At 70.4% G+C, this 53965-nt stretch carries 57 protein-coding genes, 1 tRNA gene, 2 pseudogenes and 1 riboswitch (1 of these 61 running past the window's edge); of the genes and pseudogenes, 28 read left to right on the top strand and 32 right to left on the bottom strand.

Annotation, left to right across the window (positions count from 1 at the left end):
• Positions 1–223, top strand: a 223-nt coding sequence (locus tag ACIOMQ_RS27200; RefSeq protein ID WP_402190758.1) for a tectonin domain-containing protein, incomplete at its 5' end; no start/stop codon positions are given.
• A 210-nt stretch (positions 224–433) separates the two neighbouring features.
• Here the strand turns inward: ACIOMQ_RS27200 and ACIOMQ_RS27205 are convergent.
• Positions 434–1537 (bottom strand): hypothetical protein, encoded by a 1104-nt coding sequence (locus tag ACIOMQ_RS27205; protein WP_402190761.1) that lies wholly within the window; start codon positions 1535–1537, stop codon positions 434–436.
• A 238-nt stretch (positions 1538–1775) separates the two neighbouring features.
• On the opposite strand from ACIOMQ_RS27205, the gene ACIOMQ_RS27210 reads away from it, so the two are divergent.
• From ACIOMQ_RS27210 to ACIOMQ_RS27240, 7 genes and pseudogenes are all read left to right on the top strand, one after another.
• Positions 1776–1904: a hypothetical protein gene (locus tag ACIOMQ_RS27210; protein ID WP_402190764.1), complete on the top strand. Its 129-nt coding sequence runs from the start codon at positions 1776–1778 to the stop codon at positions 1902–1904.
• 115 nt (positions 1905–2019) lie between these two features.
• Entirely contained in the window at positions 2020–2793 is a 774-nt protein-coding gene (locus tag ACIOMQ_RS27215; RefSeq protein WP_401268310.1) for an RNA ligase family protein, read from the top strand.
• A 231-nt stretch (positions 2794–3024) separates the two neighbouring features.
• Positions 3025–3336, top strand: a complete 312-nt coding sequence (locus ACIOMQ_RS27220) for a metalloregulator ArsR/SmtB family transcription factor (protein ID WP_362205135.1) — start codon at positions 3025–3027, stop codon at positions 3334–3336.
• A gap of 110 nt (positions 3337–3446) precedes the next feature.
• The gene (locus ACIOMQ_RS27225) at positions 3447–4664 is read left to right on the top strand and encodes an MFS transporter (RefSeq protein WP_402190766.1); all 1218 of its coding nucleotides are present in this window, start codon (positions 3447–3449) and stop codon (positions 4662–4664) included.
• A 295-nt stretch (positions 4665–4959) separates the two neighbouring features.
• Positions 4960–5565 (top strand): DinB family protein, encoded by a 606-nt coding sequence (locus tag ACIOMQ_RS27230; protein ID WP_401941266.1) that lies wholly within the window; start codon positions 4960–4962, stop codon positions 5563–5565.
• Between the two features lie 349 nt (positions 5566–5914).
• Complete coding sequence (locus ACIOMQ_RS27235; RefSeq protein ID WP_401941269.1) at positions 5915–6757, top strand: hypothetical protein; 843 nt, start codon at positions 5915–5917, stop codon at positions 6755–6757.
• 161 nt (positions 6758–6918) lie between these two features.
• Positions 6919–7394, top strand: a pseudogene (locus ACIOMQ_RS27240) (GNAT family N-acetyltransferase).
• A 203-nt stretch (positions 7395–7597) separates the two neighbouring features.
• On the opposite strand, the gene cpt reads toward ACIOMQ_RS27240, so the two are convergent.
• Complete coding sequence (gene cpt / locus ACIOMQ_RS27245) at positions 7598–8119, bottom strand: chloramphenicol phosphotransferase CPT (protein ID WP_401988100.1); 522 nt, start codon at positions 8117–8119, stop codon at positions 7598–7600.
• Between the two features lie 285 nt (positions 8120–8404).
• Between cpt and ACIOMQ_RS27250 the strand changes: the two genes are divergently transcribed.
• From ACIOMQ_RS27250 to ACIOMQ_RS27265, 4 genes are all read left to right on the top strand, one after another.
• On the top strand, positions 8405–9019 hold the full coding sequence (locus ACIOMQ_RS27250; RefSeq protein WP_362205150.1) for a hypothetical protein: 615 nt from the start codon (positions 8405–8407) through the stop codon (positions 9017–9019).
• A 248-nt stretch (positions 9020–9267) separates the two neighbouring features.
• The gene (locus ACIOMQ_RS27255; RefSeq protein ID WP_362205153.1) at positions 9268–9615 is read left to right on the top strand and encodes a hypothetical protein; all 348 of its coding nucleotides are present in this window, start codon (positions 9268–9270) and stop codon (positions 9613–9615) included.
• A 119-nt stretch (positions 9616–9734) separates the two neighbouring features.
• Positions 9735–10289 (top strand): NADPH-dependent FMN reductase, encoded by a 555-nt coding sequence (locus ACIOMQ_RS27260; RefSeq protein WP_402190768.1) that lies wholly within the window; start codon positions 9735–9737, stop codon positions 10287–10289.
• Positions 10290–10376: 87 nt separating this feature from the next.
• Positions 10377–11021: a MepB family protein gene (locus tag ACIOMQ_RS27265; RefSeq protein WP_401941273.1), complete on the top strand. Its 645-nt coding sequence runs from the start codon at positions 10377–10379 to the stop codon at positions 11019–11021.
• A gap of 100 nt (positions 11022–11121) precedes the next feature.
• Here the strand turns inward: ACIOMQ_RS27265 and ACIOMQ_RS27270 are convergent, their stop codons facing one another.
• From ACIOMQ_RS27270 to ACIOMQ_RS27280, 3 genes are read right to left on the bottom strand one after another with little or no spacing between them, the layout of a single operon-like run.
• A complete protein-coding gene (locus ACIOMQ_RS27270) occupies positions 11122–11688 on the bottom strand; it encodes a hypothetical protein (protein WP_402190771.1) in 567 nt (188 codons plus the stop codon).
• Positions 11689–11748: 60 nt separating this feature from the next.
• Positions 11749–12453: a TetR family transcriptional regulator gene (locus tag ACIOMQ_RS27275; protein WP_401988024.1), complete on the bottom strand. Its 705-nt coding sequence runs from the start codon at positions 12451–12453 to the stop codon at positions 11749–11751.
• Positions 12450–13973, bottom strand: a complete 1524-nt coding sequence (locus tag ACIOMQ_RS27280; protein ID WP_401941282.1) for an MFS transporter — start codon at positions 13971–13973, stop codon at positions 12450–12452. The genes ACIOMQ_RS27275 and ACIOMQ_RS27280 overlap by 4 nt, the downstream gene beginning before the upstream one ends.
• A 196-nt stretch (positions 13974–14169) precedes the next feature.
• Here ACIOMQ_RS27280 and ACIOMQ_RS27285 point away from each other — a divergent pair, with 196 nt between their 5' ends.
• Positions 14170–14472, top strand: coding sequence for a hypothetical protein (locus tag ACIOMQ_RS27285; RefSeq protein WP_327274997.1), 303 nt, complete (start codon positions 14170–14172; stop codon positions 14470–14472).
• Positions 14473–14786: 314 nt separating this feature from the next.
• Here the strand turns inward: ACIOMQ_RS27285 and ACIOMQ_RS27290 are convergent, their stop codons facing one another.
• Positions 14787–16169, bottom strand: coding sequence for a DUF445 domain-containing protein (locus ACIOMQ_RS27290; RefSeq protein ID WP_401756896.1), 1383 nt, complete (start codon positions 16167–16169; stop codon positions 14787–14789).
• 144 nt (positions 16170–16313) lie between these two features.
• Here ACIOMQ_RS27290 and ACIOMQ_RS27295 point away from each other — a divergent pair, with 144 nt between their 5' ends.
• Positions 16314–17564, top strand: a complete 1251-nt coding sequence (locus ACIOMQ_RS27295; protein WP_402190774.1) for a GDSL-type esterase/lipase family protein — start codon at positions 16314–16316, stop codon at positions 17562–17564.
• A gap of 59 nt (positions 17565–17623) precedes the next feature.
• Positions 17624–18064, top strand: a complete 441-nt coding sequence (locus ACIOMQ_RS27300; RefSeq protein ID WP_401988032.1) for a hypothetical protein — start codon at positions 17624–17626, stop codon at positions 18062–18064.
• Between the two features lie 140 nt (positions 18065–18204).
• Here ACIOMQ_RS27300 and ACIOMQ_RS27305 read toward each other — a convergent pair whose 3' ends face one another.
• The 4 genes from ACIOMQ_RS27305 to ACIOMQ_RS27320 form a co-directional block, all read right to left on the bottom strand.
• Positions 18205–18903 (bottom strand): DUF1707 domain-containing protein, encoded by a 699-nt coding sequence (locus ACIOMQ_RS27305; RefSeq protein ID WP_362205418.1) that lies wholly within the window; start codon positions 18901–18903, stop codon positions 18205–18207.
• A 70-nt stretch (positions 18904–18973) separates the two neighbouring features.
• Positions 18974–20074, bottom strand: a complete 1101-nt coding sequence (locus ACIOMQ_RS27310; RefSeq protein WP_402190776.1) for an ATP-binding cassette domain-containing protein — start codon at positions 20072–20074, stop codon at positions 18974–18976.
• A gap of 55 nt (positions 20075–20129) precedes the next feature.
• A complete protein-coding gene (locus ACIOMQ_RS27315; RefSeq protein ID WP_389799703.1) occupies positions 20130–20990 on the bottom strand; it encodes an ABC transporter permease in 861 nt (286 codons plus the stop codon).
• Positions 20991–21009: 19 nt separating this feature from the next.
• The gene (locus ACIOMQ_RS27320) at positions 21010–21810 is read right to left on the bottom strand and encodes an ABC transporter permease (protein ID WP_401268510.1); all 801 of its coding nucleotides are present in this window, start codon (positions 21808–21810) and stop codon (positions 21010–21012) included.
• A 170-nt stretch (positions 21811–21980) separates the two neighbouring features.
• Here ACIOMQ_RS27320 and ACIOMQ_RS27325 point away from each other — a divergent pair, with 170 nt between their 5' ends.
• Positions 21981–24404 carry a transglycosylase domain-containing protein gene (locus ACIOMQ_RS27325; RefSeq protein ID WP_402190778.1) on the top strand — a complete coding sequence of 808 codons (2424 nt, stop codon included), beginning with the start codon at positions 21981–21983 and terminating at the stop codon, positions 24402–24404.
• Here the strand turns inward: ACIOMQ_RS27325 and ACIOMQ_RS27330 are convergent.
• The 3 genes from ACIOMQ_RS27330 to ACIOMQ_RS27340 form a co-directional block, all read right to left on the bottom strand.
• Positions 24398–24718 (bottom strand): multidrug efflux SMR transporter, encoded by a 321-nt coding sequence (locus ACIOMQ_RS27330; protein ID WP_362205189.1) that lies wholly within the window; start codon positions 24716–24718, stop codon positions 24398–24400. The genes ACIOMQ_RS27325 and ACIOMQ_RS27330 overlap by 7 nt on opposite strands.
• A 40-nt stretch (positions 24719–24758) precedes the next feature.
• A riboswitch (guanidine-III (ykkC-III) riboswitch) is annotated at positions 24759–24823 on the bottom strand.
• Between the two features lie 70 nt (positions 24824–24893).
• Positions 24894–25232 carry a co-chaperone GroES gene (locus ACIOMQ_RS27335; protein WP_030923137.1) on the bottom strand — a complete coding sequence of 113 codons (339 nt, stop codon included), beginning with the start codon at positions 25230–25232 and terminating at the stop codon, positions 24894–24896.
• Between the two features lie 61 nt (positions 25233–25293).
• On the bottom strand, positions 25294–25614 hold the full coding sequence (locus ACIOMQ_RS27340) for a DUF3618 domain-containing protein (protein ID WP_401756886.1): 321 nt from the start codon (positions 25612–25614) through the stop codon (positions 25294–25296).
• A 128-nt stretch (positions 25615–25742) separates the two neighbouring features.
• On the opposite strand from ACIOMQ_RS27340, the gene bcp reads away from it, so the two are divergent.
• The 4 genes and pseudogenes from bcp (at position 25743) to ACIOMQ_RS27360 (ending at position 28423) form a co-directional block, all read left to right on the top strand.
• Positions 25743–26210, top strand: a complete 468-nt coding sequence (bcp, locus tag ACIOMQ_RS27345; RefSeq protein WP_362205195.1) for a thioredoxin-dependent thiol peroxidase — start codon at positions 25743–25745, stop codon at positions 26208–26210.
• Positions 26211–26344: 134 nt separating this feature from the next.
• Positions 26345–27841 carry a glycine betaine/L-proline transporter ProP gene (gene proP / locus ACIOMQ_RS27350; protein ID WP_362205198.1) on the top strand — a complete coding sequence of 499 codons (1497 nt, stop codon included), beginning with the start codon at positions 26345–26347 and terminating at the stop codon, positions 27839–27841.
• Positions 27838–28276: pseudogene (locus ACIOMQ_RS27355) on the top strand (hypothetical protein). Before proP ends, ACIOMQ_RS27355 begins: the two are co-directional and overlap by 4 nt.
• 73 nt (positions 28277–28349) lie before the next feature.
• Positions 28350–28423: transfer RNA gene (locus ACIOMQ_RS27360), tRNA-Leu, on the top strand.
• Positions 28424–28476: 53 nt separating this feature from the next.
• On the opposite strand, the gene rdgB is transcribed toward ACIOMQ_RS27360, so the two are convergent.
• The 4 genes from rdgB to ACIOMQ_RS27380 all read right to left on the bottom strand — a co-directional run bounded on the left by rdgB (position 28477) and on the right by ACIOMQ_RS27380 (position 30747).
• On the bottom strand, positions 28477–29079 hold the full coding sequence (rdgB, locus tag ACIOMQ_RS27365) for an RdgB/HAM1 family non-canonical purine NTP pyrophosphatase (protein WP_401268344.1): 603 nt from the start codon (positions 29077–29079) through the stop codon (positions 28477–28479).
• A 21-nt stretch (positions 29080–29100) separates the two neighbouring features.
• Positions 29101–29499 (bottom strand): hypothetical protein, encoded by a 399-nt coding sequence (locus ACIOMQ_RS27370; RefSeq protein WP_362205204.1) that lies wholly within the window; start codon positions 29497–29499, stop codon positions 29101–29103.
• A 102-nt stretch (positions 29500–29601) separates the two neighbouring features.
• Positions 29602–30339, bottom strand: a complete 738-nt coding sequence (gene rph, locus ACIOMQ_RS27375) for a ribonuclease PH (RefSeq protein WP_389799304.1) — start codon at positions 30337–30339, stop codon at positions 29602–29604.
• 174 nt (positions 30340–30513) lie between these two features.
• Complete coding sequence (locus ACIOMQ_RS27380; protein WP_014156020.1) at positions 30514–30747, bottom strand: glucose PTS transporter subunit EIIB; 234 nt, start codon at positions 30745–30747, stop codon at positions 30514–30516.
• A 222-nt stretch (positions 30748–30969) separates the two neighbouring features.
• On the opposite strand from ACIOMQ_RS27380, the gene ACIOMQ_RS27385 reads away from it, so the two are divergent.
• On the top strand, positions 30970–32280 hold the full coding sequence (locus ACIOMQ_RS27385) for a PTS transporter subunit EIIC (RefSeq protein WP_402190782.1): 1311 nt from the start codon (positions 30970–30972) through the stop codon (positions 32278–32280).
• A 261-nt stretch (positions 32281–32541) separates the two neighbouring features.
• Positions 32542–33807 carry a PTS transporter subunit EIIC gene (locus tag ACIOMQ_RS27390; protein WP_401268352.1) on the top strand — a complete coding sequence of 422 codons (1266 nt, stop codon included), beginning with the start codon at positions 32542–32544 and terminating at the stop codon, positions 33805–33807.
• A gap of 96 nt (positions 33808–33903) precedes the next feature.
• Here ACIOMQ_RS27390 and ACIOMQ_RS27395 read toward each other — a convergent pair whose 3' ends face one another.
• The gene (locus ACIOMQ_RS27395; protein WP_401268355.1) at positions 33904–34656 is read right to left on the bottom strand and encodes an MBL fold metallo-hydrolase; all 753 of its coding nucleotides are present in this window, start codon (positions 34654–34656) and stop codon (positions 33904–33906) included.
• A gap of 177 nt (positions 34657–34833) precedes the next feature.
• Between ACIOMQ_RS27395 and ACIOMQ_RS27400 the strand changes: the two genes are divergently transcribed.
• Positions 34834–35340 (top strand): type II toxin-antitoxin system PemK/MazF family toxin, encoded by a 507-nt coding sequence (locus ACIOMQ_RS27400; protein ID WP_362205219.1) that lies wholly within the window; start codon positions 34834–34836, stop codon positions 35338–35340.
• A gap of 376 nt (positions 35341–35716) precedes the next feature.
• Here ACIOMQ_RS27400 and ACIOMQ_RS27405 read toward each other — a convergent pair whose 3' ends face one another.
• The 7 genes from ACIOMQ_RS27405 to clpS form a co-directional block, all read right to left on the bottom strand.
• Positions 35717–36667 carry a cysteine synthase gene (locus tag ACIOMQ_RS27405; RefSeq protein WP_362205222.1) on the bottom strand — a complete coding sequence of 317 codons (951 nt, stop codon included), beginning with the start codon at positions 36665–36667 and terminating at the stop codon, positions 35717–35719.
• Complete coding sequence (locus tag ACIOMQ_RS27410) at positions 36667–36945, bottom strand: MoaD/ThiS family protein (RefSeq protein ID WP_362205225.1); 279 nt, start codon at positions 36943–36945, stop codon at positions 36667–36669. Before ACIOMQ_RS27410 ends, ACIOMQ_RS27405 begins: the two co-directional genes overlap by 1 nt.
• 106 nt (positions 36946–37051) lie before the next feature.
• On the bottom strand, positions 37052–37177 hold the full coding sequence (locus ACIOMQ_RS27415; RefSeq protein WP_362205228.1) for a putative leader peptide: 126 nt from the start codon (positions 37175–37177) through the stop codon (positions 37052–37054).
• Positions 37178–37334: 157 nt separating this feature from the next.
• The gene (locus ACIOMQ_RS27420) at positions 37335–37766 is read right to left on the bottom strand and encodes a M67 family metallopeptidase (protein ID WP_362205231.1); all 432 of its coding nucleotides are present in this window, start codon (positions 37764–37766) and stop codon (positions 37335–37337) included.
• A 178-nt stretch (positions 37767–37944) separates the two neighbouring features.
• Entirely contained in the window at positions 37945–39384 is a 1440-nt protein-coding gene (locus ACIOMQ_RS27425) for an amino acid permease (protein WP_362205234.1), read from the bottom strand.
• Positions 39385–39816: 432 nt separating this feature from the next.
• Positions 39817–40401, bottom strand: a complete 585-nt coding sequence (locus ACIOMQ_RS27430) for a DUF2017 domain-containing protein (RefSeq protein ID WP_362205237.1) — start codon at positions 40399–40401, stop codon at positions 39817–39819.
• A 95-nt stretch (positions 40402–40496) separates the two neighbouring features.
• The gene (gene clpS, locus ACIOMQ_RS27435) at positions 40497–40811 is read right to left on the bottom strand and encodes an ATP-dependent Clp protease adapter ClpS (RefSeq protein WP_362205240.1); all 315 of its coding nucleotides are present in this window, start codon (positions 40809–40811) and stop codon (positions 40497–40499) included.
• Between the two features lie 78 nt (positions 40812–40889).
• Here clpS and ACIOMQ_RS27440 point away from each other — a divergent pair, with 78 nt between their 5' ends.
• Both ACIOMQ_RS27440 and ACIOMQ_RS27445 read left to right on the top strand, forming a co-directional pair.
• Entirely contained in the window at positions 40890–42218 is a 1329-nt protein-coding gene (locus ACIOMQ_RS27440) for a nicotinate phosphoribosyltransferase (RefSeq protein ID WP_362205243.1), read from the top strand.
• Between the two features lie 226 nt (positions 42219–42444).
• Positions 42445–43029, top strand: coding sequence for an isochorismatase family protein (locus ACIOMQ_RS27445; RefSeq protein ID WP_362205246.1), 585 nt, complete (start codon positions 42445–42447; stop codon positions 43027–43029).
• Between the two features lie 80 nt (positions 43030–43109).
• On the opposite strand, the gene ACIOMQ_RS27450 is transcribed toward ACIOMQ_RS27445, so the two are convergent.
• Both ACIOMQ_RS27450 and ACIOMQ_RS27455 read right to left on the bottom strand, forming a co-directional pair.
• Positions 43110–43445, bottom strand: coding sequence for a hypothetical protein (locus tag ACIOMQ_RS27450; protein WP_389799280.1), 336 nt, complete (start codon positions 43443–43445; stop codon positions 43110–43112).
• Positions 43446–43569: 124 nt separating this feature from the next.
• The gene (locus tag ACIOMQ_RS27455; RefSeq protein ID WP_362205252.1) at positions 43570–45969 is read right to left on the bottom strand and encodes an immune inhibitor A domain-containing protein; all 2400 of its coding nucleotides are present in this window, start codon (positions 45967–45969) and stop codon (positions 43570–43572) included.
• Positions 45970–46343: 374 nt separating this feature from the next.
• Between ACIOMQ_RS27455 and ACIOMQ_RS27460 the strand changes: the two genes are divergently transcribed.
• A complete protein-coding gene (locus ACIOMQ_RS27460) occupies positions 46344–46709 on the top strand; it encodes a hypothetical protein (RefSeq protein WP_362205255.1) in 366 nt (121 codons plus the stop codon).
• Between the two features lie 144 nt (positions 46710–46853).
• Here the strand turns inward: ACIOMQ_RS27460 and ACIOMQ_RS27465 are convergent, their stop codons facing one another.
• Both ACIOMQ_RS27465 and ACIOMQ_RS27470 read right to left on the bottom strand, forming a co-directional pair.
• Complete coding sequence (locus ACIOMQ_RS27465; RefSeq protein WP_401756876.1) at positions 46854–47579, bottom strand: RDD family protein; 726 nt, start codon at positions 47577–47579, stop codon at positions 46854–46856.
• Positions 47580–47709: 130 nt separating this feature from the next.
• Complete coding sequence (locus ACIOMQ_RS27470; protein WP_402190785.1) at positions 47710–49299, bottom strand: RDD family protein; 1590 nt, start codon at positions 49297–49299, stop codon at positions 47710–47712.
• Positions 49300–49511: 212 nt separating this feature from the next.
• Here ACIOMQ_RS27470 and ACIOMQ_RS27475 point away from each other — a divergent pair, with 212 nt between their 5' ends.
• Complete coding sequence (locus ACIOMQ_RS27475) at positions 49512–49988, top strand: SsgA family sporulation/cell division regulator (protein ID WP_362205264.1); 477 nt, start codon at positions 49512–49514, stop codon at positions 49986–49988.
• 53 nt (positions 49989–50041) lie between these two features.
• Here ACIOMQ_RS27475 and ACIOMQ_RS27480 read toward each other — a convergent pair whose 3' ends face one another.
• The gene (locus ACIOMQ_RS27480) at positions 50042–51409 is read right to left on the bottom strand and encodes an FAD-binding oxidoreductase (RefSeq protein ID WP_401988041.1); all 1368 of its coding nucleotides are present in this window, start codon (positions 51407–51409) and stop codon (positions 50042–50044) included.
• Positions 51410–51506: 97 nt separating this feature from the next.
• Between ACIOMQ_RS27480 and ACIOMQ_RS27485 the strand changes: the two genes are divergently transcribed.
• The gene (locus ACIOMQ_RS27485) at positions 51507–53261 is read left to right on the top strand and encodes a hypothetical protein (RefSeq protein ID WP_402190788.1); all 1755 of its coding nucleotides are present in this window, start codon (positions 51507–51509) and stop codon (positions 53259–53261) included.
• Between the two features lie 105 nt (positions 53262–53366).
• Here ACIOMQ_RS27485 and ACIOMQ_RS27490 read toward each other — a convergent pair whose 3' ends face one another.
• Both ACIOMQ_RS27490 and hppD read right to left on the bottom strand, forming a co-directional pair.
• Positions 53367–53600, bottom strand: coding sequence for a hypothetical protein (locus ACIOMQ_RS27490; protein ID WP_402190790.1), 234 nt, complete (start codon positions 53598–53600; stop codon positions 53367–53369).
• A gap of 256 nt (positions 53601–53856) precedes the next feature.
• Positions 53857–53965 carry the final stretch of a 4-hydroxyphenylpyruvate dioxygenase gene (gene hppD / locus ACIOMQ_RS27495; RefSeq protein WP_362205276.1) on the bottom strand. It continues 1037 nt past the right edge of the window, so the window shows 109 of its 1146 coding nt (coding positions 1038–1146); the start codon falls outside the window, past its right edge; it ends in the stop codon at positions 53857–53859.

The following is a 53965-nucleotide window of genomic DNA, read 5'->3' on the forward strand; positions in this document are numbered from 1 at the left end:
CCCCGTCTCCGGCGGCCTCACCCGCATCTCGGCCGGGTCCAGGACCCACGTGTGGGGTGTGAACTCCCTGGACCAGATCTACCGGTACACCGGCCACGACACCAACCCCTGGATCGGCATCCCCGGCCGCGCAGTGGACATCGGCGTCGCCGCCGACGGCACCGTCTGGCACGTCAACTCCGATGGCGCGATCTACCGCTACACCGGAGACCAGCCGAGCTGAACCCGGGCAGCACCCGCGAGGGGTCCTCGACCGGCACGTCAGGGGCCCCTCGTGGCTGAGTATCCAACGCGGCCGGTCCGCTGCCGCGCTGTCGCGTTGCCACGTTTCCCATCCTCGGCAAGGGCAGCTCGTGGTCCGATCCGGGCGGCCGCGCGTTGAGGTCGAGACTTCGCAGTGCCCGTGCCGTTGCCGCAGGCCGACCACATGAGCTCACTTCCCAGCCGGCAGGGGGGTGGGGGTGCCGTGGATTCTGGCGACGCGTTCGCGCCAGGTGATGTGTTCGGGTTCCGGGGTGGCGGCGTAGCGGCATCGGGGGCATTCGGTTTCGCCGTACATGGGGCGGAAGACGTGGGGGTCGCCGGGGCCTGTGCATTCGATGAGTTCGGGGAGGGGTGGGCGTTCGCGGGGTTGGGGTTGGGGTTGGATGGCGGGTTCGGGGAGTTTCTGGATGAGGCGGTAGCGCAGGAAGCCGACTGCTGAGCGCACGCCGTTGTCGGGGCGTTCAGCGAGCAGGGCGTGGCGCAGGTCGGATTCGCTCAGGCCGCGTTCCAGCCATTTGACGGCTTCCACGGCGAGTGCGCGGGCTTCGCGCAGGCCCAGGTGGAGTTCGCGGCGGGAGTGGCGCAGGGAGAGCAGGACCCGTTCCGCGCGGGCGAGTTGGGCGGAGTTCGCCGTCGAGGGCGGTGGGGGTGGGGTCGGTTCGGGTGTTGGTGTGGACAGACCCGCGGATGTCGGTGCGGACTGCCCCGCGGGGGTCGGTGCGGGTGGTGGTGCGGGGGTCGGTGCGGGGTTGGGGTCGGGTGTTGGCTCGGGGGTCGGTTCGGGTGGCGGTGCGGGGTTGGGGTCGGGCGTGGGCTTGGCTTCGGGGGGTGGGTGGGGAGTGGTTTTATCACTGTGGTCTTCTACCGGTTCATAGCCACCGGCCGTCCGGGGAGCCGGTTCACCGACCGCCGGGAAGTGCGTACTCGGTGGCCGGGACGGGGGCGGGGTGCCTCGCAGGTGGCGTACCTGCTCACTCCTCAGGGGGTTGTTCGCGACCAGTTGCTCGGTGAGCCAGCGGCCACCCTCGCCCTGGCTCCGCCACTCGTGCACGTACCCGTGCTCGACCAGCTGTTCCTTGGCCTTCTGGTACGCGCGGCCCTTGATGCCCAGCCTGCGGGCGAGCTCGCTCAACGGCTTGTACGCCGCATCGTCGGGAAGGCCCTGGACGTACAGGAGCAGGATCTTCGCGTCACTGCTCAGACGTTGATGACGTACGACATCGTGCGATGCCTTCGTATAGCGCGCGGACGGCGCGATAACATGACGCAGCATTTCCGGTGGACCTTTCTTCCACTGGTGGTGTAGGCCCTCGGTCGGTGTTGGCGCACCGTCGGGGGCCGCTCTGTGCACACAGAGAGACACAGAGCGTGATGATTTCGTCACCGTACCGCATCTTTCTCATCTCCCGCCATGCGAATGGGACTTCGCGTCGACGCCGCGCCCCCGAGCCCGCGTCTCGCGTGCAGGCGTCGAGAACAAAACGGATTGCTCGAACACCGCGCTGCCGTACATGCTCGCTGCGCACGCCTTCACCGTCGCCCGCGGCCACGACGTCGAGACCTGCGGCATGCCCCAACTCACCGACCTGGACTGGCTGTTCGGCGAAACGCCTGGCTTGCCGCCACCCTTCTCGACCTGAGCCGGCCCCGCACGATGCACCGCGATGAACGCCGCTGTCGTACGACGATGCGAACACGGCCATGCCGGCCGGCCCCGCTTTCAACACCCAACTGGATCAGGAAGGAACGCACAGCATGATCCGCGCCATCGACCTCGCCGCCCTCAACACGGCGACCAAGTACCCGTCGATCCCCACCTACCACACGCTCGATCCGAAGAACGGCGGCCTCATCGAGGAGACCGTCGCGTTCACCGGCGACGTGTACCTCACCGAGAAGGTCGACGGCACCAACGGCCGGATCGTCAGCTTTCCCAGCGGTGACTACGTCATCGGCAGCCGCGAGGAGCTTCTCTACGCCCGCGGTGACCTGATCGGGAACCCCGCCCTCGGTATCGCCGACGCGCTGCGCCCCCTCGCCGACCGCCTCACTCCGCCCACCAGTGGGATCCGGATCCTGTACCTGGAGGTGTACGGCGGCAAGGTCACCGCGGCCAGCCGCGAGTACACCGGCAGCCGGGCCGTCGGCTACCGCCTCTTCGACGCAGCCGACGTCCCGCTCGACATCCTGGAGTGGCCACGGGCACGGATCTCCAGCTGGCGTGAGGACGGCGGGCAGCGGTTCCTCGACGAAGACGCGTTGACCCTGTCCGCCAAGGCCCAGGACATCGAGCTCGTCCCACGACTCGCCACCGTGGGCGCGGACGACCTGCCGACCGGCATCGCCGAGATGCAGGCGTTCCTCGCAGACCACCTGCCGGCGACCCACGTGGCCCTGGACGAGGGCGCGGGCGGCCAGCCCGAAGGCATCGTGCTCCGCAACGGCGACCGCTCAGCGATAGCCAAGGCCCGGTTCCAGGACTATCGGCGCACCCTCAAACGCCGCACCCAGCCCGCACGTCACCGCTGACCTTTTCGGGCCCGGCCGCAGTGAAGGCGGCCGGGCCCCACCGCTCCGCGTACACCACCCCACCCGTACGCCTTTGACCACCTGCGTCACGGGGAGCACGCATCGGCCGCCCCATCGGTCCCGCACAACGACGGGGAACGGCACCCTGACCGATTTCAGCGATTTGACTCACCCCTACATATCGGGAAAGCTAGATGCGTTCCCATGAGTCGCGTGGAGAGGTGAAGAGCAGTGGACCCCCTGGCCGTACACAAGGCACTCGCCAACCCCGCACGCCTCCAGTTCATGCAGTGGCTGAGGGAGCCGGAGAAGCACTTCGACGAGGACTCCTACCGGCAACAGGGGCTCGGATTCCACATCGGGGTGTGCGTCGGCGACATCCAGAAGCATGCCGGACTGGCACAGTCGGTGGTGTCCGGGTACCTGCAGACCCTGAAGGACGCGGGGCTGCTCACCTCGGAACGCATCGGCAAGTGGACGTACTACCGGCGCAACGAGCCGGTGATCGCTGAGTTCGCCGCGCACGTCCGCGACGAGCTGTAGGGCCCGCGCCCGACCGTCACGCACCCCGCGCCCGACCGCCGCAGCCCCATCCCCTCGACCTCTCCCACAACTCAATATATCTACTTTTCTAGATTTGATGAAAGGCCGCGATGCGAAAGTCCGCCCTCACCGTCCTGGTACTCGCCCTCGGCGTGTTCGGGATCATCACCACCGAGATGGGCATGGTCGGTGTGCTCCCCCGGGTCTCGGCCGAACTCGGCGTCTCACCATCTGCGGCCGGGTGGCTCGTCGGGGCGTTTGCCCTGGTCATCGCGGTGACCGGACCGTTCACGACGCTGCTCGCCTCCGGCATCGACCGCAAGAAGGTGCTCGCCGCCGCCATCGCGGTGTTCGCCGTATCCAACGCCGTCTACGCGCTCACCACGCAGTACGAGGTGATGCTCGCCTTCCGCGTCGTCCCTGCCCTCTTCCATCCGGTGTTCTTCGCCGTCGCGCTCGCGACCGCCGCGCGGATGGTGCCGGCCGAGGACGCGACCCGGGCCACGACCACCGTGTTCGGCGGAGTCACCGTCGGTTTCGCCTTCGGCGTGCCGCTGACCTCGTACCTCGCCGAGCACGTGTCCCTGCCGTCGGCGTTCTGGTTCGGCGCGCTCGTCAACCTGATCGCCTTCCTCGGCATCCTGCGGTTCGTCCCGCCCATGCCCGTCGGCCAACGGGTCTCCTACGGCGCCCAGTTGAGCGTTCTCAAGCAGTCCCGGATGTGGCTGACCATCGCATCGATCGTCCTTGTCTTCGCGGCGATGTTCTCGGTCTACGGCTACTTCGCCGAATACCTGGGCCAGGTCACGCACATGGACGGCACCTGGGTCAGCGCCATGCTGATGGCCTTCGGAATCGTGATGATCCTCGGAAACTTCGTCTTCGGCGGGCTGTTGCGGCGCAACCTGATTCGTACGGTGATCGCCTACCCCGTTCTGTGTCTGCTCGTCTACGTGCTCCTGTACGCCGTCGGCCCGTTGTTCGCGCCGATGGTTCCGGCCGTACTGATCTGGGGTGCCGTGCACTCCGGCGGGCTCATCGTGAGCCAGAGCTGGCTGGGGAGGGACGCCGTCGACGCACCCGAGTTCGGCAACAGCCTCTTCATCTCGTTCTCGAACCTCGGCATCACCATCGGAACCGCGGTCGGCGGCTGGGTCCTGGCCGCGTACGGCGCCCGTCAACTCGCCTGGGCCGGAGCCGGATTCGCGGTCGCCGCGCTGCTCGCCATGGCACTGCGGCAGAGTCTGGACCGCACCCGTACGCGCCCTGTGTCCCCTCCGCCGACCGACCGGCCTTCGGCGTCGATCAGCACCCAGGGGCCGCTGTAGGAGCTGCCCTCCGCGTTCAGGATCACCTCGGCGACTCCGTTCCGGAACGGCCGCACACCGGGGTGGCTCCTGCCCATCGGGATACGCCACCGCCCCAAGGCGGCCCCACCGACAGCGGCCCGGCAGTTGCCGACGCTCGGTAGTCGCCGGCGCATGGTAGTCGCCGACGCATGGTAGATACCGCCGCCCGGCTCGCCGCCGTTCGAGTCAAGGGCTTCGTGGTACCCACCTCCTGAGACACCGCACCCGGCACCGAAGGCCGGGAGCCGGGAGCCGACAGGAAGGGAAACGGCCCATGGGAACGACGAGTACCGACATCGACGCGCAGGCCGGGGAACGTGAGGATCTCCTCGCGATCGTCGCCGATCAGCGCGGCAACCTCCTCTACACCGTCGAGGGCATCAGTGACGAGCAGGCCGGTCTCACCACCACCGTCAGCGAGTTGACGCTCGGCGGTCTGGTCAAGCATCTCGGCGATGTGCAGCGGACGTGGCTCGCGGTGGTCGACGGTACGGCGCCGGTCGCGGTCGGCCAGGCCGATCTGGACCCCGACGGCAACCGGATGACCGAAGGCGAGACTCTGACCGGGCTGCTCGACGCCTTCCACGCGGCCGCCGCGGAATTCGACCGCGCGGTACGGCAGGAGCCCGACCTCGGGCGTCTCGTGACGCTCCCGCAGTATCCGTGGTCGCCACCGGAGCCGATCACGTGGAGCGTACGGCACGTACTGCTGCATGTCTTCCGCGAGATCGCGCACCACAGCGGGCACGCGGACATCATCCGCGAGGCCCTGGACGGCGCCGACACCACGGCACGCATGATGGAGGCCGCCTCGCGCGACGCCGACGTGAACAGCGGCGCCGGTGTGAACAGCGGCGCCGGTGTGAACAGCGGCGACTGACAGCAGGGGTCCGGAGCCCGTCCCGGGAGCCCGTCCAGCGTGCGTCGGGCGTGCGTCGGGGCGGGCTCCGGGGCGGCTCCGGGGACGCGCTCCACTCCACGCACCCCGCGTCCGCCCGGAACCCGGAGTGGTCGCTCGCCGGTGCAGCGTACGAAGCGCATGCGGCCGAACGAGTGTCTCGCAGCCGGTCTCCGGGGCACGCGGCGGGATGTTTCTGGAGACTGGCCGTCGGTGCGGAAGTGCTTTCCGGCCGCTCGTATCGAGGCGTCGATTTCCGGCCACAACACAACGCCCCTTACGCTGCAACACATCGGTCACCAACGGTCGGCCGGGAGAGAAGGGCGACAACATGACCTCCGAGACCAACACACTCGGCACCATCGATGCCACAACTGCCGTACTGCAGGCGGAACTTCCGCGTCTGGAGCAGCACCAGCAAGCACTGGAGAAGGAGCTCGCGACCGTCACCGAGCGCCTGGAGTCGGTGCGGACCGCTCTGACGGCCCTGCGCACCCTGTCCACTTCCCCCGTCCCCTCCTCGAACACGGGTGCGGTGGAGGACAAGGCCCAGGAAGGCAAGGCGGAGGGCGTCAAGGCCGAGGCCGAGAGCGTCACCGCTCCCAGGATTCCGCAGCAGGCTCAGGACTCCATCGACTCCGCCACCCAGGCAGAGGTCCCGCAGGAAGCGGTGGAGAGCCCGCAGGAGGCGGCTGAGGCCCCGCAGGAGCCCGCGACGGCCGCTCCCGCACGCCGCACCGCCCGGAAGGCGTCCGCCCCCAAGGGCCGCAAGCAGGCGGCCGCCAAGCCGAAGAGCGAGCGCGGCCAGGCCAAGAAGGCCACCGCCGCCAAGTCGGTGAAGTCCGCCGAGCCCGCGAAGAAGGCCGCCGCCGCGAAGGGCAAGAAGGCCGTCGCACCGGCCAAGGCCGCCAAGCCCGCGAAGGCCACGGCTCCGAAGAAGGCAACGCCCGCCGCGCCGGCTGTCGACGACAGTGGCAGCCTCACCGAGATGGCTGTGAAGGTGCTGGCGACGTTCGGCGACACCCCCGTCCGTGCCCGTGAGGTCACGAAGGCGCTGGGGCGTGAGCTCACCCCCAACAGCATCAACACCGTGCGCAGCACGCTCGACCGGCTCGTCGCCACGTCGCGGGCCCACCGCGCCGGCCGGGGCCTCTACCAGGCACCCGCCAACTGACGCCTCCCGCAAGGCGGCACAAGGCGGCACCACGAGCGTTCGTCACCCGCCCCCGTTGCGGTCCTGGGACCGCGACGGGGGCGGGTGATGCCGCTTCCGAATCCGGCGCCGGTGGCTGATCCCGGTGGATTGCCGTCCCGGTCCGTCTGTAGGTTGCCCGCATGTCTTCATCGCTGCGCCTCGAAGAGATCACATCGGAGAACGTCGAGGCCGCCTGCCAGCTGAAAATACGCCCGACCAGGAAGGGCTCGTGAAGCCGGTCGCCTGGTCGCTGGCTCAGGCGTACGCGACACCCGAGCTCGCCTGGCCCCGGCTGGTCTTCGACGGTGAGCAGCTCGTCGGCTTCGTCATGGCCTTCTTCGACATCCGTTTCCATCCGGACGAGCCGGATGACAAGCCGCGCTCCGGGCTCTGGCGACTGAACATCGCCGCCGGCCAACAGGGGCGGGGATACGGCAAGTTCGCGGTGGAAGCGGTGTGCGAGGAGATTCGGCGGCGCGGGCAGACGCGTGCGACCGTGACGTACGTTCCCGGGGCGCACGGACCCGAGGGGTTCTATTCCAGGCTCGGGTTCCGGTCGACCGGGGAGATGAGCGGGGACCAGGTCGTCGCTGAGCTCGAACTCGGGGACGCGTAGTTCCGCGTGTGCGGTGGGGGGGCGTGCGGGGTGCGTGCAGTGGGTGCGTGCTGGGTGCGTGCTGGGTACGGGTGACGGGCGCGCCGGGTAAACGTGCTGGGTACGGGCAGCGGGTGCACCGGATGGGTGCCGCGCGTGTGGTGGGCGTTGTGGCCGGGAGAGGGCGCCGGGCGCTGCGCGCCCGTGGGGCGTGCCCCGGCGGATCACTTCACACGGTCGGCGATGCTCCGCGCACACTCCATGGACTCGCTCCGCGTCGTGTCCACCTCCAGGTCGTAGAACACACCCCGGTGGACCAGGTCCGCCTGCGCCGCCGCCATCCCCGTGATCCGATCGCCGCGCGCGACCTCACGGGCCTCGGCAACCGCGCTCTCGCACCGGACACCGACCCACAACACCCGCAGTCCGCCGAGCGCCCGCTGCCAACGCTGCTGGGACTCCGCTCCGCCGAGGAAGACCTCGTCGACGACGACCCTGGCCCCCGCACGGGCCATCGCGGCGACTCCCTCGATCCATGCCGTCTCCAGCGTGCGGAACTCGGGGCCGACGACCACTTCACCGTCCGGCGCGAATGCGATGCCCGCGTCCGACTCCCGCATGGGCGCGGGCATCGCCTCGATCAGCGTGTCGACCCCGAAGGTCAGCCAGGGATCCGGCAGGACCGCCTGAAGGCACCGGGCGATCCCGGACTTCCCCGAGCTGGAACCACCGTTGAGCACAATCATCCGGGTCATCACGGCGCCACTCTATGACCGCGCTGTGCCACCTGCGTCCCCGGTCTCACCGGGGACACCGGTGACATCGGCGGCCCCCATGGTGCGCACGGTCGTATCGCGGCCGATCGCGGCCCCCGGCCGTGAGCAACCGCCGGTGCGAGGAGATCCATAAACCCTGGACCTCCGGCGAGAGCCGTGAGTCCATAGGAGTCCGTGGGAGTCCGTGGGAGTCCGTGGGAGTCCGTGGGAAACCGGATCAGCTTCGTCAGGGGGTCGTCAATGCCGCGTCGTGGAGTGAGAGTTCCGAGCGGTCGGCTGTGCGCGGGGATCGTGCTCGGCCCTGTCGCCGGAGTGGTAACACTGTGGCTGCTCGCCCTCCTCGGCCAAACCCTCTACACCTCGCAGAGCACGTTCGAGGTGCTGCTGTTGCCGGTGAGCGGCATCGCCGTGGGCTGCGCCGTGGCCCTCACGCGGATGGGCACCGGTACCGGGTACTCGCTCGGTCTGCTGGCGGCGATCGCGGCCATGTTCTTCTGTGCCCTACACATGGAGTCCCTCTCGTCCAACGCCCTGCACGACCGGGGCCGGGAGGTGTACGGCGTGATACAGAAGGAGACTTCCAGCGTCACCGACCCGGACGGCGCCGGCACGACGTACAGCTACGCCGTCTCCTACCCGGAGAACCTGCGCCAGCGGGAGCTCTCCACCCTGAACACGCGGTTGGAGGTCGGGGGGCGGTATCTCATCACCGTCGACCCGCAGCGCAAGGTTCACCCGGCTCTCGGTCCCCGGCCGGGCACGGACGTCTTCCACCTCATCGGGCAGATCGGGAGCGGGGCCCTCGTCCTGCTCTTCTGGACCTGCTCCGTCATGCTGGGCTTCCGGCCGGACGAACTCGAAGGCTGGTGACGCACCTGAGCCGTGCCCGTGCGGACGTTCACCGCGTCGCGCGCACGCCGCGCCGGGCGTCCGTGCGCACGGGCAGCGGTCACCACGGTCGATTCGCCGAGCGGGGCACATGGCCCACATGGCCGTCGGCAGAACCGATTCAGCAGCTCCCGTCCGGGTGAAGAATCCCCGCATGTGGCAGTAACCGCAGGTCAGCGGCACAGACTTGGGCCGGTTCTGATTTTTTTCCCGGGCAAGGAGTGCCTTTCATGCGTCTTCGTTCCACCGTGGCTGCCGCCTTCGGCGCGCTCGCGCTCATCGTGGCCGTGCCGACCTCGGCCGGCGCAGCCTCCGGCGACTTCAGCTACACGTACAGCGGTCTCAACGGTTCTCCGCGAATCGGTATCCTGTTCGACCCGCCGAGCAGGGTGTGCCTCACCCTGCCCGAGGTCGCCGACCCCCATTCGTCGAGCCCCGCCCACACCCCGTGGAACCACACCGACGCGACCGCCACCGTCTTCACCGGCGTCGACTGCGAAGGCGACCACTTCTCCCTCCGGCCGTACGGTGGCCACGCCTCCAGCCGGCTGAAGCTCCGCTCCGTCGTCTTCAGCTGACGCCTCTCCTCCCCGACCCGCCCGCCCCGCCCCGCCCCGGTACGAGCCGCGCCGCTCTCGCGCCGGGGCGGTGTCGTTCGTCACGGGAATCGTTGCCGGCCGTTCCCGGTTCACCGGACATGCCCGTCCCCCATGCGATCCTTTTGCTTTCCGGAAGCCTGCGCAGCGGTTCCTCCAACGAGACGGTGCTGCGCACCGCGCGGACGGTGGCGCCCACGGGCGTACGGACCGTTCTCTACGACGGCCTCGCGGCGCTCCCCCACTTCAATCCCGATGACGACGCCGATCCGCTGCCGGAGCCGGTGGCCGCGCTGCGTACGGCGATCGACGAGGCGGACGCCGTTCTGGTGTGTACGCCGGAGTACGCGGGGACCCTGCCGGGGGCGTTCAAGAACCTGCTGGACTGGACGGTCGGCGGCACCGAGATCTGCGACAAGCCGACCGCGTGGGTCAACGCCGCCGCCCCCGGCCGCGGCCAGGGCGCGGAGGCCACGTTGCGGACGGTACTCGGCTACACGGGTGCGGACATCGTGGAACCGGCCTGTGTACGGATCGCCGTGGACCGGAACGCGGTCGACGCGGACGGTGTCATCACCGATCCGGACGCCCGCGAGCGGCTCGGCCACGTGCTCGGGCTGCTGACGGAGCGGGCCGCGGAGATCGACCGGGGGTAGGTGCGCTCGGCCGTCGTGCCCTGTCCCCGTCGGAGTCGCCCCCGTCCGGTCGGCCCGCCCAGTCAGCACGATGACAGAATGGGGCGAATGACATCTTGTACGCCTGAACCGGAGCCGCGGCCCGGCTCCTGGACGAGCGGCGGGCCGCTGCACGCCGACCTCCTCGCGGCGAAGGCGCTGGTGTACGACCCGAGCGGGTTCACTTGCACCCGGCCGGTGCCCGAGCCGGAGAGCGCCGACTACGGGGCGCATGTGTTCACCGTGGACGGCTCCGCCGTCAGGTTCCGGGTGGCCAGGACGACCCCGACGAAGGTCGGCCAGTTCGTGACGGTGTGGAAGCGGTCGGCCGAAGGGCCGATTCAGCCCTACGACTCCGAGGACCCCGTCGATCTCTTCGTCATCAGCAGCCGTGACGCCGGCCGTTTCGGGCAGTTCGTGTTTCCGCGGGACGTGCTCTGCGAGCGGGGCATCGTGTCGCGGAACGGCACCGGCGGGAAGCGCGCCTTCCGCGTCTATCCGCCGTGGGTGACGACGGCCAATCGCCAGGCGGACCGTACGCAGGAGTGGCAGGCGGAGTATTTCCTGCGCGTGGACCTGTGTGCGGACGAGGGCGGGGCGGACGGCGACGGGGCGGGCAAGGGCAGGGCGGGCAACCAGGCGGCGGATGAGGGCGCATCGCATGAGGGCGCAGCCGTCGACCTGGTCCGGTGCCGGGCGCTCTACCACCCGTGACCGCTGCCGGGCTTCCGGGCTTCCGGGACTGCGGGATTGCTGGACCGGGGCTGCGGGACCAGGCTGCGGGACCAAGACCGCCTGACGTCCGGGCCGGGCGTCAGCGGTAGTCCTCCGGGTGGCCCTGCATCCAGGTGTTGACGCGGTCGCGGGTGCCGAGCAGGTCGGAGCGGTGCTTCTCCAGGTTGGCCGTGGCGGTGTCACCGTTCAGCGTCTTGCGCAGGGCGCTGATCCGGGCCAGCGGTTCCTTGAAGTGGCCCGCACCCTGGGCGTCCGCCCTCATCGCCTTGTCCAGGCGCGCCAGTTCGTCGTTGACCCGGCCCAGGAAGTAGGCGCAGTTCGCCGATCCCGGGGTGCAGTTGTCGTTCAGCGTGGCCTGGAGGCCCGCGAAGGCGTCGCGTACGGCCTCCGGCCTGTTCCGGGCGGCCTCGGCCGCCGCGTCCGCCTCCGCTGCCGCGCTCGCCTCGTCCGAGGCGCTCTGCGCCGCAGCGGCGGCGTCGGCCGCCTTGGCCGCGGCCGACGCGTTCACGGAGGGTGCCACGTAAGGGACTCCGTCACCCGGCCCCTGCGATGTGGTGGCGCCGGTGCAGCCCACCAGGAACGCCCCGAGAACCGCGGTCGCGACCACGGTGGTCGCGGCGCCGCGTGCGTCGGTACGGATAGACATGAGGCCCCCCTCGTCCGGATGGCCCAGACCATATATCCCCGGCCGGGCGCCGGCGCTGCCTCACCCCGTGATCAGGGTCTGGAGTGCGGGCGCGTACAGGTCCGCGATGTGTTCGGGGGTGGCCTCCGCGCCGGCGCCGTCGCGGTGGAGGCTGAGGGTCGCGCCGAGGCCGAGCAGGTGTCCGGCGACGAGTTCGGCGCGCAGGGCGGGTTCGGGGCCGGGGAGGCGGGCGGCCAGGGCGTCGGTGACCTGTTCGTGGAAGCGATCACGCAGCAGGGAGCGTTCGTCACGGTTGCCGAGCGAGAAGACGACCCGCAGCAGGGGGTCCGTCTGCAGTTCCCGGCGGCGGCGCACCAGCGTCACCACCATGTGGCGGCCCAGCGCGTCGAGCGGTGCGTCGAAGAGTTCCGCGGCGGCCGGGCCGAAGTCGGCGACGGTGTTGAAGAGTTCTTCCTTGCGGCCGAAGTGCTTGACGACCAGGGACGGACTCACTCCGGCGTCGGCCGCTATGCCCCTGATGGTCACATCGGCGTACGGACGCTGTGTGAACGCCCGGCGGGCGGCGCGCAGGATCGCGTCCCGGCCCGATCCGGAATCGCCGGCCGTGGTCGGCTCCGGCGCCGGATCGCCGGCGGTGGGTCCCGGGACCGGTCCGGACTCCGCAGCTACGGCGGTCGGTCCCTGAGCCGGTCCGGACGCCGCCGCAACGGCGGTCGGTCCGGGGGCCGGAGCCGGGGCCGGTACGGTGGCCTGGCCGCTGATCATGCGCCCTCCTGGGTCTCCCGGACCTCCCGGACCGGCATCGTCCGCACGCCGCCCTTCCGGTCGACCGGGGCGTTGCGGCTCCCTTCGACCGTACCCGCCCCCGTGTGCGTACGGCCGGGCGGCAGGCACAGCGTGACCAGCAGGGCCGCGAGCGCCGCGCCCGCCGCGATCAGGAAGACGACCTGGTAGGCGTGGAGTGTGGGGGCCGTCCGGCCACCCGCCACGAACGTGATGTTGGCGAGGACCGCGGCCACCGTCGCGCTGCAGAAGGCCTGGCCGATCGACCGCATCAAGGTGTTGAGGCCGTTGGCCGCACCCGTCTCGCTGACCGGGACGCCGCGCATGACCAGCGCGGGCAGCGCCGAATACGCGATGGCGGTGCCCGAGGCGACGACCGTCGCACCCGCGATGATCAACCAGAGGGTGTGGCTGGTGAAGTAGCGCACCACGTATCCGGCCGCGATCACGCCCGCCGCCACCGCCAGACTCACCTTCGGACCGTACTTCGCGGAGATCCGTGCCGAGACCGGCGAGAGCGCCACCATCATCACGCCGCCCGGCAGCAGACACAGCCCACTGACGACGAGCGAGGCGCCGAGCCCGTAGCCGGTCGCCTTCGGTTCCTGCACCATCTGCGCGGTGACCAGGGAGTTCGCGTAGAAGGCGAAGCCGATCAGCAGCGCGGCGACGTTGGTGAGCAGGACGGCCGGGCGGGCCGAGACCCGCAGGTCGACCATGGGCGTCGGGACGCGGAGTTCGTAGGCGCCCCAGCCCAGCGCCACCAGCACGGCGGCCCCCAGCAGCCCGGTCGTACGGGCCGAGGTCCAGCCCCAGTCCGCGCCCTGGGTGACCGCGAGGAGCAGGCAGACCAGGGCCCCGGACAGCCCCAGCGCACCGACGGCGTCGAAACGGCCGCGGGTGCGGAGCGGGGACTCGGGTACGCACCACAGCACCAGCACGATGTCGACGACACCGATCACCCCCGAGACCCAGAACATCGTGTGCCAGTCGAAGTTCTCGACGACGAGCGCCGCGACCGGCAGCCCGACCGCCGCGCCGATGCCGAGCGTCGAGCTCATCAGCGCCACGGCGGACAGCACCCGCTCGGGCGGGAGTTCGTCGCGCAGGATGCTGATGCCCAGCGGGACGACGGCGAGCGCCGCACCCTGCAGGGCACGGCCGGTGATCAGTACGCCGATGTGGGAGCTGATCGCGCACAGGACCGAGCCCGCCACCAGCACCACGAGCGAGGCGACAAGCACCCGCCGCTTGCCGTACATGTCACCGACCCGGCCGAGAACCGGCGTGAACACGGCGCCGGTGAGCAGGGTGACGGTGACCAGCCAGCTGGCGGCGGCCGGGGTGGCGCCGGTCAGGGCGGGGATGTGCGGGAGCAGCGGTACGACGATCGTCTGCATGACCGCGACCACGACACCGCAGAAGGCGAGCACGCCGACGGCGAAGCGGGGGTGTGGGGCCTCGGCCGTGGCGTGGTCCAGGGCGGGTATGTCCGCGGGCATGGCTCTCCGTACGGTGCTCGGCGGCAGGGGCGGCGCAGGGGCGTTCGGACACGAACCAGGGGGTGCACGTCCGTTCACCCCTCAGAGTAAACGCTCGTGCACCCCCTCGGCGACAGGAACTGCGGGCCTCGCGTTAGCCTCGAAGCCCCGGGCTCCCGTCCCGGACGACACGGACAAGAAGGCGAAGGTGGCTGCGATGGCGAAGGTTCCGGCAGCGGCGGTGGCGGCGAGCGGGCTGGTCGGCGGTTACGCCGTCGCACGGTGGACCAAGAAGCGGCCGCTGGGCGGGGTCGCCCTCGCCGCAGCGGGCAGCGTCGCCGCGTACGAGTGGAACCGGCAGGCCGGACCGCGCGCGGCCGTCGGGCTGACCACCGCGTATGTCGCCGCGTTCGCCGGTTCGCACCCGCTGGCCAAGAAGGTCGGCGCCTGGCCCGCCGTGTTCGCCGTCGCGGGCGGCGTGGCCGCCGCGTCGTGGGCGGTCACCCGCCGGGCCGCCTGAATCGGGTCGACCGCGCGAATCGGATCACGCGAATCGGATCGACCGCGCGCTGCCCCGGACCAATCACGTGCTGTCTCGGATCGACCGCGTGCTGCCCCGGATCGACCACGCACTGCCGGTGACGACCCGCCGGACGGGTTGAACCCGGCCGGGACCCCGTACGTATGCGGGAGCGCTCCCCCGCAGGGACCGGGTGGGTTCTCAGCCGAGCGCGAAACGCGACATCACGATCACGGCCCTCCCCCGCGGGGACCGGGTGCGTCCCGTACGACAGGACGGGCACGCACCCGGAGCCCTCTCCGCGAAACCGGTCCCTACGCCCCCAGCGCCCACGACACGGTGTAGATCAGCAGCCCCGCCAGCGCACCCACCACCGTGCCGTTGATCCGGATGAACTGCAGGTCGCGGCCGATGTGCGCCTCGATCTTCTTCGACGTCTGGTCCGCGTCCCAGCTCGCGACGGTGTCGCTGATCAGCGAGGTGATCTCCGCGCGGTACGTCGTGACGACGTAGACCGCCGCGTCCTCCAGCCAGCCCTCCAGCTTGGCCTGCATCCGCCCGTCCGTCGCCAGCCGCGCGCCGAACGTCAGCAACGACGCCCGTGCCCGCAGCCGCAGCTCGCTCTGCTCGTCGTCCGCCGCCGCGATGACCATCGTGCGTACGGACGACCACGCCGACGCGATGACGTCCTGGACCTCTCCGCGCCCCAGGATCTCCGACTTCAGCCGCTCCACCCGCGCCCGGGTGTCCGCATCCGTCTGGAGGTCGGACGCGAAGTCCGTCAGGAAGGTGTCGATCGACGCGCGCGCCGGGTGCCCCGGCATGTCCCGCATCTCCGTGACGAAGCGCAGAAGCTCCTTGTAGACCCGCTCCCCCACCCGCTTGTCGACGAACCGCGGCGTCCAGCCCGGCGCCCCGCCCTGCACGGCGTCCATCACCGAATCGCCGTGCAGCACCAGCCAGTCGTGGGCGCGCACACAGATCAGGTCCACCACCCTGCGGTGGCCGCCGTCGGCGACGATCTTCTCCAGCATCTTGCCGAGGCCGGGAGCGATCTCCGCCGCGTTGGCCCGCCGGGTGATCGCCTCACCCACCACGGCCTGCACATCGGAATCCCGCAGCACCGCCAGCGCACCGCGCAGCGCGGTCGACAGCTCGGCGGTGACCCGGTCGGCATGCTCCGGCGCGGCCAGCCAGCCCCCGAGCCGGCCGCCGATGTTGAGGGCGTGTATGCGGCTCCGCACGACATCGCCGGAGAGGAAATTCTCGCCGACGAAGGAACCCAGCGAGGCTCCGAGCTGGTCCTTCTTGGTGGGGATGATGGCCGTGTGCGGGATCGGCAGGCCGAGCGGACGCTTGAACAGCGCCGTGACGGCGAACCAGTCGGCCAGCGCACCCACCATCCCCGCCTCGGCGGCCGCGGCGACGAAGCCCGGCCAGCCGCCCACACCCGCGCTCTTCGCCCAGGTGGCGAGGACGTACACGAGCGCGACCAGCAGGAGGAGGCCCGTGGCCGTGGTCTTCATCCTGCGTACGCCACGCCGCTTCTCCTCGTCGGCCGCGGTGTACGCGAACGCGGCGAGGGGGGCCGGGCGCCCGTCGGGCGCGGGACGGGCCGCGCCCGCCGCCCGCTCCCGGACACGCTTCTGCTGCCCCGCACCCTGTTCCCCGGGTCCGGTCCGATCGATCCGTTCCATCCGCTCCACCCGTCCGCGTACGCATCGCCCCCGGTGTCCCGTACGCATTGTCCCTGCCTGACCTACTCCCGGGCCGCACGCCGAGTTCCCGACACCCTGCCCCATCATGGGATCAGCCCGACCGATCGAGGAGAAACACCGCCCATGCCCAGGCGCCAGGGGTACGCCCTGCTCATCGCCCTCGTGGCGGGCACCGCCGCGCTCGCCACCGGTGTGGCGTTCGCCGGTTCCCTGCTGTTCGCCGGCACCGGCGCCCGGTCGCGGCAGATCGTCGCACCCGACCCGCGGTCCGTGGCCCGCACGCCCGCCGCACCGGCCCACTCCGCCGGCCGCTGGTTCGGCACCTGGACGGCGGCCCCCACCGCCGGGGTGAGGGAGACGCACCGCGGCGGCGATCCGGCCCCGCGCACCATCCGTAACGTCGTGCACACCAGCATCGGCGGCGACGCGGCCCGCATCACCCTCTCCAACGTCTTCGGTACGCACCCGCTGGTCGTGGACCACGCCACGGTGAACACCCGCCCCGTGACGTTCCGGGGCGCGGACACCGTGACCGTCGCCGCGGGCGGGCGGGTCGTCAGCGACCCGGTCCTCGTCCCGGTCGCCGCGGACGCCGATCTCGTCGTCACCCTGCGCACCCCCACCGCCGAGGGCCCCGTCACCCTCCACCCGGGCGCCCACCAGACGTCGTACGTGGAGGACGAACGGGGCACCCGGCGCACCACCGACTGGCGCTACCTCACCGCCGTCGACGTACACAACACCTCCGCCGCCGGGACGATCGCCGTGATCGGCGACTCGCTCACCGCGGGCACCGGCTCCACCCTCGACGCGAACAGCCGCTGGCCCGACGTGCTCGCCGACCGGCTGGGCGGCCGGTACGGAGTGGTCAACGCCGGCATCGCGGGCAACCGCATCCTGCGCGACGGCCGCGGCGTACGGGCGAGCGCCCGCTTCGACCGCGACGTACTGGACGTCGCCGGGGTGAAGACGGTCGTCATCGCGCTCGGCATCAACGACGTGCAGCAGGTCCCGCAGGAGACCGACCCGCAGCGCATCACGGACGCCCTGCACTCCCTGACCCGGCGCGCCCACGCCCGCGGACTGCGGGTCGTCGGGGCGACACTGATGCCGTACGAGGGGTTCCGCACCTGGACACCCGCGCAGAACGCCGTCCGGGAACGGGTCAACGAGCTGATCCGGGCGGGCGGCGTCTTCGACTCGTTCATCGACTTCGACGAGGCGGCCCGCGACCCGTACCGCCCGGATCGGCTGCTGCCCGCCTACGACTGCGGCGACCACCTCCACCTGAACGACACGGGCTACCGGCGGCTGGGCTCGCTGGTGGACCTGCCGGCCCTGCGGCACCGGCAGCCCGTCTCCGACCAGCTCTGACGCCCCGGCACCGGAAAATCCGGTTGCCGCTCCCGTCCGGTGTGCCGCCATACTCCGGCATGAGCAGATACGCACAGGTCATCGTGCTGGCGTTGTACGCCGACGACGTCATGGAACCCCTGACCCGGCCCGACGAGACACGCAGCTGGCGGGGCGAGTTCCGGTCGCTCGACCTGTTCGCGGGCGGCTGGGTCATCGAGTTCTACCGTGTGGGGCAGCGCAACGGACTGCTGCGGCATCTGGAGTCGCTCCCGTGGCCCGACCCCCGGAAGGTGCAGGTGCTGATCCACGACGAGGACGACGACGTCTTCGGCCTGTGGATGATGCGGGACGGTGCCCTGACCGAGGTGCAGCTGCCGGACACCCGGCGCTACCACGCGGCGGCGCCGACGACCGATGAGTTCGCGCCGAGCCCGGGGTTCCTCTGGCTGGCGGGCGGGCCCGACGCCGAACGCACGGACCTGTTCACGGAGCGTCAGGATCCGCGCCCCGCCTGGTAGGGACAGAGCCGGAGCGGCAGGGAGGGGAGCGCCGGGGGCCCGTCCCGCCGGACCGGCCCCAGTCGAACCGCCCGTCGCCCTTCTCCCGCCTGACCGGCCCAAGTCGAACCGCCCCTCACCCTCTTCCCGCCGGACCCGCCCTAGTCGAGCCGTCCCTCGCCTTTCTCCAGCCTGCCCCGCCCGCGCTCCCGGTCCAGCTCCCGGGCCCGCTCGGCCTCCTTCAGCCGCCGCTTCTCCGCCTTGCTGCGCTTGTGCTCCACACCGACGCCGCCCATCAGCGCGAACCCGGTGACCCGCACCCGCGGGGATTCGGGGGACGGAACCCCCTCGTCCTTCGCGCGCTCGCCGAAGCCGCCCATGAAGCCGATGCCCCTGACCTCCACATTCAGCTCCGGCGGGACCGTCACCTGAATGCCGCCCATGATCGTGATGCAGCGGATGACCACCTCGCGGTCCTCGAAGTTGGCCTCGCGCAGGTCGATCTCACCGCCGCCCCACATCGCGAACGCGGTGAACTTCCGGCCCACCGTCCAGTTGCCCCGGCGCCCGAAACCGCCCCACATCGCGAACGCACCGCCCGATGTGGCGGGCTTGCCGATCCGGTCCGCCCAGCGCGCCGCCGAACCGGTCGCCGGGCTCACCGGGGCCCCGCTCAACGGGGCCCCCACCGTGCCCGGCGCCGGAAGGTCGCGGACGAGTGGTTCCAACTCCCCGTGCGTACGCGCCTTGTAGGTCATTTCGAGCCGCTGCTCGAACTCCTCCATCTCCAGCCGGCCCTCGGCCACCGCCTCACGCAGGGTCTCGGCGATTCGCTCGCGCTCGGCATCGGAAGCGCGCATGTCCGGGAGATCACTTGTCATACCGTCCAGCCTATTGAACGCGTACGCTCACGTCACCGATCCGCTGCGCCTACCTGTCGCCGGCCGACGCGTACATCTTCGCGATCACGGCCTCGATGTCCGGCTCCCGGACCGACAGATCGACCAGCGGGTAGTCCGCGGCGATCCGGGCCACCAGCGGCGCGGCCGACTCCGAGGCCGGGAAGGCCAGCCACTGCCGCGGACCCTCCACCTTGACCGTACGCACCGAGGGCGCCGACTCCAGCCGGATCGGCGGGAGTTGACGCTCCAGATCGACCACCAGTGTCCGCTCGCTCTCGCCCACCTCGTGCAGTCCGGCGAGCGCCCCGTCGTACATCAGACGGCCGTGGTCGATCACCATCACGCGCTTGCAGAGCTGCTCGATGTCCGTCAGGTCATGGGTGGTGAGCAGCACGGTTGTACCACTGTCGGCGTTCAGGTCCCGCAGGAAGCCCCGGACCTTGGCCTTGGACACGACGTCCAGGCCGATCGTCGGCTCGTCCAGGTACAGCACCTCGGGATCGTGCAGCAGCGCCGCCGCGATGTCCCCGCGCATCCGCTGCCCCAACGACAGCTGCCGTACGGGCACGTCCAACAGCTCGCCCAGGTCGAGGAGTTCGACGCAACGGTCCAGATTCTCGCGGTAGCGGGCGTCGGGAATCCGGTACATCCGGTGCATCAGCCGGTACGAGTCGCGCAGCGGCAGGTCCCACCAGAGCGTGGTGCGCTGGCCGAACACCACACCGATCCGGTGCGCCAGCCTCGTACGCTCCCTGGAAGGGTCGATGCCCGCCACCCGCAGCCGTCCGCCGCTCGGGGTGAGGATGCCGGTCAGCATCTTGATCGTGGTCGACTTCCCAGCCCCGTTGGGACCGATGTAGCCGACCATCTCGCCGCGCGCGACGCGGAAGCTGATGGAGTCGACCGCCCGGACCTGGCGGCGTTCACCGCGCATGAAGCCGGTCTTGCGGCGCACGTCGAAGACCTTTTCGACGTTGTCGAGCTCGATGAAGCCGGTGTCGGTTCCGGTGTTGGTTCCAGCGCCGGTTCCGGTGTTGGTTTCGGCGTTGGTGCCGGTGTTGGTGCCGGTGCCGGTCTCGGCGCCGGTCTCGGCGTCAGCGTCGGTGTCGGTTTCGGTTTCGGTGTTCATCTCCGGTGCCCCTGCCCTGCTCTTCTCGCTTGCCTTGCCCTGCTCGGTGTCTTCGTCAACTGCCCGTGCTGCGGTACGCCCGCAGTCCCGAGCGCCAGGCCAGGCCCGCGAGCAGCCAGCACAGGCCCGCCACCACCGGGGGCAGGAACGCCACCCAGTCCGGCAGGTCCAGCGGATAGTCCCGGCCCAGCACGTACAGCGCGGGCAGCCAGTTCACGAAGGCCAGCGGCACCACGAACGTCACCCCGCGCACCAGGTCCTTCGCGAAGATCGACGGCGGGTACTGGAGCAGCGTGTTCCCTCCGTACGTGAAGGAGTTCTGCACCTCGGAGGCGTCCTGCGCGACGAACTGGAACGCCGCCCCGGCCACGAACACCGCCGCGAAGACCGCCGCCCCGCTCAGCAGCATCAGCGGGATCATCGCCACCTTCAGCGGTGTCCACCCGATGTCCAGCACCACCAGCGCGTACCCGAGGACCAGCGCGCCCTGGGTGATGCGCCCCAGCCTGCGCAGCGCGAACCGGTCCGCCGCGACCTGGGCGAGCACCGGCACCGGCCGCACCAGCAGCGTGTCCAGCGTGCCGTCGCGCACCCGCCGCCCCAGCCGGTCCATCGACCCCATCACCAGGTCGGCGAGACCGAACGCGGTACCGGAGGCCCCGTAGAGCAGGGCGATCTCGGGCAGTGTGTAACCGCCCAGCGCGTCCACGTGCGAGAACATCAGCAGGATCGCGACGAAGTCGAAGGCCGTCACCGCGAAGTTCCCGAACGCCGTCATCGCGAACGAGGCGCGGTACGCCATCGTCGACCGCAGCCACATCGCCGCGATCAGCCCGTACGCCCGGACTCCCTCGACGAGCCTCGACCGCTCGACGAACACCACCTCGGGCGGGCCGGCCGCATCCGCCCCGGCCACCTCCACCGCCCCGGCCGTCTCAGCCACCCTGGACCACCACCCTCCGCGTCGCCACCGACTGCACCAACCGCCCCGCCAGCAACAGCACCAGCGCCCAGCCGCCCTGGAAGGCGTACGCCTCCACCAGCCCCCATCCGGCGCTCCTGCCGAGCAGCACATCGGCCGGCACCTGGAGCAGCGACGACCACGGCAGTACCCGGGCCACGTCGCCCAGCACCCCCGGGAACAGCGTCAGCGGCAGCAGCATCCCGGAGAAGAACATCCCGGCCAGCCCCGTCATCTGCGACGCCCCCGCCCCGTCCAGCAGCCAGAACGCGGAGAGCGCCACCAGGTAGCGGATCGCGAAGCTCACCACGACGCCGAGCGTCACCGAGACGAGGAAGGCCAGCCAGATCCCCGGCGAGGCGGGCAGTGCCAGGTCGAAGGCGAGCGAGCCCAGCAGCATCGGTACGATGCCGCGGCCCAGCAGATGGAACGCGGCCCGCCCCAAGTCACCTGCCATCCACCAGAGTTGGAGGTCCACCGGGCGATAGAGATCGACCGCGACATCGCCGGTGCGGATCCGCTCGATCAGCTCGTCCTCGAAACCGCCGCCCATCATGGCGCAGGTCATCAGCAGCGCCTGCCCCAGCCATACATAGGTGAGCGCCTGGGGCATGTCGTAGCCGCCGAGCCGCGGACGCTCGTCCCACAGCGCCACATAGGTGTACGCCATGATGAAACCGAAGACGGTGTTGGTGAACACTCCCGCCGCCGTCGCCGTCCGGTAGGTGGCATAGCGCCGGAACCCTCCCGCCGCCACCACCGCATACAGCCGCACCATGTTCACCCCCTTCGTTCGGGCGCCCAACGGCGTTGGACACCAAAGCGCACGACCTTAGTCCAGCCGGCCCGGCCGCCGCGACCGCTTTTCAGGGGTCGATCCGGTGCTTATTCCGTGGAAAAGGGCACTATGGGAGAACTGACCGCGGTCGAGGAGTCTGCACGGACATGAGCGACGAGCCACAGCAGCCGGGCGGGGAACACGAACCCCCGGGCCGGGACCCCAGGACCCCGGCCGCCCACGGCAGCCACAGCGGGGAACCGAGCGAGGGAGCCGGCCCGGCGAAGAAGCCCAAGCGGCCCAGGCGCACCGGCTGGCGCCGCGCCGTCCCCACCTGGCGGATGGTCCTCGGCGCCGCCCTCCTCGTCGCCCTGCTCCTGATCGGCGGATTCATCGCCGGGTACGAGCTCGTCGAGATCCCGCCCGCCAACGCCAGCGCGACCGCGCAGTCGAACCTCTACCTCTACAAGGACGGCAGCGTCATCGCCCGCTCCGGCGAGGTCAACCGGGAGAACGTCACACTCGCCCAGGTCCCGCTCACCGTCCAGCACGCCGTCCTCGCCGCGGAGGACCGCGACTTCTACTCCGAACGGGCCGTCGACGTCAAAGCCATGGCCCGCGCCGCCTGGAACACCCTCACCGGCAAGGGCAAACAGGGCGGCTCGACCATCACCCAGCAGTACGTCAAGAACTACTACCTCGGCCAGGAACAGACCGTCGTCCGCAAGATCAAGGAGTTCTTCATCGCGGTCAAACTCAACCGCGAGGAGTCCAAGAGCCAGATCTTCGAGGGCTACCTCAACACCAGCTACTTCGGCCGCAACGCCTACGGCATCCAGGCCGCCGCACAGGCCTACTACGGCAAGGACGCCGGCGGCATCACCACCGCCGAGGGCGCCTATCTCGCCTCTCTGCTCAACGCGCCCAGCGCGTACGACGTCGTCGTCCACCCCGAGAACAAGGCCGCCGCCCTCGCGCGCTGGAACTACGTGCTCGACGGCATGGTCAAGGAGAAGTGGCTCGGCGCCGGCCCACGCGCGGCCATGACATTCCCCGTACCCGGCAAGGTCAGGCCACCCACCGGGCTCTCCGGACAGCGCGGCTACATCGTCCAGGCCGTCGAGGACTACCTCACCAGCAACGAGGTCATCGACGAGAACACCCTGGCCACCGGCGGCTACCGGATCACCACCACACTGGAGAAGAAGAAACAGAACGCGCTCGTCAAGGCCGTGGACGACAACGTCATGTCCCAGACGAGCACCGACCGCAAGGCCGACCGCGACGTCCGTGTCGGCGGTGCCTCCATCGACCCCCGCACCGGCCGCGTCGTCGCCATGTACGGCGGTGTCGACTACACCAAGCAGTACGTGAACAACGCGACCCGCCGTGACTACCAGGTCGGCTCCACCTTCAAGCCGTTCGTCTTCACCTCCGCCGTCGCCAACGGCTCCACCACCCAGGACGGCCGGCCCATCACCCCCAACACCGTGTACGACGGCACCAACAAGCGCATGGTCCAAGGCCCGGCCGGGCCCACCGGATACGCCCCCGCCAACGAGGACGACATCGACTACGGGCCCCTCACCGTCCGCGCCGCCACCGACAAGTCCGTCAACGCCGTCTACGCCCAGATGGCCGAGGACGTCGGCCCCGCCAAGGTCAAGCAGACCGCCATCGACCTCGGCATCCCCAAGAACACCCCCGACCTCGCCCCGTACCCGTCCGTCGCGCTCGGCGTCGCGACCGCCAGCGTCCTCGACATGGCCGAGGCGTACGCCACCCTCGCCAACCACGGCAGACACGGCGCGTACGTCCTCGTCGACAAGGTCAGCAAGGGCGGCGAGGACCTGGAACTCCCCGGCCGACACACCGAGCAGGCCGTCGGCCGCGAGGCCGCCGACACCACCACCTCGATCCTCCGCAGCGTCGTCGAGGGCGGCACCGGCACCGCCGCCCAGGGCGCCGGCCGCCCCGCCGCGGGCAAGACCGGCACCGCCGAGGAGGACAAGGCGGCCTGGTTCGCCGGCTACACCCCCGACCTCGCCACCGTCATCGCCGTCATGGGCCAGGACCCCGGCACCGGCGTACAGAAACCGCTCTACGGAGCACTCGGACTGGCCCGCATCAACGGCGGCGGCACCCCCGCCCAGACCTGGGCCCAGTACACCGAGGCGGCGCTGCGCGGCACCCCCGCCCAGGACTTCGACCTCGACCTCGAAAGCGGGGCCGCCGAAACCGCCCCGCCCACCGGGGGGAACACCAGCCCCGGCACCACCCGGACACCGTCCGGACGCCCCTCCGGCACGCAGCCCGGCAGCCCCGGGAGCACCGCGCCCAGCAGCCCGTCGAGCCCGGGGAGCAACGAACCCGCCCCCGGCGGCACGGGCACCGACAACCCCGCGGCCGGCGGAACCCAGAACGGCGGGCCGGAGAACGGCGGAACCCTGAACGGCGGGCCGGAAAACGGCGGCGGGGACAACGGTGGCCCCCGCGGCGGCGACAACGGCGGCGGGGACGGCAACGGCTTCCTCCCGGGCGCCCGGGGCACCCCGGCACCCCCCGCGCCCCCGGCCGCCCCGCGTCAGTGACCCGAGGTCGCCTTCAGCCCCACGACGGCCACCAGCAGCAGACAGACGAAGAAGATCCGGGCGGCGGTCACCGGCTCGTTGAGCACCACCATGCCGAGAACCGCCGCACCGGCCGCACCGATACCGACCCACACGCCGTACGCCGTACCGATCGGCAACGTCCTCGCCGCATGGGACAGCAACAGCATGCTCGCGACGATCCCGAGACCCGTGAACACACTCGGCCACAGCCGGGTGAACCCCTCGGTGTACTTCATCCCGATCGACCAGGCCACTTCGAGCAGACCGGCGACAATCAGCAGAACCCACGCCATGACGGCACCTCCGACGAGACAGAAAACGCGAACAACACGGGGTGCGTCGTCTTTGCGAAACCCGGTACGGCGCGTCTCGTCGGGGTGGCTCCACCGTAGCAAAGAACACGCAAAGGGCCTGGTGACACCGGTCACCAGGCCCCACTCGCCACTGCCGCCGGACGGCAGCCGCCGACTACAGGTACAGCCCGGTGGAATCCACCGACCCCTCGAACCGGTCCGCCGCCACCGCATGCAGATCCCGCTCGCGCATCAGCACGTACGCCACCCCGCGCACCTCGACCTCGGCACGGTCCTCGGGGTCGTACAGCACCCGGTCCCCCGGCTCCACCGTCCGCACGTTCTGGCCCACCGCGACCACCACGGCCCAGGCCAGCCGGCGGCCGACCGCAGCCGTCGCCGGAATCAGGATGCCGCCACCGGAACGCCGCTCGCCCTCAGGCGTATCGGACCGGACCAGCACACGGTCGTGCAGCATGCGGATGGGCAGCTTGTCGTCGGTGTTCTCGCTCACGCCCCGCAACCTACCTGCCCGCCGCGGCCCCCCGCCCCTCCGGGGTGCACGGACCGCGCCCTCACTTCTTCCGGCGCCGCTTCGACGCCGTGAGCAGACCCACGACGCCCACCGCGAGCAGCGCCGCCGGAATCACCCGCTCCAGACGCGGAGCACCGTCCTCGGACACGAACCGCGCCTTCACGTCCGACACCGTCCGGTTCACCGCGACAAAAGCCCGCCCGGCCGTCCGGTCCACGGCCTCGGCGGCCCTGGCCTTCGCGTCACCCATGATCGTCTTCGGGTGCACCCGCACCCCGATCTCATCGAGCACCACCGCAAGCTGCTCACGCCTGCTGATGATGTCCGCCTCGATCTGCGCAGGGGTCCTGGCATCCGACACTGCGCCGCCTCCGTGGTCCTCGTCCGGTACACCTTCATCGACAGTCTGTCAGCTCGACCGCCCATGCACCCGGCGGCACCCCTATTACGCTCGGTCCCGTACACCCCACGTGCCATCTGAGGAGAACCATGAGCGAGCGACTCCAGCCCGGCGACACCGCCCCCGCCTTCACCCTCCCCGACGCCGACGGCAACGAGATCTCGCTCGCCGACCACCAGGGCCGCAAGGTCATCGTCTACTTCTACCCGGCCGCCCTCACCCCCGGCTGCACCAAGCAGGCCTGCGACTTCACCGACAACCTGGACCTGCTCGCCGGCGCCGGATACGACGTCATCGGCGTCTCCCCCGACAAGCCCGAGAAGCTCGCCAAGTTCCGCGAGAAGGAAGACCTCAAGGTCACCCTGGTCGGCGACCCCTCCAAGGAGACCCTTGAGGCATACGGCGCCTTCGGCGAGAAGAAGCTCTACGGCAAAACGGTGACGGGCGTCATCCGCTCCACGATCGTCGTGGACGAGAACGGCAAGGTCGAGCGGGCCCTCTACAACGTCAGGGCCACCGGCCACGTAGCCAAGATCATCAAGGATCTCGGCATCTGAACCCCGGCCCCCGGCACTGCCCCGTACGGCTGAACGGTGTGAGGGACATCCCATTCGGCCATCGGTCGGGTTTGCAACCGCCATGACCGCGCAGAAGCCTTTCCTGGAACACCCCCCGAGGAGAGGACCCGGCCATGGCGGCCCCCGACCCCCACCAGGCGGCCGACCCGGAAGCGGTCAAACGCCACCCCGCCCTCTTCCGCGCCGTCCGGCAGCGGAAGAACCCGAAGCTGCGCCGGACGGACATCACCGTCACCGACGACCGGGCGGTCAAGCGGGCGGTGAAGGCGGCATCGCTCGGGAACGCCATGGAGTGGTTCGACTTCGGGATCTACTCCTACCTGGCCGCCACCCTGGGCCATGTGTTCTTCCCGTCCGGGAACCACACCACCCAGCTCCTCTCCTCCTTCGCCACCTTCGCCGTGGCCTTCCTCGTCCGCCCCCTCGGCGGGATGTTCTTCGGCCCCATGGGCGACAGGATCGGCCGCAAGAAGGTCCTCGCCCTCACCATGATCATGATGGCGGTCGGCACCTTCGCGATCGGCGTCATCCCCTCCCACGACTCCATCGGGCTGTGGGCCCCCGTCCTGCTGATCTTCTTCCGCCTGGTCCAGGGCTTCTCCACCGGCGGCGAGTACGGCGGCGCCTCCACCTTCATCGCCGAGTACGCCCCCGACAAGCGCCGCGGCTACTTCGGCAGCTTCCTCGAATTCGGCACCCTGGCCGGCTACGTCGGCGCCGCCGGACTCGTCACCGCGCTGACCGCGATGCTCGACTCCGGCCAGATGGAAGCCTGGGGCTGGCGCATCCCGTTCCTCGTCGCGGGCCCCCTCGGCCTGGTCGGCCTCTATCTGCGACTGCGCCTGGACGAGACCCCCGCGTTCCAGAAACTGGAAGGCGGCACCGCCCACGCGACGGAGGCCGCCGACGGCGTCGAGACCACCGCCAAGGGCGACCTCGCCAAGATCTTCCGGCAGTACTGGCCGTCGCTGGTCCTCTGCATCTGCCTGGTCGGCGCGTACAACATCACCGACTACATGCTGCTGTCGTACATGCCGACCTACCTCTCCGACGAACTCGGCTACAGCGAGACCCACGGCCTGCTCATCCTGCTCGCCGTCATGGTCTTCCTGATGCTGATCATCAATCAGGTCGGCAGGCTCTCCGACCGCTTCGGCCGCAAGCCGCTCCTGATGACCGGCATGCTCGGCTTCCTCCTCCTCTCGCTCCCCGCCTTCCTCCTCATCCGCCAGGGCGGCATCCCCGCCGTCACCATCGGCATGCTGATGCTGGGCCTCTCCCTCGTCTGCATGCTCGGCACCATGTCCGCCGCCCTCCCGGCCCTCTTCCCCACCCACGTCCGCTACGGCTCCCTCTCGGTGGGCTACAACCTCTCGGCCTCCCTCTTCGGCGGTACGACCCCGCTGGTGATCACGGCCCTGATCAGCTGGAGCGGCACCGAGCTGATGCCGGCCTACTACGCGATGGCGGCGGCCCTGGTCGGCGCGATCGCCGTGGCCTGCATGAAGGAAACCGCCCAGCAGCCCCTGGCCGGCTCCCCACCGTCGGTGGAGACACCGGAGGAGGCGGCGGAACTGGTCGCGTCCCAGACGCCGGACCCGAAGTTCTGACACCTGGGGCTGCCTCGTCATCGCGGACACTGTCCGAGGCGCTGACGAAGCTCGGGGTCGATCCAAAGAGTTCAACACGGCGATACATCGCCGATCGGATGAAGGAAATGGGCATAGCCACCGGACACTTCGAGCGCGGAGGCACACGCTGGACGAGGGATGTCCTGGAGCCTGTGGTTGCTTCATCGAGCACCATGTGCCAGGTACTGCGGAGCCCCGGCCTCGACGTGGTGGGCGGCCATCGGCGTCGACGAGCGCTGTGCGATGTGCGGTGTGGAGCCGACCTGGCGGGGCCGACCGCTCCCGCTCAAGGTCGATCACATCAACGGTGACTGGCGGAACAATCAACCTCGGAATCTGCGCCTGCTCTGCCCCAACTGCCATGCCGTCATGACCACTTGGTGCCGTGGTGGTGGTCGGCGCCGTGGCATCTGACATCGGGCGGCAGGAGTCTTCCTCCTACCCACCACCGTCACCCCACAGAGGGAAGTAAGCTGGGCGACGTTGCGCGCCCGTACGCCATCTGGTTGAGCGGCGATCTTTAGGTGGTCGTGTATGTCGGTTCGAATCCGACCGGGCGCACCGGAAGCAGAGGTGCCTGGTCCCCTCCCAGTGGGAGACCAGGCACTTTTGCATCACCCCAGCAGCTCCCGCACCACCGGTACCAGCGCGCGGAACGCCTTGCCGCGGTGGCTGATCGCGTTCTTCTCCGCGGGGGTCAGTTCGGCGCAGGTGCGGGTGGAGCCGTCCGGCTGGAGGATCGGGTCGTAGCCGAAGCCGTTCGTGCCGGACGGGATGTGGCGCAGGGTGCCCGTCAGGCGGCCCTCGACCACGCGTTCCGTGCCGTCGGGGAGGGCGAGGGCGGCGGCGCAGGCGAAGTGGGCCCGGCGGTGGGGGGTGCCGATGTCGGAGAGCTGGGCCAGGAGCAGGTCCAGGTTGGCCTTGTCGTCGCCGTGGGTTCCGGACCAGCGGGCGGAGAAGATGCCGGGGGCGCCGCCGAGTACGTCCACGCAGAGGCCGGAGTCGTCGGCGACGGCGGGGTGGCCGGTGGCGCGGGCGAGGGCGTGGGCCTTGAGCAGGGCGTTCTCGGCGAAGGTGACGCCGGTCTCCTTGACGTCGGGGATGTCGGGGTACGCGTCCGCGCCGACGAGTTCGTGGTCGAGGTCTGCGTCGGCGAGGATCGCGTGGAGTTCGGTGATCTTCCCGGCGTTGCGGGTGGCGAGGATGAGGCGGGTCATGTCACCCAGTATCGGGGGTGGTCAGGGGGTGCAGACCTTGCCGATCTCCTTGGCGGCGTCGGTGACCGGGGTGACGTCGGGGGTGGAGTCGCCCTTGTCGATGGAGTCGCGGACGTTGCCCACGCCTGCCTGGAGTTTGTCGACGGCCTTGCCGAGGTCGGCGTTGTCGGTCTTGTCGCCGAGGTTGCCGAGTTCCTTCTCGATGTCGTCGAGGGCTTCGGACGCCTGGGTGGGGTCGTTGGACGCGTTGGAGACGGCCTGTTGGAGGTTGTCGACGCTGGTGGCGATGGCGTCGGCGGTACGCACGCAGTCGAGTGCCTTGTCCACGGCGCCGCAGCCGGCTGTCGCGGTGAGCGTGAGGGTGAGGGCGGTCAGGGTCAGCGCGACGGTGGTGCGTCGGTGGCGGGCGGCCTGGGCCATGGTGCGGTTCCTCCCCGGGTGCGGATACGCGGACGGGCGCACGGTTCGATCCGTGCGCCCGTGCCCGTAACGACGCGTCGCGGTGCGTATGTGGTTGCTTCTTCACTCGCCCAGGGTGCGGGCGAGGGCCTCGTTCTGGAAGAGGGTGAGGTCTGCGCAGCCGGCGGTGGCGAGGTCGAGGAGGGCGCCCAGTTCCTTGCGGTCGAAGGGGGCGGCCTCGGCGGTGCCCTGGACTTCGACGAAGCGGCCGTCGCCGGTGCAGACGACGTTCATGTCGGTTTCGGCGCGGACGTCCTCCTCGTAGCAGAGGTCGAGGAGGGGGGTGCCGTCGACGATGCCGACGCTGATCGCGGAGACGGTGTCGGTCAGCGGCTTGCGGCCGTGCTTGACGAGCTTCTTGCGCTGGGCCCAGGCGACGGCGTCGGCGAGGGCGACGTAGGCGCCGGTGATGGCGGCGGTGCGGGTGCCGCCGTCGGCCTGGAGGACGTCGCAGTCGAGGACGATGGTGTTCTCGCCGAGGGCCTTGTAGTCGACGACGGCGCGCAGGGAGCGGCCGACGAGCCGGCTGATCTCGTGGGTGCGGCCGCCGATCTTGCCGCGTACGGATTCGCGGTCGCCGCGGGTGTTGGTGGAGCGGGGCAGCATGGAGTATTCGGCGGTGACCCAGCCTTCGCCGCTGCCCTTGCGCCAGCGGGGGACGCCTTCGGTGACGGAGGCGGTGCAGAAGACCTTGGTGTCGCCGAAGGAGATGAGTACGGAACCTTCGGCGTGCTTGCTCCATCCGCGTTCGATGGTGACGGGGCGGAGCTGTTCGGGGGTGCGGCCGTCGATACGAGACATGGCATCGACCCTATCGGGTGCGGGGGTGGCGCCCGTTCGGGTGCGGCGCAGGCCCCGTCCGGGGGGAGCGGGGCCTGCGGGGTGCCGGTGCCGGGTGGTCCGTCCGGCCCGGTGGGGGTCCGGCGGGGCGGCCGGGGGTGCGGCCGAGGGGTCAGCCGCGGGTCGGGCGGCCGGTCACATCATGTCTTCGATGTCCGCGGCGATCGGGTCGGCGTCGGTGCCGATGACGACCTGGATCGCGGTGCCCATCTTGACGACGCCGTGGGCTCCGGCGGCCTTGAGCGCGGCTTCGTCGACCTTGCTGGGGTCGTGGACCTCGGTGCGGAGGCGCGTGATGCAGCCTTCGATCTCGTCGATGTTCTCGATACCGCCGAGCCCGGCGACGATCTTCTCAGCCTTGCTGGCCATGGCCTTCTCCCTGGTTGTTCACATGCGTGCGACGGCCCACCCTGGGTCCGTTTCGTCACCGTAACGCACGTTTGGCCCAGCTTCGCGAGCGAGCATCTGGACCGTCCCCAATGATGACGATCATCGGTGCCCTGTCTTCCAGGCGGGTTACGCACCGTACCCCAACTGGTCTACACCAGTGCGCAACGACCCCCGACCGCACCTTGTTCCGGGAGGACGCCGATGAGCTCAAGCAGTGCCGCGGTACCACGGAAGACGTGGTGGAACGGCCTCTTCCAGGGCCTCCAGAAGATGGGCCGCAGCCTCCAGCTCCCGATCGCGGTCCTGCCGGCGGCAGGCATTCTCAACCGGCTGGGCCAGCCGGACGTATTCGGCAACGAGGGTCTGCGCTGGGGCCATGTCGCCAAGGTGTTCGCGGCCGCGGGCGGCGCACTGCTCGATTCGGGACTCGGTCTTCCGCTGCTGTTCTGCATCGGTGTGGCGATCGGCATGGCGAAGAAGTCGGACGGTTCGACCGCACTCGCCGCGGTGGCCGGCTTCCTCGTCTATTACGCGGTGCTGCACGCCTTCCCGGTGGACTGCGCCCCCGGTTCGACGTTCACTTCCGGCGGCACCTGGTTCGGCACCTGCGTCACCGCCGGTGCGAAGGTCACGGCGGCCGAGTACCAGAACCCGGGGGTGTTCGGCGGCATCGTGATGGGTCTGCTGTCCGCCTGGTTCTGGCAGCGGTACCACCGGGTCAGGCTGGTGGACTGGCTGGGCTTCTTCAACGGCCGCCGGCTCGTCCCGATCATCATGGCGTTCGTCGGCCTTCTCTTCGCGGCGCTGTGCGCATGGCTCTGGCAGCCGGTCGGCGACGGTCTGACCGGCTTCTCCAAGTGGCTGGTGGACCTGGACTGGGTGGGCTCCGGCATCTTCGGCGTCGCCAACCGCGCGTTGCTGGTCATCGGACTCCACCAGTTCCTGAACACGTTCGTCTGGTTCCAGTTCGGCGACTTCACCAAGCCGGACGGCACCGTCGTGCACGGTGACATCAACCGGTTCCTGGCGGGTGACCCGACGGCCGGCCAGTTCACCTCGGGCTTCTTCCCGATCATGATGTTCGCCCTCCCGGCGGCGGCACTGGCGATCTACCACTGCGCCAAGCCGCATCGCCGGAAGGCGGTCGGCGGCATGATGCTCTCGGTCGGCCTGACCTCGTTCGTGACGGGCATCACCGAGCCGATCGAGTACTCGTTCCTCTTCGTCGCACCGCTGCTGTACGCGATCCACGCGGTGCTCACCGGCGTCTCGATGGCGGTGACATGGGCACTCGGGGTGAAGGACGGCTTCAGTTTCTCCGCGGGCCTGATCGACTACGTCATCAACTGGAGCCTCGCGACGAAACCATGGCTGATCATTCCGATCGGCCTGGTCTTCGCCGCCGCGTATTACGCGATCTTCCGGTTCGCGATCACCAGGTTCAACCTCCAGACGCCGGGCCGGGAGCCCGACGAGGTGGAGGAGGAGATCGAGAGGGACCTCACGAAGTAGCAGGTCGGACGGGCCTTTCGGCCCGCCCGGAGAAGGCCCTCGGACCCTTCCGTCCGGGGGTCTTCGCCGTATCACCGAGCGTGGGTGATAGCTCATGCGAAGTAGTCGGAATGCACAGGTTCCTTATCTCGCCCTCACCGTGTTACAACTGGTCTACACCACTGAGTGGTTCAGACCACGTGGCGTTCTGCCGCGTTCTTCGAGTCGCCGCCTCCCCCCGATCGCCGACCCGGGCGGCGCCTTGCCCCATGGAGGAAGCTGATGTCCACGGCAGACGCCGCACCCGCGGCCACCAAGAAGAAGGGCGCCGGCGCGATGGCTGTCATGCAGCGCATCGGCCGCAGCCTCATGCTGCCGGTCGCGGTGCTGCCCGCGGCCGCGCTGCTGGTCCGCCTCGGCAACGACGACATGCTCGGCAGGGCGTCGTTCCCGGACTTCGTCACCAAGATCGCGAGCTTCATGTCCGCGGGTGGCAACGCGATCCTCGACAACATGGCGCTGCTGTTCGCCGTCGGCATCGCGATCGGCTTCGCCAAGAAGTCGGACGGCTCGACCGCACTCGCCGCCGTCACGGGCTACCTGGTCTTCCAGAAGGTGCTCGCCACCTTCACCGACAGCAACCTCCCGCAGGTCGCGACCGTCGTCGACGGCAAGATCGTCATGACGGACGCCCCCGTGGACGCGAAGGTCCTCGGCGGTGTGGTGATGGGCATCGTCGTGGCGCTGCTCTACCAGAAGTTCTACCGGACGAAGCTGCCCGCCTGGGCGGGCTTCTTCGGCGGCCGCCGTCTGGTGCCGATCCTCTCCGCCTTCGCGGGCCTGGTCATCGGCGTCGTCTTCGGTTACATCTGGCCGGTGCTCGGCACCGTTCTGCACAACTTCGGCGAGTGGCTGGTCGGTTCCGGCGCCGTCGGCGCGGGCATCTTCGGTGTCGCCAACCGTGCGCTGATCCCCGTCGGCATGCACCACCTGCTGAACTCGTTCCCGTGGTTCCAGGCCGGTGAGTACCACGGCAAGAGCGGCGACATCAACCGCTTCCTGGCCGGCGACCCGACGGCCGGACAGTTCATGACCGGCTTCTTCCCGATCATGATGTTCGCCCTCCCGGCGGCCTGCCTCGCGATCGTCCACTGCGCCCGTCCGGAGCGCCGCAAGGTCGTCGGCGGCATGATGTTCTCCCTCGCGCTGACCGCGTTCGTGACCGGTGTGACCGAGCCGATCGAGTTCACGTTCATGTTCATCGCCCCGGTGCTGTACGCGATCCACGCGGTGCTCACCGGCGTCTCGATGGCCCTCACCTGGGCCCTCGGCATGAAGGACGGCTTCGGCTTCTCCGCGGGAGCGGTCGACTTCTTCCTGAACCTCGGCATCGCGAGCAAGCCATGGCTGCTGGTGCTGGTCGGCCTCTGCTTCGCGGTGGTCTACTACGTGGTCTTCCGCTTCGCGATCACCAAGTTCAATCTGCCGACCCCGGGCCGCGAGTCCGACGAGGAGCTGGCCGAGCTCCTCAAGGCCGAGGCGAAGTAGCCCTCCGCACGGGTCTTCCCCCTACGACGGCTCGGAGCCCTCACCTTCCCGGCGGGAGGTGAGGGCTCCGTCGCGTCCGCGGCGTCGGCCGGGCTGTCAGATCTCGTAGACCGCGCCCGGTGCCGCCACCTCGACCGGCCCGCCGTAGAGCAGACGGGCATCGGCCAGGTTGCGGTCGGCATCGGTCCACGGCGGGATGTGGGTGAGGACGAGCCGTCCCACTCCGGCGCGGGCGGCGATCTCGCCCGCCTCGCGGCCATTGAGATGGAGGTCCGGGATGTCCTCCTTGCCATGGATGAACGATGCTTCGCAGAGGAACAGATCGACGCCCTTGGCGAGCTCGTCCAGGGCCTCGCAGGCACCCGTGTCGCCGGAGTACGTGAGCGAGCGGCCGCCGTGCTCGATGCGGATGGCGAAGGAGTCGACGGGGTGGCAGACCTTCTCCGTACGGACCGAGAAGGGGCCGATCTCGAAGGAGCCGGGCTTCAGCGTGTGGAAGTCGAAGACCTCGCTCATCGCCCGCTCGGACGGGGTGTCGCCGTGCGCGGTGGTCAGCCGCTGCTCGGTGCCGTCGGGGCCGTAGACCGGGAGGGGCCCGGGGCGGCCCCCGTCGTGCCGGTAGTAGCGGACGACGAAGTACGCGCACATGTCGATGCAGTGATCGACATGCAGGTGGCTGAGGAAGATGGCGTCGAGGTCGTAGAGACCGACATGGCGCTGCAGCTCGCCGAGGGCGCCGTTGCCCATGTCGAGGAGCAGCCTGAAGCCGTCGGCCTCTACGAGGTAGCTCGAACATGCCGATCCCGCGGACGGGAACGAGCCGGAGCAGCCGACGACGGTGAGCTTCATGGAGCGTGAACCTCCGAGGCGTGGGAACGGGGAGGGTTCGTGCGGTCTGTTGAGCGGTTTGTCGAGCCTAAGGCGCGAAACAGCCGGTCGCTCCTCCACGGCCGTCCGTTGTGGGGGAACTCACCTGCTCTGTCACCGGTTCGATGGAAGAGGCCGGGACGCCGGTACGGTCGGGACATGGACATGTCCTGGTGGTGGATCGCGTTCGCCGTTGTCGTGCTGCTCGCTCTCGTCGCGGCGGTCGCCGACGGGCGGGGGCGGGGCGGACGACGGCCGGGCGGGCGTTCCGGAAGACCGGCGGGGACGCGCTCCGGTGGGCGTCCGGGCGGGCGGACACGTCCGCCCGCGGGGCCGGGGCGTGAGCCGGGGCCGGAGCGAAGGCCGAGGCCGGGTGAGATCTGGTGGGCCGAGGTGCCGTACGAGGACGGGCCCGGGGCGAAGGACCGGCCCTGTCTGGTGCTGTCGGTACGGGGCGGCTCGGCGCTCGTTGTGAAGATCACCAGCAAGCATCACGAGGAGCGGCCCGGGGTGATCGCGCTGCCCGCGGGGACGGTGGGGGATGTGCGGGGGCGGGCGAGTTTCCTGGAGACGGACGAGCTGCGGGAGGTCGCCGTGCGAGGTTTCCGGCGGCGTGTGGGTGTGGTGGACGCGGAGGTTTGGGAGCGGGTGCGGAAGCTCGGGTGACGCGGGGTGGGGGGGTGGCGCCGTTGGGGCACGTGAGCGCGGGGGTTGGGGAGCGGGTGCGGAAGCTCGGGTGACGCGGGGTGGGGCGGTGGCGCCGTTGGGGCACGTGAGCGCGGGGGTTGGGGAGCGGGTGCGGAAGCTCCGCTGAGGCGGGGCGGGCGGTAGCGCCGTTGGGGCGCGGGCTCGGGGGCCTGTTTGCCCGCTCGCCTCTTCCCCTGCCGGGGCTCCGTCCCGGACCCCGCGCCTCGAACGACGGCCGGGCCGGGAGATCTCCTCGGCCGCCGGACGCGCCGGCTGTTCAGCTCGTCCGGCAGCTCGTCCGGCGACCGGGTGCGGGGCTACGTGGTGCGGGACTGCATGGCACGCGGCTATGTGGCTACGCCCAGAGCTGGCCGTGCAGTGTTTCGATGGCCGCTTCCGTCGTCGGGGCCGTGTAGACGCCCGTCGACAGGTACTTCCAGCCGCCGTCCGCGACGACGAAGACGATGTCGGCCGGCTCCCCCGCCTTGACGGCCTTGTTTCCCACGCCGATCGCGGCGTGGAGTGCGGCGCCGGTGGAGATGCCCGCGAAGATGCCCTCCTGCTGGAGGAGTTCGCGGGTACGGGTGACGGCGTCCGCCGAACCCACGGAGAAGCGGGTGGTGAGGACGGAGGCGTCGTAGAGCTCGGGCACGAAGCCCTCGTCGAGGTTGCGGAGCCCGTAGACCAGGTCGTCGTAGCGCGGCTCGGCGGCGACGATCTTGACGTCCGGCTTGTGCTCGCGCAGGTAGCGGCCGACGCCCATGAGCGTGCCGGTGGTGCCGAGGCCCGCCACGAAGTGGGTGACGGACGGGAGGTCGGTGAGGATCTCCGGGCCGGTGGTGGCGTAGTGGGCGCCCGCGTTGTCGGGGTTGCCGTACTGGTAGAGCATGACCCAGTCCGGGTGCTCGGCGGCCAGTTCCTTGGCGACGCGTACGGCCGTGTTGGAGCCGCCCGCCGCCGGGGAGGAGATGATCTCGGCGCCCCACATGGCGAGCAGGTCGCGCCGTTCCTGGGAGGTGTTCTCCGGCATGACGCACACGATGCGGTAGCCCTTGAGCTTGGCCGCCATGGCGAGCGAGATGCCGGTGTTGCCGCTGGTGGGCTCCAGGATGGTGCAGCCGGGGGTCAACCGGCCGTCCTTCTCGGCCTGTTCGACCATGTGGAGCGCGGGGCGGTCCTTGATCGAGCCGGTGGGGTTGCGGTCCTCCAGCTTGGCCCAGATGCGGACCTCGTCCGACGGTGACAGCCGCGGCAGGCGGACGAGCGGGGTGTTGCCCACCGCGGCGAGCGGGCTGTCGTACCGCATCAGTTCATGCCGCCGGCGACGGCCGGGAGGATGGTGACGTTGTCGCCGTCGCTGAGCTTGGTCGAGATGCCGTCGAGGAAGCGGACGTCCTCGTCGTTGAGGTAGACGTTCACGAAGCGGCGGAGCTCGTTCCCGTCGACGATGCGCTCACGGATGCCGTTGTGGCGGGTGTCCAGGTCCGTGAAGAGGTCGGCGAGGGTCTCTCCGGTGCCCTCGACGGCCTTGGCGCCGTCGGTGTAGGTGCGGAGGATGGTCGGGATGCGGACCTCGATGGCCATGGCGTGGGCTCCTGTCGGAAGCGGGGAGGTGGCATGGGGCGCGCGGCTCTGCCCCCGCGCAGGGGTTGGTGCATGACGTATGGGTTGCTCGCGCCGCGAGCCCTGCCTAGGCCGTGCGGCCGGCGGGCAGGCAGCACGTACAGATCGCGCTGGAGAGCCTGCACAGGTCGACGTGCAGCCGCGCGACGAGCAGTGTGCCCGGCGTCTTGTCGCTCACGTCATGGGGAACCATGCGGTCATCGTATCGATTCCCGGTCCGCGATCAGGAATGTGATCTCACCTGGTGGATGCCCGGTGTTCGACAGGTGGACAGAACACGGCGGACGGGACCTCGGTGGCCCCGGTCCCGTCCGGCCTGCGGAACACCGGGGCCGGGCGATGCGGCAAGGTCAGGCGGGCTCGTACGCCTCGACGACCTCGACCTCCTCCTCGGTGATCTCGCCGTCCACGATGCGGTAGGAGCGGAACTGGAAGGGCCCCGCGGCGTCGGTGTCCGCGGTGGAGACGAGGACGTAGTGGGCGCCGGGCTCGTTGGCGTACGTGACGTCGGTGCGGGAGGGGTAGGCCTCGGTCGCGGTGTGGGAGTGGTAGATGATCACCGGCTCCTCGTCCCGGTCGTCCAGCTCGCGGTAGAGCCTGAGGAGGTCGCCCGAGTCGAACTCGTAGAAGGTGGGCGACCGGGCGGCGTTGAGCATGGGGATGAACCGTTCGGCGCGCCCGGTTCCGGCCGGACCCGCGACCATGCCGCACGCCTCGTCGGGGTGGTCGGCACGGGAGTGCGCGACGATCTGGTCGTAGAGCGCCTGGGTGATGGTCAGCATGGCGCCAGGATAGGTGGGCCGCTCCCCCGGTCACCGGCCCGCCTTCGTCTGCGGCCCCCGTGCACCGGGGCGTGGTGCGCGGGGGCCGCAGGGTGGACGCGGCCGGTGGGGCGACCGCTGGTCCGGGGTGGGGCGGGACGGGGCGGCGGTGGACCGGCGGCGCGTCCCGCGGGTGGGCTCAGCCCTTCGTGAAGGCTTTGTTCTCGGGGTTGCGGGCCTTGAGCACCAGGTACGAGACGCCGAGAAGGACCGCCCAGAGCGGGGCGCAGTACAGCGAGATCCTGGTGTCCTTGTCGATGCCCATCATCACGACGACCACGCCGATGAAGACCAGGGCGAAGACGCCGGCGTACGGGGCGCCGGGGGCCCGGAAGGCGGACCGCGGGAGCACCCCGCGGTCGGCGAGGCGGCGGTAGCGGATCTGGCAGACCAGGATCATGATCCAGGCCCACATGCCGGAGATCGTGGCGAAGGAGACGACGTAGGTGAAGGCGTCGCCGGGCCACTGGTAGTTGATCCAGACGCCGACGAGCATCAGGGCGGCGGAGAAGGTGGTGCCGACGAGCGGGGTGCCGCTCCTGGTGAGCCGGGTGAAGAACCGCGGGCCCTGGCCGTTGAGCGCGAGGTCGCGCAGCATGCGGCCGGTGGAGTACATGCCGGAGTTGCAGGAGGACAGGGCCGCGGTCAGCACGACGAAGTTGACGATGCCGGCACCGATACCGAGGCCCATTTCCCGGAAGGCGGCGACGAACGGTGAGACGCCGGGCCGGAACTCGGTCCACGGAACCACGGAGAGGATCATGACGAGGGCGCCGACGTAGAAGACGGCGATGCGCCACGGCACGGTGTTGATGGCCTTGGGCAGGACGGTCTTCGGGTCCTTGGACTCGCCCGCGGTGACGCCGACGAGTTCGACGGCGAGGAAGGCGAACATCACGATCTGCAAGGTCATCAGGGTGCCCTTGATGCCGTTCGGGAAGAAGCCGCCGTCGTCCCAGAGGTGGGTGACGGACGCGGTGTCCCCGGCGTCGGAGAAGCCGAGGGTGAGAATCCCGGCGCAGATGAGGATCATGCCGACGATGGCGGTCACCTTGACCATCGAGAACCAGAATTCGAGTTCCCCGAAGAGCTTTACGGAGATCAGGTTCACGCCGTACAGGATGATCGTGAAGATGAGCGCCGAAACCCATTGAGGAATGTCGAACCAGAACGTCATGTACTGGGCGGCCGCGGTGACTTCGGTGATTCCGGTGACCACCCAGAACAGCCAGTAGGTCCAGCCGGTGACAAAGCCCGCGAAGGGGCCGATGAATTCGCGGGCGTACTCCGAGAAGGACCCCGACACCGGGCGGTACATGAGGAGTTCACCCAGGGCGCGCATGATGAAGAAGATCACCAGACCCGCGACGGCATAAGCCAGGACGAGACTGGGCCCGGCCTTGGAGATCGCCTTTCCCGCACCGAGGAAGAGGCCGGTGCCGATGGCCCCGCCGATGGCGATCATCTGGATCTGACGGGCCCCGAGGGCCCGCCGGTACCCCTCGCCCGCCGGGTCGGCATCCGCGGCCGTTGCGGCCCGCCGACCGTCCTGTCCCTCGTCGACCTGCGCCGATGTCATGTGCTGCGCCTTTCTCCACACCGATCCGCGGCACTGAGGCTGCGGATCGGATCCTGATCCCCCCGGATATGGATGGAGTGCCGCCGGCGGTCGCCGGCCCGTAGCGCCCTCGGGAACAGGGGTGGCGTCCCCGAGTGGTCGTGAAGATTTATCACAGACACATGGGCGATTCATCGGACATTATGTGGCGCACACCACAGGAAGAAGCGGACAAGCGTTCCCAGTCGGCGCAAAAAAGACCATTCAGGTGACGGGATCGTTATTCGGATTTGAGTATCCGTTGAGCGACCCCATTGCGCGGGTGGCCGGTCGGCGGTGAGCACACGGGAACTCCGCGCCCGGGAAAGGCGGACCCAGGAACCCCGTACGCGAGAACTTCGTACACGGGAACCCCGTACGCAGCCCCGCACGCGGGAACTCCGCGCCCGGGAATTACGGCATCAGGGTTTCCACAAGGGTTTCCTGCAGCGCGCCGAGCCAGAGATAGGCCATGACCATCGGCTTGCGCGGATCGCTGTCGGGAAGCCGGTAGAGCGAGCCCGCCTCGCCCTCGTCGTCGTCGGAGACCTCCAGACGGGTGCCGATGGTCAGCCGGAGGTCGTTGAGGGCGCCGAGCCAGTTGCGGCATTCGTCGGCCGAGAGGGTGAGTACGGCGCCGCCGTCGTCGGCGGGGGAAAGAGCGTCCAGGGTGCGCACGACGGTGAGGGCGTCGTTGCGCTTGCGGGTGCGCAGATCGTTCTCGGTGAAGCGGCGGAACTCGGCGGAGGCCGCACGCAGTTCGCTGTCCTCGTCGCCGTACGCCTCGGGGAAGAGGCGGGCCAGGGCGGGGTCGGTGGGCGGTTCGCTGGGCCCCTCGGCAAAGAGGGCGGCGAGCGGGTCCTCACCCTCGGCGGGTTCGTCGCCGGGGCCGATCAGTTCCAGCAGCTGGACGGCGAGGGAGCGCAGGATCGCGATCTCCACCTCGTCGAGCGCGACGGCCGCGCCGCCGTCGGGGGTGGCCTCGAAGTGGCCGGCCATGGGTTTTCTCCGATGGTGGGTCGGGCGGGGCAGGACAGGTCGGACGGGGCAGCGGGCGGATCGGGCCGGGCAGGTGACCCGACCGGTCCGCCGGTCTAGTTGCGGTCCTGGGTGAGGGTGGCCCACAGTCCGTAGCCGTGCATGGCCTGGACGTCGCGCTCCATCTCCTCGCGGCTGCCGCTGGAGACGACGGCGCGGCCCTTGTGGTGGACGTCCAGCATCAGCTTGTGGGCCTTGTCCTTGGAGTAGCCGAAGTAGGCCTGGAAGACATAGGCCACATAGCTCATGAGATTGACCGGGTCGTTGTGGACCAGCGTCACCCAGGGGACGTCGGGCTCGGGGACGACGCGACTGTCCTCGGCCGATTCGGGACGCTCGATCTCTGTGGGGGCGACGCTCACCCACCCCATGCTGCCACCCGGGAGGGGTCATCGCACAAACGACCCGAGATCTCGTCACTCTGACGAAATAGGGGTACCATCCGGAACATGAACTCTGCGGACCTTGGGCGACGGGTCGGTGTGCCGTCGACCGCGCTCTTCACCGACCAGTACGAGCTCACGATGGTGCAGGCCGCACTGAAGGCCGGCACGGCCGAGCGGCACTCGGTCTTCGAGGCGTTCACCCGCCGGCTGCCGGAAGGGCGGCGCTACGGTGTCGTCGCGGGCATCGGACGGGTGCTGGACGCGGTGGAGAACTTCCACTTCGACGACGAGATGCTCACCTTCCTGCGCGAACAGGACGTCGTCGACGGACCCACGCTCGACTGGCTGGCCGACTACAGCTTCAGCGGTGACATCTGGGGCTACCCGGAGGGCGAGGTGTACTTCCCCGGCTCGCCCGTCCTGCGGGTCGAGGGCTCCTTCGCCGAGTGCGTGCTGCTGGAGACGGTGATCCTGTCGATCCTCAACCACGACTCGGCCATCGCCGCCGCGGCGTCGCGGATGTCCGCCGCGGCGGGCGGACGGGGACTGATCGAGATGGGTGCACGCCGCACCCATGAACTGTCGGCGGTGGCGTCGGCGCGCGCCGCGTACATCGGCGGCTTCGACACCACCTCCGACCTGGCCGCGGGCTTCCGCTACAACATCCCGACCGTCGGGACGAGCGCCCACGCCTTCACGCTGCTCCACGACACCGAGCGCGACGCGTTCCGGGCGCAGGTCGACTCGCTGGGCCGGGGCACGACGCTGCTGGTCGACACGTACGACGTCGCCGAGGCGGTCCGTACGGCGGTCGAGATCGCCGGGACCGAGCTGGGTGCGGTACGGATCGACTCCGGGGACCTGCTGCTGGTCGCGCACCGGGTGCGGCAGCAGCTGGACGAACTGGGCGCCACCGGCACCAAGATCGTGGTGACGTCGGATCTGGACGAGTACGCGATCGCCTCGCTGGCCGCCGCCCCGGTCGACGCGTACGGAGTGGGCACGCAGCTGGTGACCGGCAGCGGGCAGCCGACCTGCTCGATGGTCTACAAGCTGGTCGCCCGCACCGGATCCGCCGACCCCTCGGAGCCGCTGCGCGCGGTCGCCAAGAAGTCGCTCGGCTCGAAGGCGTCGGTGGGCGGTCGCAAGTGGGCCGCACGCAGGCTGGACGAGAACGGGGTGGCCGAGGCGGAGGTGATCGGCACCGGTCCCGTACCGGCGGAGCTGGCCGACCGGCAGCTGCTGGTCGAACTGGTCAAGGGCGGCGAGGTGATCGCCCGCGAGCCGTTGGACGCGGCGCGTGAGCGGCACATGGCCGCGCGGGCGGGGCTGCCGATGTCGGCGATGCAGCTGTCCCGCGGGGAACCGGTGATTCCCACGGAGTACCTGTGACGGAGCCGGGAGCGGGGAGCGGGGAGCGGGGACGGGAGGGGCAGAGGCCACCGGAGCCGTTCGGCGGCCGGTTCGTCACCGGAATCACCGGAATCACCGGAATCACCGGAATCACCGGAATCACCGGACAGGCTCGATCACGTCCCCTCCCGAAGCCGCTTCCGAGTCTCTAGGCTCGAATATGCCCCCATGACCGCCGACCGTCCCCCACCGAAGGACACCCGCCATGCACCGCGCCTTGATCGTCGTGGACGTCCAGAACGACTTCTGCGAGGGCGGCAGCCTCGCCGTGGCGGGGGGCTCCGACGTCGCCGCCGCCATCACCGACCTGATCGGCGAGGCCCAGGCCGGGTACCGCCATGTGGTGGCCACCCGTGACCACCACATCGACCCGGGCAACCACTTCTCCGCGCAGCCGGACTTCGAGGACTCCTGGCCGCCGCACTGCGTCGCCGGTACGGAGGGGGTGGGCTTCCACCCGAACTTCGCCCCTGCGGTCGCCTCGGGGGCGATCGACGCGGTGTTCGACAAGGGCGCCTACGCGGCGGCGTACAGCGGCTTCGAGGGCCTCGACGAGAACGGCGTGGGACCGGCGGACTGGCTGCGGGACCGCGCGGTGACCGAGGTCGACGTGGTCGGCATCGCGACCGACCACTGCGTGCGGGCGACGGCGCTGGACGCGGTCCGGGCGGGCTTCACGACGCATGTGCTGCTCGACCTGACCGCGGGGGTCGCCGAGGCGACCACGGACCGGGCGCTGGAGGAGCTCCGCAGGGCGGGCGTGAGGCTTTCCGGCAAGCCGGTGGTGTAGGCGGCCGTACCCGGCCATACCCCCTGCGGCACCCCCGGCCCGTCCGGGCCCCGCGCACCGGACCGCCCCGCCCCCGCGCATCAGGCCGGGCGGCGCGTCGGTACGGCCGGGCGGAGCAGGGCGCGGATCGGGTGCCAGAGTTCCTGGGCCCGCTCCGGTCTCGCCCGCCAGAGCACCCCGTCCGGGTGGTGCAGCACAGCGGTGATCTCGTCCGGGGTGGGTGGCTCGGCGTTGCCCCGGAGGTAGACGGCGCGCAGCCCCAGATTGCGCAGCCGGGTCAGCGCGCGGGCCCGGTTGGCCGCGTGCACCAGGACCCTGATCGGGGTGCCCGGACCCGTTCCGTCCGTGGGACTGGGCAGGGTGATCGCCACCACCACACTGCCGTTCGGCAACTTGCTGAATCCTCCGCCTGCCATGGTCCGCGCTCCCCCGTGAGACATCGTGTCAATAAGGATCTGAACAAGACGCACCTAAACACGATCGGCCGCCGCCCGCTAGAGGGCGACGGCCGATCAAGCTCTGACCTGCGGCGATACGGGGCTACTTGTGCGAGGCCCCGACCTTGACGATCATCGTCGAGCCATCGCGCGGCTCGCTGACGATGGTGATCCGGGTGTTCGTGTCAGTGACCTGAACACTTCCGGTCTTGTTCTCCTTGTACCAGTAGGTTCCCTTGTGGTCGTCGAAGACCGGGATGCCCAGCTGCGGCTTGATCCTCACCGGCACGTCGGCGTTGTGCAGCGTGAAGCCGTCCGTCGCGTACCGGCTGAAGGGCGCGTCGAAGGGCTGGATCTTGTTGCGCATGATCGTGCCGTCGGCCCACTTCAGCGGCTTGGCGTGGGCGTCGATCGGCAGGATCAGGCCCTTGCCCGGGTGGGCCGAGACGTTGTTGTCCTTCTGGGACCGGTCCCAGAGCCAGATGAGCAGACCGTTCTGGTACGGGTAGTGCTCGACCCAGTCCGGACGGGACTTGGAGAAGCCGAAGTTGTACGGGCCGACCTTGAGGGTCTTGTCGTAGCTGACGTACTGGCGGTTCTCCGCGATGTAGAACTGCGGGTACTCCTTGGAGAACGACTCACCGACGCGGGAGAAGCCCTTGGCGGTCCAGCCGTTGTCGTCGCCCTCGGCGTTGTCCGTGAACAGCGCGGCACCGTCGGCGTTGACCGAGATGGTGTCGGCGGCGAAGCCGACGCCGCCCGCGCCACCGTCGGTGGTGTAGCGGAAGCGGATGTCGATCTTCTTGCCCGCGTAGGCGTCCAGCGGGTAGGAGAGCTTCCGGTACGCGCCGGAGACATCGGTCAGGGCCGGCTTGTCACTGGCGTCGCGCGGGATCGCCTTGCCGTCGGCCGTGCCGTCGATCGCGGTCCAGCTGGTGCCGCCGTTCTCCGACACCTCGGTGTAGAGGAAGTCGTAGTCCTTCTCGATGTCCCACCAGCCGGCCAGGTCCAGGGAGGCCTTGGACTTGCCGGTCAGGTCGACCGAGCGGGACAGGGTGTTGTTCAGGTTGTCGCCCGCGTCGCTCCACCACTGCTTGGAACCCTCGGCGGGCTTGGTGACAGCGGTGGTGACCGGCTTGTCGGGCAGCGTGACGACGAGCGCCTGCTTGTCCTTGGTGTTGTACTCGGACACGCCCAGCTTGTGCGTGGAGTTCGTCGCGGCCTTGGCCTCGGCGTAGTTGAGCCAGCCGAGCTGGAGCTTGTCCCAGGCGGTCATGTCGCCGGGCAGGTCACCGATCTGGTTCTTGCCGGTGCCGAGCCAGGAACCGGCCGACATCAGGGACCAGAAACCGACCGAGTTCTCGGCGGTGTTGGTGGTGTCGTACAGGTCGGGCAGGCCCAGGTCGTGGCCGTACTCGTGGGCGAAGACGCCCAGGCCGCCGTTCTCGGGCTGCGCGGTGTAGTCACCGACCCAGATGCCGGTGTCACCGATCTCGGTGCCGCCCGCCTTGTTGCCGACCGGGCCGGTCGCACCGGCGTTGGTGCCGTACGCGTACCAACGGTGCGCCCAGATGGCGTTCTTGCCCTCGACGCCGCCACCCGCGGACTCGTCCTCACCCGCGTGGACGATCTGGAAGTGGTCGATGTAGCCGTCGGGCTCGTTGAAGTTGCCGTCGTTGTCGTAGTCGTAGCGGTCCCACTGGTCGTACTGTGCGAGGTCCGCCTTGATCTGCTCGGGCGTACGGCCCTTGGCCTTCTGGTCGGCGGCCCAGGCGTTCACGCCGTCCTTGACCATGTCCCAGGCGTTGGCGCAGTTGGACGAGCCGCAGAAGTTGGAACCGTAACGGGCCTCGTTGTACGGCACCTTGACCCAGTCGGAGACCTCGCCGTCGACCGAGTAGCGCCCGGAGGACGTCTTCTCGTAGTACGTCTTCAGCGAGTCCTTGCCGGCGCCCGTACCGAAGTAGAGGTCCTGGAAGTGCGCCTGGTTGTAGTCGGCCTGCCAGGCGGTGCTGTTGTCCTTCTTGGGGTCCGGCTTGGCTATCTTGTTGTGCAGCGGGCCGGGCGTGCCGCCGTACTTCGGGACGGCCGGCAGGGGGCCGTCGCCGTCCGGGTCGAACATGGTCGTGTTGTCGACCTGGTCGCCGAACTCCACCAGGACCGTGAAGATCTTGTCGGTCTTCTCGCGGCCGAGCTCGACGTACTTCTTGTCGTCGAGCTTGACGACCTTGGAGCCGTTGCGCGTCGACACCTTCTTGTCGCCCGCCAGGACCTGCTCCAGGGCGGCCTGACGCTGGGCGTCCTGCTGCTTGCTGAAGGGGCCCTGGAGGTCGTGCTGGTCGCCCTTGGCCGAACCCGGGTCGCGGCGCTCGACTACGGGCGCCTTCGCCCCCGATGTGTGGTCATCCGCCTGGGCCGTGGCGAAAGCTGACGCCGTGGCGGCAGTGGCGGCCATGGCCACGACAACCGCTGCGGCGCGAAGCGCCCGTCTGTTAGTGGTCACTTGATGCAGTCCTCCCCGGCGTCCGCGGCTGCGGCCCGGGGTGGTGTGGAACGGCCGCGCGCGGATACGCATCACAAGTGACGACATTCGACCGGAGTTGCGAGAGAAAAGACAGATCTTGACTTGAACAGGCCAAGTGCACTATGCAGGAGTGCTCTTCCGTTATCCGGACGTTCACCCTGCGGGCGGGCAACCGGCGCGTCACGCCCCATGGCTGGGGTGCGGAATGACTCCGTGCGCCCCCCGTGCACCGGCACCGCGGGTTAGGCCGTGCTTACTACCGGTTCCTCTCGGGCATCCACCGTCGTACAGTCGATTGACAGTGCGACCGCGTTGAGGGACTGCCCATCCGATGCCCCGAGGGGGATACCGCCATGCCGCGTATCACTGCCGCACAGCTCTCCTACGGTTCGGTCACCGTCGTCTTCTCGACCCTCGCCATGCTGCTGCTCTCCCGTACCGGCTCGGGCCTCGGCATCGCCGTCATCGGGACCGCGGCACTCGCGCTCGGCCTGCTGGTGGCCGTGACCGTACCCCACCCGTCCCGGGCGAGAACAGCGAAGTCGGCGAAGGCCGGTGCCGCGGCGCGTACGAACCAGGACCCGGTCTCCGCCGCCGTCGAGGCCGAAGGTCTCGCCCACGACGCCGTCCGGGCCCCGATCCCGCCGGTCCGCACGGCCGAACAGCGCGCGGCGGCGCGGGTGGACGAGCTCCTGGGCGAGCGCTCCCTGCGGAACTGACGCGTACGGCCTCGGTCTCCGTACCGGCTCGCCGACCGAGCCGGTACGGAGACCGGGGCCGTACGGAGACCGGGGCCGTACGGGCATGAAGGGGCGTCAGGCGCAGAGGGGCCTCGGACGCGAGGGCCCCGGCGCCGGAGGTTCTCAGTCGGTCTGGACGACCACCGTCTTCGCCGCCTTGTCCTGGAGGCCCTGGCGGTACGGCTTGTCCGTGAACATGAGCACGATGTTGATCAGCCACCACAGGCAGGGACAGCACAGCAGCGCCGGCAGCCACAGCACCACGGCCCGCAGGAACGCCGTCCCGGTGTCCGGCACCCGGCCGTCGTTGAGCATCGCGACCCGCAGCTTCAGCAGCCGCTTGCCGAGGGTCCGGCCGTCCTTGTGGGTGAAGTACGTGTCGTACGCGACGTAGACCACCAGACCGATCAGCGACCAGAGCAGCTGGTGCCCGCTGTACGTCTGGCTGAAGACATCGCCGACGCCGTTGGTGCTGCTGCCGTTGTTGTTCACCTCGACCGCGCCGCCCCACGGCAACGAGATCAGGTACAGCGGGATCGAGATGATCAGGAAGTCGATCAGCCGGGCCAGAATCCGCTTGCCGGGCTCGCCGAGCGGCGGCATGCCGGCCAACGGGTCCGCGCCCCCGTACGGGCCGCCACCGCCGTAGGGACCGGGATCGTACGGCGGCGGAGGACCGGGCGGCGGGGGCGGCGGAGTGCCGCCGTAGGGCGAGCCCGACGACGGCCCTTGCGGCCCTTGGGGCCCCTGAGGGCCCTGCGGCTCTTGCGGCCCCTGAGACCCCTGCGGCTTCTTGAGGAACGGGTCGTCCTCGGGCGGCTGACCGGACGTCGGCTGATCGTTGCTCATGGGGGCAGTGCACCCCGGCCCACGGGCACCCGCAACGGCTCAGGTGCGTTCGGGGGAACGGGACGTCCCCCCGCCCCTCACCCGATGGGCCGTCAGCCGCAGGAGTGGGCGCCGCGGACCGGGTGCGGAGTCAGCCGGCGACGAAGGTGTGCGCCGCCTTGTCGTGCCAGCACTGGCGCCACGGCCGGTCGAACAGGCACCACAGCACGTTGGCGACCCCGACCACCAGGACGCCCAGCACGCCGTAGACCAGCCAGCGGCGCAGCGCGGCGCCGAAGGACGGGGCCCCGTGGGACTCGATGTCCCGCACTTCGAGTCCGCAGAGCTTCTTGCCGAGCGTACGGCCCCACTTCGCGGTCGGCAGCGCCTCCAGCACCACGCCGAGCACGAGGAACGCGCCGAGCACCCCTCCGAACAGACCGGCCGTGGTGGAGTCCACCAGCCATACGGTGACCGTCTCACCGGACAGCTTCGCCGCGCTGATCTTCTCGTCGATGTGGTCCATCGCCCGCGAGAGGAGCGGGAAACCGATCGCGCCGACGAGCGCGCCCAGCACCACCGTGTCGACGAGCCGGGCGGCGAACCGCTTGCCGAGACCGGCGGGCCTGGCCGACGCCTGGGCCTGCACGAGCTGCGCGAACGGGTCGTCGACCGGGGGCTTCCACGGCACGACGGGCTGGTCCGGCTGTCCGCCCTGCGCGCCGAACTGCGGGTGGGGCTGGTGGGACTGGTACGGGAGGTGGGGCTGCTGAGGCTGGGGCTGCTGGACTTGGGGCTGGGGCTGTTGGGGCTGCTGGGCCCGGGGCTGGGGCTGGGGCTGTTGGAGAGCCACCGGGTCGGGCTGGGCGAGCTGGTGGACCTGCTGCGCCCAGGGGGTGACACCGCCGCCGGGGCCGGGGGCCTGGGCGGGGTTCGGAGCCGGGGCGGGGGTTTGCGCGGGGGGCCGGGGTGCTGTCTGCGGCGATGTCTGCGCGGCTGCCCCGGGGGTGACGGCGCGGATCGCCATCGTCCCGTCCGCGGACGCCTGTTCCGTCGACCGGGCGGTGATGGCGCGGCCCGGACGGTCGCCCCGGATCGCGACGGTGTTCTCGGGGGTCTTCTCGGGGGTACGGCCGCCGCCGTCGCGCATGCCCGGCAGCGCACCGCCCGCCGGCTCCGGGGACGCGGGCCGACGCGGGTCCGCGGGAGCGCGGTCGGCCGGTGTCCGGACCGCGGGGAGACGGTTGGCCGGGACCTGGCCGGCCGGAGCCCGGCCCGCGGGCCTACGCGGATCCTGTCCGGCGTCCGGCACCGACGGGCCGCCCCGATCGCCCCGCGGTCCCTCGTCGTCCTGCCTGCCGGGCTGCCCGGCGCCGCCCCAGGAGATCCGTCGGTCGCGTTCCCCGCCGAAGCCGGTCTGCCGGGAGGCGTCGGCCTGCCAAGCGGTGGCCGGCTCCGGGCGGTTGTCCGCGGACGGCTCCTCGTCGAGGAAGACCGGACCGGTCTCGTTGATCGGCGCGTCGGCCGCCGCGGACGCCGCGGCCGACGGCTGCGGCTGCGGTTCGGCCGCCGCTCCGGCGGGCGCCGAGGGCATCGACTCGCCCTGCTGAGGGGCGGCCCGGCTCGTGCCGGGCACCCATGAAGCGCCGTTCCAGTACCGGACGTATCCGGGAATGGACGGGTCGGGGTAATACCCCTCACGGGGGCTTTCGTCACCGGGTGCCGGGGTTGGGGCGCTCATCACCGTGGTCCCGTATCTCTTCGAGGCCTCAATACAACGGGTCCACATCTATCAGACAGCCGCCCGCCCCTGGGCCGGTCCAGGGGTTTGGGCCACTTTCCGGTCTCCCGGAAATTTTTTCCAGAAGTCGCGTCATAGTCGGCGGGGAGGGCGCTCTCTCCCTGTGCGGACCGGTCACGGGACCGGCCCACAGGCACCGAGAGGACGTACTCATGCACACCGTCGTGGAACGCGAGCTGGAGCTCAAGCTGGTTCTGTCGCCCGAGCGCAGCATCCCCGTCCCTGCCCGGCTGACGTACCGCACGGAGGACCCGTACGCCGTGCACGTCGCCTTTCACATCGGCTCCGACTTCCCCGTCCACTGGACGTTCGCCCGCGATCTGCTGGTCGAGGGCGTATTCCGGCCGTGCGGCCACGGGGACGTGCGGATCTGGCCGACCAAGGTCGACCGGCGCAACGTCATCTTCGTGGCGCTGACCTCGCCCGACGGCGACGCCCTTCTGGAGGTGCCGTCCGCCGCCGTGGCCGCCTGGGTGGAGCGGACTCTGCGGCTGGTTCCGCCGGGCACGGAGACCGAGCGGCTCGGTATCGACGAAGGTCTCGCCGAGCTGCTCGCGCCGCTGCCGGCCGACGATCTGTGGCTGAGCGACCCGTGGGGGTCGGACGAGTCGCGGGACAGCGACGCATGAGCGGGCACGAGCGCGGGTCCGGACGCGGGCGTGAACGCGCTCCCGGCCGGCCGTCAGAACACCTTGCCCGGGTTGAGCAGCCCCAGCGGGTCGAAGGTCTGCTTGATGCCCCGGTGCAGCTCGACGCCCACCTCGCCGAGTTCGCGCGCGAGCCATTCCTTCTTCAGGACGCCGACACCGTGCTCGCCGGTGATCGTGCCGCCGAGTTCCAGCCCGAGCGCCATGATCTCGTCGAAGGACTCGCGGGCCCGCCGGGACTCGTCGGCGTCGGTGTGGTCGAAGCAGACGACGGGGTGGGTGTTGCCGTCGCCCGCGTGCGCGCAGACGCCGATGGTCAGGCCGTACTTCCCGGCGATGGCGGCGGTGCCTTCGAGCATCGCGCCGAGCTTCGAGCGCGGTACGCAGACGTCGTCGATCATCGTGGCCGGCTTGACGGTCTCCAGTGCGGTGAGCGCCATCCGCCGGGCCTGGAGCAGCATGCCGGACTCGGCCGCGTCCTGGGCGGGGACCACCTCGGTGGCGCCCGCCCCGGTGCACAGCTCGGCGACGGCGGCCAGGTCGGCCGACGGGTCCGGGGTGTCGAAGGCGGCGAGCAGGAGCGCCTCGGTGGTGTCGGGCAGTCCCATGCCGGCCATCTTGTTGACGGCACGGATCGTCGTACGGTCCATCAGTTCGAGGAGTGACGGCGTGTGACCGCGCTCCATGATCCGGCAGACCGCGTCGCACGCGGCGGCCGCGCTCGGGAACTCGGCGGCCAGCACCAGCTGCCGCGGTGGCCGGGGCTTCAGCGCGAGCACGGCCTTGACGACGATGCCGAGGCTTCCTTCCGAGCCGACGAAGAGCCGGGTGAGGTCGTATCCCGCGACGCCCTTCGCGGTGCGGCGGCCGGTGGTGAGCAGGCGCCCGTCGGCGAGGACGACCTCCAGGCCCAGTACGTACTCGGCGGTGACCCCGTACTTCACGCAGCACAGACCGCCGGACGCGGTGCCGATGTTGCCGCCGATGGTGCACGTCTCCCAGCTGGAGGGGTCCGGCGGGTAGCAGAGGCCGTGCTCGTCGACCGCCCGGGACAGCACGGCGTTGACGACGCCCGGTTCGACGACGGCGATCCGGTCGACCGGGCTGATCTCCAGGATCCGGTCCATCTTCACCAGGGACAGCACGACGCAGCCGTCGCAGGCGTTGGCCGCGCCCGACAGGCCGGTGCGGGCTCCCTGCGGGACGACCGGGACGCGCAGGGCCGTGGCCGTGCGCATGACGTGCTGGACCTGCTCGACCGTGCGCGGGAGAACGACGACGGCGGGCGTGCCGGCGTCGCAGAAGCTCGCCATGTCGTGGGCGTAGGAGGCGGTGACGTCCGGATCGGTGATCACGGCCTCGGCCGGCAGACCCGCACGCAGTTGTTCCAGAAGTCCGTTCATGATCCAAGCGTGGCACCGGGGCCCATTGGTGTGAACCCGTCTGCGGCGGCCTTCGCAAGACGCGGTGTGCTCTTCGTACTGACGCAGAGTGATCGGCATGGATGTCATGCCGCAGCAGCCTCCGGAGTCCGCCGCTTCGCCGAAGCCTCCCCTTGAACCCCCCGGAAACGACCTCGCGGCACTGGACCCGGCGTCGTCGGCCGATCTGCCGCCCGTCTCGCTGCGCACGACGCTGCGCAGGGCGGCCATGGGTGTGGTGGCGGGTGCGGTGCTGGTGACGGGTGCGGTGGTGGCCGTGCCGGAGGAGGGGGAGGAATCCGCGCCGCCGCCCGCGCCGGGCCCGGTTTCCCGTGCTCTGAAGGCGGCGGACATGGGCTATCCCGCCTCGCTCTCCGATCTGACGGCGCTGATCGGGGACCGGCAGCAGTGGGTGGGTACGCATCCCGCCGACGCGAAGTCGTGGGCGCTGCTCGGTACGGCCTACGCGGAATGGGGGCAGCGTTCCGCGGACGAGGTGTACTTCGGCCGGGCCGAGGGGGCGTTGAAGCGCTCGCTGAACGTAGAGCCGGGTGAGAGCGGGAACACGGCGGCCTGGGTGGGACTGGCGACCCTCGCCAACGCCCGGCGCGACTTCGCCGTGGCGAAGAAGTGGGGCGAGACGGTACGGGCGCGGCAGCCGAAGCAGTGGACGGTGTACCCGGCGCTGATCGAGGCCTACGACGGCCTCGGCGACTACAAGGCTTCGCGCGCGGCGGTGGCGAGGTTCGCGGCGCTCCGCCCCGGCGCCGCGGCGCTCCTGCGGACGGCGCGGATGTACCGGGACCGCGGCTGGCGCGAGGACGCGCTGGCCGCCGCGCAGGACGCGGCGGACCGGGCCACCACACCGGCGCAGAAGGCGCAGTGCCTGCATCTGCTGGGCGAACTGGCCTGGGAGCGCGGTGAGCCCGAGGAGGCGGTGGCGCAGTACAGCGCGGCGCTGCGGACCGACCGCGCCCACCGCGCGTCGCTCGCGGGCCGGGCCGCGGCGCTGGTGGCGCTGGGCCGTACCGACGAGGCGCAGCGCGACTACAAGGCGGCGCTGGCCGGCCTGCCCCGGCCCGCATACATGCTGGAGCTGGGCGAGTTGTACGAATCGCTGGGCCGGGACGAGGATGCCCAGGACATGTACGCCCAGCTGCGCGAGGCTCTCGCGCGAGGCGACGGCCAGGGCGTGGACAACGCGCTCCTGCGCGGCCGTTTCGAGGCCGCCCACGGGGACCCGGCGGTGGCGGTGAAGCTGCTGAAGGCGGAGTGGGCCCGGTCGCACCGCAGCGCGGCGGTGGCGGACGCGCTGGGCTGGGCGCTGCACCTGTCCGGCGATTCGTCCGCCGCTCTCGCGTACGCGACGCGCGCGGTCGACGCGGGCGGGCGGACCGCCTCGTACGCGTCCCACCTGGGCGCGATCCAGCAGGCGTTGGGGGACTACGGTCCGGCGCGCCGCAATCTGGAGAAGGCCCTGCGCACCAACCCGCACTTCTCGCCGCTGGAGGGCCCGGCGGCCAAGGAGGCGCTGGACTCCCTGGGGAGCCTTCCGGCGGGCGGTCCGGCGGACATGGAGCCCGCCCCGGAGCCCGCGCGGGCGGCTCGGGCCGAGCCGAGGACGCCCGAGCCGTCGGCGTCGCCGCCCTCCGTGCCGGCACCGCAGCCGTCGTCGCCCGCCGGTGGCCCGGCCCCGGTGCCGGAGGCGAGTGCGCCGGCCGCGGTGGCCGAGCCGCGGAAGCCGGATCCGCGGCTGGCGGCGGGGGCGTCCGTCACCGGCAGCGGCGCCCGCGCCCCGGCCCCGGCGGCACCGCAGACGCCGGGCCGCCGCTGACGGTGCGGCGGTTGCGGCGTGCCGTCGGCGGTGGTCGGGTCGCCGGGCGGCTCGCTCCGTGCGGGCCGCCCGGCGTTCTCCGTCCCCGCCCGGAACGTCGTTCGGCTACCGGCGCAGGGTGGCGTGGGCCTCGACCCCGGTCCGCTGGAGCGGTCCGTAGCCCTGGGCGAGCAGTTCGGCGCTGACGGTCAGGGAGTCCTGCGGTCCCACCTGGTGGTCCCGGTGGGCGGAGGAGATGGTGACCGGCGTGGTGTAGGTGCCCTTCGGTTCGAGGTCGACGCTCGGCGTGGGGGTGACGACGCCGACGAGGGTGTGGTTCGGTCCGGCGGCAAGGGTCACGGTGAGGTCGCCGGGGGTGAGCGCGCGTCCGGTGGAGATGACCAGGCGGGTGCCGACGGCGGGGTACTCCGGGCCGTCGGCCGGGTCGGTGAAGGTGACCGTGCCGGCCGCCGACTCACGGTCCCCGCCCGCGGAGAGGCAGCTACGGCGGTGGTCGCAGTCGTCGCCCGGGGACGTGCCCGTCGGCAGACGCGGCCGGTGAACCCGTGCGGGCGGGGCCCCGGGTTCGCCCGAGGCCCCGCCCGCACGCCTGGGGTCAGAGGTTGCCGCGCTTCTCCTGTTCGCGCTCGATCGCCTCGAACAGGGCCTTGAAGTTGCCCTTGCCGAAGCCCATCGAGCCATGGCGCTCGATCATCTCGAAGAAG

This window comes from Streptomyces sp. NPDC087845, from assembly GCF_044742755.1.
Classification (GTDB): Bacteria; Actinomycetota; Actinomycetes; order Streptomycetales; family Streptomycetaceae; genus Streptomyces.

What these genes read in the sequence shown, in the direction of transcription:
- ACIOMQ_RS27295 (WP_402190774.1), top strand. Translation starts at nt 16,314, where the DNA reads ATGCCCAGGCGCCAGGGGTACGCCCTGCTCATCGCCCTCGTGGCGGGC.
- ACIOMQ_RS27430 (WP_362205237.1), bottom strand. Translation starts at nt 40,401, where the DNA reads ATGGCCGGCCACTTCGAGGCCACCCCCGACGGCGGCGCGGCCGTCGCG.
- ACIOMQ_RS27390 (WP_401268352.1), top strand. Translation starts at nt 32,542, where the DNA reads ATGTCCACGGCAGACGCCGCACCCGCGGCCACCAAGAAGAAGGGCGCC.
- ACIOMQ_RS27285 (WP_327274997.1), top strand. Translation starts at nt 14,170, where the DNA reads ATGGCGAAGGTTCCGGCAGCGGCGGTGGCGGCGAGCGGGCTGGTCGGC.
- ACIOMQ_RS27470 (WP_402190785.1), bottom strand. Translation starts at nt 49,299, where the DNA reads ATGAGCGCCCCAACCCCGGCACCCGGTGACGAAAGCCCCCGTGAGGGG.
- ACIOMQ_RS27310 (WP_402190776.1), bottom strand. Translation starts at nt 20,074, where the DNA reads ATGAACACCGAAACCGAAACCGACACCGACGCTGACGCCGAGACCGGC.
- ACIOMQ_RS27225 (WP_402190766.1), top strand. Translation starts at nt 3,447, where the DNA reads ATGCGAAAGTCCGCCCTCACCGTCCTGGTACTCGCCCTCGGCGTGTTC.
- rph (WP_389799304.1), bottom strand. Translation starts at nt 30,339, where the DNA reads ATGTCTCGTATCGACGGCCGCACCCCCGAACAGCTCCGCCCCGTCACC.
- ACIOMQ_RS27395 (WP_401268355.1), bottom strand. Translation starts at nt 34,656, where the DNA reads ATGAAGCTCACCGTCGTCGGCTGCTCCGGCTCGTTCCCGTCCGCGGGA.
- ACIOMQ_RS27300 (WP_401988032.1), top strand. Translation starts at nt 17,624, where the DNA reads ATGAGCAGATACGCACAGGTCATCGTGCTGGCGTTGTACGCCGACGAC.
- ACIOMQ_RS27385 (WP_402190782.1), top strand. Translation starts at nt 30,970, where the DNA reads ATGAGCTCAAGCAGTGCCGCGGTACCACGGAAGACGTGGTGGAACGGC.
- ACIOMQ_RS27370 (WP_362205204.1), bottom strand. Translation starts at nt 29,499, where the DNA reads ATGGCCCAGGCCGCCCGCCACCGACGCACCACCGTCGCGCTGACCCTG.
- bcp (WP_362205195.1), top strand. Translation starts at nt 25,743, where the DNA reads ATGAGCGAGCGACTCCAGCCCGGCGACACCGCCCCCGCCTTCACCCTC.
- ACIOMQ_RS27275 (WP_401988024.1), bottom strand. Translation starts at nt 12,453, where the DNA reads ATGATCAGCGGCCAGGCCACCGTACCGGCCCCGGCTCCGGCCCCCGGA.
- ACIOMQ_RS27480 (WP_401988041.1), bottom strand. Translation starts at nt 51,409, where the DNA reads ATGAACGGACTTCTGGAACAACTGCGTGCGGGTCTGCCGGCCGAGGCC.
- ACIOMQ_RS27230 (WP_401941266.1), top strand. Translation starts at nt 4,960, where the DNA reads ATGGGAACGACGAGTACCGACATCGACGCGCAGGCCGGGGAACGTGAG.
- ACIOMQ_RS27465 (WP_401756876.1), bottom strand. Translation starts at nt 47,579, where the DNA reads ATGAGCAACGATCAGCCGACGTCCGGTCAGCCGCCCGAGGACGACCCG.
- ACIOMQ_RS27265 (WP_401941273.1), top strand. Translation starts at nt 10,377, where the DNA reads ATGACATCTTGTACGCCTGAACCGGAGCCGCGGCCCGGCTCCTGGACG.
- ACIOMQ_RS27400 (WP_362205219.1), top strand. Translation starts at nt 34,834, where the DNA reads ATGGACATGTCCTGGTGGTGGATCGCGTTCGCCGTTGTCGTGCTGCTC.
- ACIOMQ_RS27215 (WP_401268310.1), top strand. Translation starts at nt 2,020, where the DNA reads ATGATCCGCGCCATCGACCTCGCCGCCCTCAACACGGCGACCAAGTAC.
- ACIOMQ_RS27440 (WP_362205243.1), top strand. Translation starts at nt 40,890, where the DNA reads ATGAACTCTGCGGACCTTGGGCGACGGGTCGGTGTGCCGTCGACCGCG.
- rdgB (WP_401268344.1), bottom strand. Translation starts at nt 29,079, where the DNA reads ATGACCCGCCTCATCCTCGCCACCCGCAACGCCGGGAAGATCACCGAA.
- ACIOMQ_RS27475 (WP_362205264.1), top strand. Translation starts at nt 49,512, where the DNA reads ATGCACACCGTCGTGGAACGCGAGCTGGAGCTCAAGCTGGTTCTGTCG.
- proP (WP_362205198.1), top strand. Translation starts at nt 26,345, where the DNA reads ATGGCGGCCCCCGACCCCCACCAGGCGGCCGACCCGGAAGCGGTCAAA.
- ACIOMQ_RS27410 (WP_362205225.1), bottom strand. Translation starts at nt 36,945, where the DNA reads ATGGCCATCGAGGTCCGCATCCCGACCATCCTCCGCACCTACACCGAC.
- ACIOMQ_RS27305 (WP_362205418.1), bottom strand. Translation starts at nt 18,903, where the DNA reads ATGCGCGCTTCCGATGCCGAGCGCGAGCGAATCGCCGAGACCCTGCGT.
- ACIOMQ_RS27260 (WP_402190768.1), top strand. Translation starts at nt 9,735, where the DNA reads ATGCCCGTCCCCCATGCGATCCTTTTGCTTTCCGGAAGCCTGCGCAGC.
- clpS (WP_362205240.1), bottom strand. Translation starts at nt 40,811, where the DNA reads ATGGGGTGGGTGAGCGTCGCCCCCACAGAGATCGAGCGTCCCGAATCG.
- ACIOMQ_RS27405 (WP_362205222.1), bottom strand. Translation starts at nt 36,667, where the DNA reads ATGCGGTACGACAGCCCGCTCGCCGCGGTGGGCAACACCCCGCTCGTC.
- ACIOMQ_RS27210 (WP_402190764.1), top strand. Translation starts at nt 1,776, where the DNA reads ATGCTCGCTGCGCACGCCTTCACCGTCGCCCGCGGCCACGACGTCGAG.
- ACIOMQ_RS27445 (WP_362205246.1), top strand. Translation starts at nt 42,445, where the DNA reads ATGCACCGCGCCTTGATCGTCGTGGACGTCCAGAACGACTTCTGCGAG.
- ACIOMQ_RS27460 (WP_362205255.1), top strand. Translation starts at nt 46,344, where the DNA reads ATGCCGCGTATCACTGCCGCACAGCTCTCCTACGGTTCGGTCACCGTC.
- ACIOMQ_RS27380 (WP_014156020.1), bottom strand. Translation starts at nt 30,747, where the DNA reads ATGGCCAGCAAGGCTGAGAAGATCGTCGCCGGGCTCGGCGGTATCGAG.
- ACIOMQ_RS27425 (WP_362205234.1), bottom strand. Translation starts at nt 39,384, where the DNA reads ATGACATCGGCGCAGGTCGACGAGGGACAGGACGGTCGGCGGGCCGCA.
- ACIOMQ_RS27280 (WP_401941282.1), bottom strand. Translation starts at nt 13,973, where the DNA reads ATGCCCGCGGACATACCCGCCCTGGACCACGCCACGGCCGAGGCCCCA.
- ACIOMQ_RS27255 (WP_362205153.1), top strand. Translation starts at nt 9,268, where the DNA reads ATGCGTCTTCGTTCCACCGTGGCTGCCGCCTTCGGCGCGCTCGCGCTC.
- ACIOMQ_RS27235 (WP_401941269.1), top strand. Translation starts at nt 5,915, where the DNA reads ATGACCTCCGAGACCAACACACTCGGCACCATCGATGCCACAACTGCC.
- ACIOMQ_RS27325 (WP_402190778.1), top strand. Translation starts at nt 21,981, where the DNA reads ATGAGCGACGAGCCACAGCAGCCGGGCGGGGAACACGAACCCCCGGGC.
- ACIOMQ_RS27420 (WP_362205231.1), bottom strand. Translation starts at nt 37,766, where the DNA reads ATGCTGACCATCACCCAGGCGCTCTACGACCAGATCGTCGCGCACTCC.
- ACIOMQ_RS27270 (WP_402190771.1), bottom strand. Translation starts at nt 11,688, where the DNA reads ATGTCTATCCGTACCGACGCACGCGGCGCCGCGACCACCGTGGTCGCG.
- ACIOMQ_RS27485 (WP_402190788.1), top strand. Translation starts at nt 51,507, where the DNA reads ATGGATGTCATGCCGCAGCAGCCTCCGGAGTCCGCCGCTTCGCCGAAG.
- ACIOMQ_RS27450 (WP_389799280.1), bottom strand. Translation starts at nt 43,445, where the DNA reads ATGGCAGGCGGAGGATTCAGCAAGTTGCCGAACGGCAGTGTGGTGGTG.
- ACIOMQ_RS27205 (WP_402190761.1), bottom strand. Translation starts at nt 1,537, where the DNA reads ATGCTGCGTCATGTTATCGCGCCGTCCGCGCGCTATACGAAGGCATCG.
- ACIOMQ_RS27415 (WP_362205228.1), bottom strand. Translation starts at nt 37,177, where the DNA reads ATGGTTCCCCATGACGTGAGCGACAAGACGCCGGGCACACTGCTCGTC.
- ACIOMQ_RS27330 (WP_362205189.1), bottom strand. Translation starts at nt 24,718, where the DNA reads ATGGCGTGGGTTCTGCTGATTGTCGCCGGTCTGCTCGAAGTGGCCTGG.
- ACIOMQ_RS27290 (WP_401756896.1), bottom strand. Translation starts at nt 16,169, where the DNA reads ATGGAACGGATCGATCGGACCGGACCCGGGGAACAGGGTGCGGGGCAG.
- cpt (WP_401988100.1), bottom strand. Translation starts at nt 8,119, where the DNA reads ATGATTGTGCTCAACGGTGGTTCCAGCTCGGGGAAGTCCGGGATCGCC.